The sequence below is a fragment of the Mesorhizobium sp. B2-7-2 genome (assembly GCF_006440775.1).
In the GTDB taxonomy this organism is placed as follows: Bacteria; Pseudomonadota; Alphaproteobacteria; order Rhizobiales; family Rhizobiaceae; genus Mesorhizobium.
Genome location: NZ_VFTZ01000026.1, coordinates 1 through 57,671, shown reverse-complemented (window position 1 = coordinate 57,671; position 57,671 = coordinate 1). Strand labels below are relative to the sequence as shown.

The window sequence follows — 57,671 nt, the reverse complement described above, 5'->3', positions numbered from 1 at the left end:
CCGCGCATTGCGCGATCGCCAGGCCAAGCGTCTCGAAGGCAAGCGCCAGCGACGCGGTGTGGAAATTGCCGGTCGACATGACCAACTCATCCTCGGCAAGCACCAGCGGATTGTCGGCGGCGGCGTTGAGCTCGATCTCGACAGCCAGCCTGGCATGGTCGATCGCCTGGATCAGCGCGCCGTGGATCGAGGGCATGCAGCGGATCGACAGCAGGTCCTGGATGGTGGTGGGCGCCGGCGCCTCATCGCGCGCCAACAGGTCGCGCAGCGCCTTCGCCGCAAGCTGCTGGCAGGCGCCCGGGCGCGCCTGATGCTGGCGCGGATCGAGGATGGTGCGGTTGGCGCCAACGCCTTCCATTGTCAGCGCGCCGGCCTGCTGCTGCTGGTCGAGCGCCGACAGCGCTTCGGTCAGCGCCAGCGCCGCGGTCCCGACGGAAACCGCCGATGCATTGATCAGCGAGAGGCCGTCCTTCGGCGAGAGAGTGACGGGTGCAAGCCGCGCCATCATCAGCGCCTTGGCGGCAGGCATGCGGCGGCCCTGATATTCGGCTTCGCCATCGCCGATCAGCACGCGGGCGATCGCCGTCATCAGCAGAAGGTCGCCGGCGCCGATCGAGCCCAGCGACGGCATCACCGGATGCACGCCGGCATTGAGCGCCTCGACCAGCGCGGTGAAGACGCGCGGCGACAGGCCCGAACCGCCGGCGGCGAGCATCGCAAGGCGGGTAAACATCGCCGCCCGCACCACCGGAACCGGCAGGGCATCGCCGACGGCGGCGCTACGGCCCTCGATCAACTGGCGCTGGAAGGCGCCGGCGTCGCCTTCGACAGCCGTGACGAGATTGGCGCCGAGCCCGGTGTTCAGCCCGTAAATCTGCTGGCCGCCGGCCGCGGCGGCATCGAGAACCTGGCGAGCCTTGTCGAGCTTTTCGAGGACGGCAGGCGTGACCTCGACCTTGCAGGCGTTGCGCGCGGCGGCAACCACATCCTCGATGCTGACGCCGGCGCCGGTGAGAACGAGCGGGCTCATGCGAAGCGCAGCCTCTGGCCGATGCCGTTTTTGCCGGCCTTGGCGAGCATGGCCTTGCCGAGCGCGATGTCGGAGAGCGAGAGGCCGCGATGCCAGAACAGGATCGTCTCGCCATCGCTTTGCCGTCCGGCTTTGAGGCCGGCGGCGATCTGGCCGAGCTCGGCGTGCAGCGTCGCCTCGCTCAGCCGTCCCGTCTCGACATGGGCGCGCAGCGAGCCGAACTTGCCGCCCTTGCACTGGCCCCAGTCGTCGACGACGATTTTCTGCATGATATCGGTCAATGACAGCTCGACCGCGCTCATCGTGCCATAGGGCACGACCAGCGCGCCGCGCTTGATCCATTCGGTCTTGAGCAGCGGCTGCGGTTCCGGCAGCCGCGAGGCTTCGACGACGATGTCGGCGCCTTCGACGCAGCTTTTCCAGTCGGCCACGGCCATGACCGGCTTGCCGAGGTCGGCCGCCAGCCTCGCGACAAAGCTATCGCGGCTTTCGGGCCGGCGTGAGTGGACGCGGATCTCGTCGAAGTCGAAGAGATGGTCGAGCAGGCGCACGTTCCAATAGGCGGTGCCGCGCGCACCGATATGGCCGAGCACCTTTGACGACTTCTTCGCCAGATGCTTGGCGCTGATGGCGGTGACCGCGCCGGTGCGCATATCGGTGATGACGGTGGCGTCGAGGATGGCGCGCGGCGCGCCGGTGCGCGGATCGAAAAGGTTGAGGATGCCGAATTCCGACGGCAGGCCGTGCCTGTAGTTGTCGACAAAGTCGCCGACGATCTTCACGCCGGCGGCATCGAGCGGCGCCACATAGCCGCGCAGCACGTTGAAGTGGCCGTGGAAGGACGGGTCGGGCTCGAGATGGACCCGCGGCTCGATAACGGTCTGGCCGTTGCCCTGCGCGACGAGTCCGGCTTCGACGGCGCCGATGATCTCGGCGTCGGCCATGGCAAGCGCTTCGATGTCGAGAGCATTGAGGTAGTCGATGTAAATCGGCTTCATGCGTTTTCCTCGGCCACCCCGGGCTCATCCATAACAGGCGAGACGGCGACACGGAAGTTTGTTGGATAAGCTCTGGACTGGGCCGGCGCCACGGCGAAGTGTGCATGATCCTGCCGGCCAAAGCCGGCGCGGAGGTTTCGGGTCTGCGCGTGTCGCTTCGCTCCTTGCTCCGCCCTGGACGAGGTGAAGTGAGGCGCAGGCTTCTCCTTCTCCCCTTGTGGGAGGTGTCGCCGAAGGCGACGGATGAGGGGTGTTCCAGGGAATGCCAACGTCTCACTCCGCTGGAGCACCCCTCATCCGTCTCGGCGCTGCGCCGCCACCGCCCGGCCCTTCGCAGCTCAGGGCGTTCGAAGCTCGAAAAGCCAAGCAATTGCCTTTTCGTCCGCTCACGCGGACCGCTTCTCACCCCACAAGGGGAGAAGGAAGAAGCCGCGCTACACCGGCCGATAAACGTTCTCCGCCGTGTTCCAGAAGATATCCGCTTGCGCCGCCGCGCCATGCTTCGCCACCGCCGCGCGGTGCGCCTGGATAAGCTCGGCATGGCTGGTCCACAGCTTCTCGATCGGGAAGTTCGAGCCGAACATCAGCCGGTCGCTGCCGAGGATTTCGATCGCGTTGTCGACGATGTAGCCGATGAGCTCCGGATCGTTGCGGTGGACGAAGGTGCCGAGCCCCGACAGCTTGGCGTAGAAATTGGGCGCTGTCGAAAGCGTGCGCAGACCCGCCTTCCATGCTTCGGTGGTTTTCGGCTCCATGCTGGTCAGCATGCCGGCATGGGTGAGGATGAAATTCGTCTGGGGGTTTTCGCCAACCAGCGTCAGCCCGTCCTTCATCTGGGCCGGGAAAAGCTGCAGGTCGAAGGAGAGACTGTAGTCCTTCAATCGCGCCACATTGGCGCGCACTTTCGGTTCGATCACCTGGTCGGCCGAGGCGGCGAAGCGGAAGGCGGGCGTGTCATGCCAGTGGAGTTGCATGCGCACGCCGCGCAGCAGCTTGTATTTCATCAGCCGGTCGATCTGCGGGCGGACATCGTCGACCGTCATGTCGGCGTAGCCGACGATGGCATGCGGCCAGCCGGTTTCGTCGGCGGTGTTCTGCAGGAAGGCGACTTCCTTCTCGAAATCCTCCTTGGCCCAGTTGGTCTGGACGTAGACGGCCTTCTCGACGCCCGAGCCTTTCTGGTCCTCGAGAAACTCCGTGATCGGATAGTCGCGGCGGATCGGCTCGTAGGGGCCGAAGATGCGCGGCACCATCGGCCCGACCAGCCAGGGCTGGTCCTTCTGGCGCCAGATGTGGAAATGCGCGTCAATGGCTTTCTGCATCACGATATCCTTTTCCAGATGGAAGCGGCCGCCGGCGCAGGACGGGCGAGCGACAGGATGAAATCGGTCAGGCTTCTCTGCGACGAGCCGTCGACCAGATCGTCAAGCACCGGCAGGATGGCGCGGAGCGCCGACGTCGCCGGGCGGAAGCGCGGATCGCCGGCGAGCGGGCTCGCCAGCGACAGCCGGAAGGCGCGGGCGCTGAACCGCCGCATCGCGATCTCCAGTTCAGCATGGTCGCCGCGTTCCAAGCCATCGGACAGGATGACGACGCAGGCGCCGCGCGCGAAGGCGGAAAAGCGCGGCACCGACAGGAAGGCCAGCAAGGTCGGCCCCATGCGCGTGCCGCCGTCCCAATCGTCGACGAGCGCCGCAGCGCGGGCGAGCGCCTGTCCGCGGTCGCGGATGCGAAGCGCCGAGGTGACGCGGGTAAGGCGCGTGCCAAAGGTGAAGACTTCGGCGCGGTCCGCGCCTTGCACCGCCGCATGCGCCAGCTTGAGGTAGTCCGCGGTGTGCAGCTTCATCGATCCGGAGACATCGATGAGCAGAAGCAGTTTTCGCGAAATTGTTTGCCGGCGGCGCAGCAGCGGCGAGGGTATGTCGCCATCGGCGCTGACGATTTCACTGAGCGAGCGCCGGAGGTCGAGCGTGCCGCGCGAACGCGTGCGCGCGGTGCGGAAGGAACGGCGCGCGGGCAGGGCGGAGGCGAGCTTGCGGCGGAACTGGCCAAGACCATCGGGATCGGGCTGGAAATTGCGGCTGTTCAATTGCTCGAGCGCCGAGGACAGCTCGCCACCCTTCTCCTGGCGAGCGACCTGGTTCTCTTCCTCGCGCGTGCCGCGATCGTCCTTGACGCGGGTTTCGTCGTCGTCCTCGCCTTCGATCGAAGGCTTGGCGTCGCCGTAGAAATAGGTACGGAAATGCGCCTCGAATTCGCCGCGGCGATCGGGCGAGGGCGCCAGCGTTGCAAGCGCTGCTTCGCGGATGTCGTTCATCGAGCGCGGCCCGAGCAGGGTTACCGCTTGCATGAAGCTGGTGATCTGTTGCGGCGCGATGGCGAAGGCGTGACGGCGCAGCAACCTGGCGAAACCGAGGAAGGGCGCGGCGGCGCGAGGCAAGCTTTCCCCACGCATCATTCCTTCGCGCCCCCCTCTGTCCTGCCGGACATCTCCCCCACGAGGGGGGAGATTAGCAGCTTTGGCGCGCCGCTCGATTCTGCAACGCTGAAGATTGGCGAAAGCCGAGGCGACGTCTGATCTCCCCCCTTGTGGGGGAGATGTTCGGCAGGACAGAGGGGGGCGCTGTCCCGCCAGCGTTGCGGGATAGGCGGACGATGTCGATTCGTCGTTGGCTCGACTAGATAATCCATCACCCTAGCGCCTCCTCGACAATCCTCCCCAGTTCCGGCGCAATGGCAGTCAAATCCTCCTCGTCCTTGATCAGCACGCCGATGGCGCGGCGGAAGGCTTGCGGCCACGGGCTGCCGCCTTTTTCGAGGATGGTCGCAGCATTCGCCCATTCGACCGCTTCGGCGATGCCGGGCGGCTTGGCCAGGGGCCGCGCGCGGATCTCCTGCACGGCGTTGGCCACGGCACGTGCGGTGGCTTCCGCGACGTGGCCCGCGCGAAGCATGATGATCTCGGCCTCGCGCGCGGCGTCGGGATAGCCGATCCAATGATAGACGCAGCGGCGGCGCAGCGCCTCGGCCAGTTCGCGCGTGCGGTTGGAGGTGAGGATGACGATCGGCTGCGTGGCGGCACGGATCGTGCCGCGTTCCGGGATGCTGATCTGGAAGTCGGAGAGGAATTCGAGCAGCAGCGCCTCGAACTCATGGTCCGAACGATCGATCTCGTCGACCAGCAGCACACGCTCAACCGGTGCGCGCAACACCTGCAGCAGCGGCCGGGCGATCAGAAAACGGTCGTCATAGATGTCGATCTCATGCTCGCCGGCATGGCGGATGGCGAGCAGCTGGCGCTGGTAGTTCCACTCGTAGAGCGCATGCCCGGCATCGATGCCTTCATAGCATTGCAGCCGCACCAGCTCACGGCCAAGCAGTTCGGCCACCGCCTTGGCGGCCTCGGTTTTGCCGACGCCCGGCGCCCCTTCGAGCAGCAGCGGCTTGCCGAGGCGGATCGCCAGGAAGATCGCCGTCACAAGGCTATCGTCGGCCAGGTAGCGCGAAGCGGCAAGGCGCGCGGCTATCGCCTCCGGCGAAAACGCGACCGCAACGGCGTCGGCGCTGGTCATCTTCCCGCTCAGCCCGCCGCCTGCGCCTTCAACGCGCGCAGGATGCGCTCGGGCGTGATCGGCAACGTGTCGATGCGTACGCCGACAGCGTCGAAGACGGCATTGGCGACGGCCGGGATCTGCGGGTTGGCGCACATTTCGCCCGGACCCTTGGCGCCGAACGGCCCATCGGCGGAAGGCCGCTCCAAGACGATGATCTCGGTCTCGGCCAGGTCGCCGGGGCCCGGCATCAGATACTGGTTGAAGTCGGTGCCGCCATGGTCGCGGCTCGGATAATAAGGTTCGGTCGTCTCGTAGAGCGCATGGCTGATGCCCATCCACGAGCCGCCGACCAATTGCTGCTCGACCATTTTCGGGTTGAGCGCACGTCCGATCTCGAAGACGTTCTTCACGGTAAGAACCGTCACTTCGCCCGTCTCGTCGTCGACCTCGACCTCGGCCACCGTGCAGGCATGGGCGTAACAGGTCGACGGCTTCATCGCGCCGGTCTCCTTCTCCGGATAGGAGCGCGGAATGAGGAACATGCCGCGGCCGGAGATCGAGCGGCCGCGCTTGAAATGCGCCGACAGCGCGACATCGAAGATCGAGATCGATTTCTGCGGCGCGCCCTTCACCTGGATGTTGCCCTCACCGTCGGTCTCGAGGTCGGAGGCGTTCACCTCCAGCTCCTCGGCGGCCACTTCCAGCATCACCTGGCGGGCTTCCTTGGCCGCCTGGATGACGGCATTGCCGGCGCGGTGCGTGCCGCGCGAGGCGAAGGTGCCCATGCAGTGCGGGCCGGTGTCGGTGTCGGCGGTGTCGATGACGACGCGGTCGGTCGGCACGCCGATCGTCTCGGCGCAGATCTGCGCCATGATCTGCTTCATGCCTTGGCCCAGATCGACGCTGGACAGCGTCACCATGAAATTGCCGGTCGGCGTCGAATGGACCAGCGCCTGCGTCGGGTCCCCGCCGAGGTTCATGCCGGTCGGATAGTTGATCGCGGCGACGCCGCGTCCACGCCGGATCGCCATCTCAGGCTCCCTTCCTGTAGGAGGACATCGCCATGTACTTTTCCGCCACCGGCCAGTTGGCGACGCGCGAGGCTTCCTGCATGCATTCGATCAGAGCGGCGCCCTCGGTCGGCTGGCGATGCGCCTTCATGTCGCCGTCGCGATAGGCGTTGACGAAGCGAAATTCGAGCGGGTCCATGCCGATCAGCCGCGCCAGCTTGTCCATCTGCACCTCGAGCGCGAAGTCGCCGATGGTGACGCCGAAGCCGCGCATGGCCGACGAAGGGGTACGGTTGGTGTAGACGCAATAGGTGTCGATCCAGACATTCGGGATCGTATAGGGACCGGGATAGTGAGCGGCGCCCTTCTGCGCGCCATAGGGCGAGTGGCGCGAATAGGCGCCGGCGTCGGTGTAGCCGGTCACCTTGCGCGCGACGATGCGGCCGTTCTCCATCACGCCGTCCTTGATGATCACCTTCTCGGCCGCGCGCGGCGAGGAGATCTGCATCTCCTCCTCGCGGCTGTAGATAAAACAGACCGGGCGTCCGGTTAGCTTGGCCGCGAGGATAGCGATCGGCTCGACGATGACGTCGACCTTGCCACCAAAACCGCCGCCGACTGTGCCGCCGACGAAATGCAGTTTCGAGCCCGGCATCTGCAGGATGATCGAGGTGTTGTCGAGCGTGAAGAACATCGCCTGCGTGTTGGTGTAGCAGGTGAAGCGGTCATTGCCTTCCGGCGCCACCACGCAGCCCGTGGTTTCGGTCGGCGCGTGCTCGATCGGCGAGGACTGGTATGACTGTTCGAGGATGTGGTCGGCCTGGGCAAAGCCTGCCTCGACATCGCCGAAGCGCACCTTGCGGCACTCGCCGCTGTCATAGAGATAGTAATTCTGGCCGTGATATTCGTTGACCAAAGGCGCGCCGGGCTTCAGCGCCTCCTCCATGTCGAAGACCGCCGGGAGCACCTCGTAGTCGACCTTCACCTTGGCGGCGGCTTCCTGCGCCGCGCGCTCGGTCTCGGCCAGCACCGCCACCACGGCCTCGCCCTTCCAGCGGACCTTGCCGTCGGCGAGCACGGTTTCATCTTCCGGCCCGATCTGGATCAGGATCAGGATGGTGTAGACATTGTGCGGCACATCCTTGGCGGTCAGCACGCGCACCACGCCCGGATGCTTCTCCGCTTCGGACGTGTCGATCGAGCGGATGCGGGCATGGTGGTGCGGGCTGCGCACCATCTTCAGATGCAGCATGCCCGGGAAGTTTCGGTCGGCGAAATAAGCGGTCTTGCCGGTGACGTGTCCCGGCGAGTCGAGCCGCGGGCGGCCCTGGCCGATCTCATGCAGGCCATCCTTGCGGACATCGGCGAAATAATCCTTGCGCAGTTGCATGGCTCGTTCCCTCAGGCGGCGTTCTGCGAGTTGGCGCGCGCGGCGGCGAGCACCGCCTGGATGATCGGCTCGTAGCCGGTGCAGCGGCAGATGTTGCCGGACAGCGCCTCGACCACATCCTCGCGGCTGGGGTTGGGCGTGCGGTCGAGCAGCACTTTCGCGGCCATGATCATGCCCGGCGTGCAGAAGCCGCATTGCGTGGCGAAGGCATCGAGGAAGGCGCGCTGCAGCGGATGCAGTACACCGCTTTCGGCGAGACCGGCGGTCGTCCTGATGTCGGCGCCGCCGCAGGTTTCGGCCAGCGTCAGGCAGGAGAGCCTGAGTTCTCCGTCGATGATGACCGAGCAGGCGCCGCAGGTGCCTTGGTGGCAACCGCCCTTGGGCGAGGTGTCGCCGATCTTGTCGCGCAGCGCGTGGAGCAGCGTCGTGCTGCTTTCGACGAACTCGGCTTTTTCGGAGCCGTTGAGTGTGAATTGAACAGGTACTTTTGCCATTTTTCCTCCCTGCGCGCCTGCCCGGACCGGCCGGACAGACGCGCGTCCCCCACGGATATTAGTCAAGCAGCAGCCGGCCGAGATGGACCGGCAGAACCTCGGCGCGATACCAGGCGCTGGCGATCGGGTCGGTGATCGGCGCGATGCCTTCGCTCGCGGCGGCCAGGGCCGACGCGATCTCCCGCGGCGTGAGCTTGCAGCCGAGCAGCGCCTTTTCGGCCGCCAAAGCGCGCATTGGACGATCGGCCATGCAGCCCAGCGCGATGCGAGCCGAGGTCACCGCGCCGTCCGACGCGAGCTCCAGAAGCGCGGCGATGCTCAGCACCGACACACCCTTGGGCTTGACCCGCGATACTTTCAGGAAGCGGAAGCTCTCGGCTTTGGGCAACGAAAAGCGGACACTGGTGACGATGACGCGGCTGGTGTTACGATCGGCCAAAAAAGCCTCGACCGGCAGTTCGCCGTCTTCGGTGACGACGGTCGCGTCCAGCGCCAGCAGCGCGACGGCGAAATCGCCGTAAGGGGCAGGGGCGAACAGATTGCCGCCAACGGTCGCCATGTTGCGGATCGCCGGTCCGCCGACGGCGCGCGCGGCCGGCGCGAGCGCGGCAAGCTCGGGATGGCGGGCAATCGCGGCCATGGTGACCGAAGCGCCGAGCCGGACCTTGCCGCCGGAAACCGCGATCTGCGAGAGGCCTGGATCGGTGACGCGGATCAGGCTGGAGACGGAAACGTCGCCTTCATTGGCGGCGCGGACCATCAGCGTGCCGCCGCCAAGATAACGCGTGCCGGCCGCCTGCAAGGCGGCATTGGCGTCTTTCACGCTCGAAAAAGTCTGCAGCATAAGCGACATGGCGCGCTCCCGTCAGCTCTGGCCGGCGAAATGGGCCTTCAGGGCGTTGAAACCGCCCTGGAAGACGTTGGCGCCCATGCCTTCGGCCAGCTTGTCGGCCTCCTCGGGCGCGGCGTCGAAGCTCGCTGTCCATTCGGCATAGGTGCGGTTGCCGTCGGTGACGCGCCGCAACTGCAGCATCGCCTTGTGATTGGTGAGCGGCTGCGGCGTCTCGAGGATCGAATAGCTGACCAGGAAGTTCTCATCCGAGAAATCCAGCAGCTTCTCGCGCAGCCGCGCGCCGCTGACCAGTTGGAAGTTGCGCACGCAGCCGATCGTGGTGGCGTCCTTGCCGTCCTCGATATGGCTTTCCACCATGCGCGGATGCCAATTGGGCAAACCGTTGAAGTCGCGGATGCGCGCCCAGACCTGCTCGACCGGCGCGTCGATGACGCTGGAGACGGTGACTTTCGCCATAGACTGGTCCTCTTGCAAAGATCGGGAGCAGGCTAGAGCGGCGGACGGGCCTGCGCTTATCAATGCGTCTTGAAGGCGTATCAACCAGTCGGAAAAACAGGCACGTCGAGTCGTTGTTTGATGCCTGTCGTTATCCCAATCCCAGAACCGCTGCACACTTCTGGGCGACAGGCATTAGGCCGTCGCCCGCGCGGCTTCACGATAGAGTGTCGGCGGCACCCCGACATGGTCGCGGAAGAAGCGCGAGAAATTGCCCTGGGTGGTGAAGCCGAGATTGCAGGCGACCGAGATCAGCGGTTCCTGCGACCACTGCAGCTGGCGCACGGCCTCCTCCATGCGCAGCGTGTTCCAGTAGACGTTCGGCGTCAGGTTGGTCTGTTCCTTGAAGAGCGCGAAGAAATGCGGCCGGGAGAGCCCGACCGAACGGGCGACGTCGTCGAAGGAGATGCGCTCGCAGACATTGGCCTTCATCAACTGGATCGCCTTGCGGACACGGAAATCGAGCATCGTGTTGATGCGTGCGCGGGCTATCTGTGGTGCGGATGCATCGGCCGCGTCGAGAACGCTGTCGATGAAACGCTCGATCTCGTAATTGGCGACGTCGTCGATGCTCTCATTGTCGGCCAGGTGATCGAGCAGGTTCGCCGCCGCCTGGTGCAGCCAGGGCTCCAGTGTGATCGCGGCTTGCGTGAACAGCGGCGCGGAGGAGGGCAGGTCGCGGCGCCGGCGCGCCCAATCCGGATCGATGTAGAAGGCCAGGAACAGGCCGGGCTTGCCGTCGTGGGAAAGCGCGTGGCTGTGCGGCTGGAACGAATTGATGCCGGCCGCGGTGCCCGGTCCAAGCCGCACCGTCTCGCGGCCGATGGTCATTTCACCGGCGGTGCCTTCCAGCCAGATGATGAGATGCGCCTCGCCATGGGCATGGGTGACGAAGTCGTTGGCGACATTCAGCACGGAAACATGTCCGAACCGGCCCCAATAGAGCCTGATCGCGTCCGTCATGGGTATCGTTCCTCCCGCAGGCGACTGGCCTCCCTTCGCCTGCCGGGGAATTGTGCGGCTGACTTTGCGGTTGCGTCAAGGCGCGCAGGAATGGTGGCCACCTCGCATCGCCCGTCCGGACCCGATTTTCAGACTGGGCGATAGGCGCGTTCCCTTCTCCCCTTGTGGGAGAAGGTGTCGCCGCAGGCGACGGATGAGGGGTGCTCCAGGGAAAACCAGCGTCTCACTCCGCTGGAACCCCCCTCATCCGTCTCGGCGCTATCGCGCCGATCCACCTTCTCCCACAAGGGGAGAAGGGGAAGCTAATCACTACGCCTGAAATTGCGGATGCGATCGAACAGCACCGCCAGGATGATCGCGCCACCGATGAAGGTGCCTTGCCAGAAGGCGTTGATGCCGAGCAGGCCGAGGCTGTTGCGGATCACCTCGATGAGGGCGGCGCCGACGATGGCGCCGAGCGCGGTGCCGACGCCGCCGGCGAGATTGGCGCCGCCGATGACCGTGGCGGCAATCACCTGGAGCTCCATGCCATTGCCGAGATTGGTGGTGACGGCGCCCAGCCATCCGGTTTGGATGATGCCGGCAAGCCCTGCCGACAGCGCCGAGATCATGTAGACGACGACCTTGATCTGCTTGACGGGAACACCGGTCAGCGTCGCCGCATGCTCATTGCCGCCGATGGCGAAGATGTGCCGGCCGAACTTGGTCCAGCGCAGGATGAAGCCGGTGATCCCCGCCAGGAGGATCATGTAGAGCACCGGATTGGCGATGCCGAAAAGCCAGGCGCCGCCGCCCAGTGCCAGAAGCTTCTGGTGGTCCGGCCCGAACTGGAAGACCACGGTGTTGTTCGAGGCGACCATGGCAAGGCTGCGCGCCACCGACAGCATGCCGAGCGTGACCACGAAAGGCGGGAAGCCGAGATAGGCGATGAGCAGGCCGTTGAAGGCGCCGATCGCAAGCGCGGTGGCGATCGAGGCCAGGATGCCCACTTCGATCGAATAGCCGGCATGCATGGTGACGGCGAGCACCATCGAGGAAAGGCAAAGCACCGAGCCGACCGAAAGGTCGATGCCGCCGGTGATGATGACGAAGGTCATGCCTAGCGCGACGATGGCGACGAAGGTGATGTTGCGCGTGATGTTGAAGATGTTCTTCGACGTGGCGAAGGAATCGGTGGCGACGGACAGGAACAGGCAGGCGAGGATGACCGCGATCACCACCCAGAAAGTCTGGTTGGCAAAGAGCCGCGACAGGAAGGTGTGCTGCTTCTGCGCGATCGTCTGGTCAAGTGTGACTGCCATTATCGATCTTTCCTGAAGCGTGGACGCCCGATCCACGCGACTACGCAACCTGTTCGATGGCGCCGGTAATCAACCCGGTGACTTCCTCGGGCGAGCTCGAGGCGATTTTCTTGTCGGCCACCTTCCGGCCGCGCCGCATGACGATAACACGGTCGGCGACGTCGAACACGTCGGGCATGCGGTGGCTGATCAGCACCACGGCGATGCCCTGATCGCGCAGGTGGCGGATGAGATTGAGCACTTCGGCGACCTGCCTGACCGAAATCGCCGCCGTCGGCTCATCCATCAGCACGATCTTGGCCTGCGACAGCATGGTGCGGGCAATCGCCACCGCCTGGCGCTGGCCACCCGACATCTGCTTGACGAGGTCGCGCGGCCGCGTCTCGGATTTCAGCTCGGCAAAGAGCTGGCCGGCGCGCTTGTACATCGCGCCATAGTCGAGAATGCGCAGCGGACCGAAGCCGCGGCGCAGCTCGCGGCCCAGATAGACATTGGCCGCGGCGGTCAGGTTGTTGCAGAGCGCGAGGTCCTGGTGGACGATCTCGATGCCGTGCTGGCGCGCATCCGCAGGCTTGTGCAGGACAAGGTCCTTGCCGTCCAGCCGCATGGTGCCGTGGCTCGGGTGGAAATTGCCAGCAATCATCTTCACCAGCGTCGACTTGCCAGCGCCGTTATCGCCCATCAGGCCGACGACTTCGCCGGCTTCCAGCGAAAACGATACATCGTTGACCGCCTGGATGGCGCCGAAATGCTTCGAGATGTTGGCGAGTTCCAGAACCGACACCAGCCTTAAGCCTCCCCTTATTGGCGCAACTGGCCACCGAACCCGCCGGCGCCGCTTGCGTCCTTGTCCCGTCCATCTCCTCCGGAACGGTGCATCCGCGCATTTAGGCAAAAGCGGACGGGGGCGTCAATCAATTGTCTGACGATTAATTTCGAGACTCGACGAAAAATCCGTTTTGTAGGACAAATAGCAATTGACGCTGGCGAAAAGCCGATATTAGCTAAGCTTCGGAACAAGACTTTGCCAATCGTCCGTCTATTCGGCGGAGGCAGGCAGATGGTTTGAGAATAAAGGATTCGGCTGCATCGGTATTCGGGCGGACGGATCGGCAAATGCTTATCAGCCCGGCGCGGGGCGCGAACATCATGAGATGCTCGTCGTGGTTCTTGTGTATCCGGGTTGATCAGTGTGGCGGGCACGCGGTGTCCGTCTGTTTCAAGGGAGGACTGATATGAGGAAAACACTTTTGCTTGCCGCCGTCGCCGCAATGGCGTTGGGCGCCGGGCCGGCTTTGGCCAAGAAGCAGCTCGTCATCGTTGTGAAGGGTCTCGACAATCCGTTCTTCGAAGCCATCCATCAGGGCTGCGAGAAGTGGAACAAGGAAAACGCCAGCTCGGAATATGAATGCTTCTACACCGGCCCGGCATCGACTTCCGACGAGGCCGGCGAGGCGCAGATCGTGCAAGATATGCTGAGCAAGCCAGACACGGTGGCGATGGCGATCTCGCCGTCGAACGCGCCGCTGATCGCGCAGACGATCAAGAGCGCCAATCCGTCGATCCCGATCATGACGGTCGACGCCGACCTTGCCAAGGAAGACGCCGCCCTTCGCAAGACCTATCTCGGCACCGACAACTACCTGATGGGCAAGAAGATCGGCGAGTACATCAAGAAGGCCAAGCCGAATGGCGGCACGATCTGCACGATCGAGGGCAATCCGGCGGCCGACAACATCCTGCGCCGCGCGCAAGGCATGCGCGATGCGCTGACCGGGAAGGAAGGTCTTGCGGCACTTGCCGGCGAAGGCGGCTGGACCGAAGCTCCCGGCTGCCCGGTGTTCACCAATGACGACGGCGCCAAGGGCGTGCAGGCGATGACCGACATCCTCGCCGCCAACCCGAAGCTCGACGCCTTCGGCATCATGGGCGGCTGGCCGCTGTTCGGCGCCCCGCAGCCCTATCGCGACCTGTTCAAGCCGATGGCCGACAAGATCGCCAAGAACGAGTTCGTCATCGGCGCCGCCGACACGATCGGCGACGAGGTGGCGATCGCCAAGGAAGGCCTGGTGACCGCGCTGGTCGGCCAGCGGCCGTTCGAAATGGGCTACAAGGCGCCTTCGGTGATGCTCGACCTCGTCGGCGGCAAGAAGGTCGACGATCCGGTCTTCACCGGCCTCGACGAATGCACCAAGGAAACGGCCGACACCTGCATCCAGAAGTAGGCGCAGGTCGCATCCATAACCAATACAACAGGGGCGCCGCGAGGCGCCCCTGACTTTTGTGCTCTTGATGAAGGGCGCTTTCGTCTCAGATCTTCTGCTTCACGCCGTCCTTCGAAGGCATCAGGTCGACGCCATTGAGCTTGCCGATATGCGTGGCGAGCATCGGCACATACTGTTCCGTGGGACCGGCGGCGAAGGCTGTCGCAAAGGAATTCTTGGTCGCGTTGCCCAGAGGGTTGGCGATGCCGGCCGCGCCCGCCATCGATTCCAGATAGGTCAGGTCCTTGAAGGCATTGGCGATGGTGAACTTGTGCGCGTCGCGGTCGCCCTCCAGCGTCCAGCGCATGAAGGTCTGGTAGAAGCCGCAATCCATGCGGCCGTTGCGAATGACGCTGTCGAAGCGCGGCGGCGAGATGCCGACCTTCTCGGCCAGCGCCAGCGCCTCGGAATAGATCGCGGCGTAGCCCAGCGAGATGAAGTTGTTGAGCAGCTTCATGCGGTGGCCGTCGCCGGTATCGCCGATATGGACGATACGGCCGGCCCAGGTCTCGAGCACCGGCTTCAGCCTGGCGAACACGGCGTCCGGCGCGCCGACCATGGCGTCGAGCGTGCCTTCCCAGGCCTCCTTCGGCGTGCGGCTGAGCGGCGCATCGACATAGTCGACGCCGAGCGCCTTGAGTTCGGCGGCCAGGGCCACGGTCGAGACCGGATCGGAGGTCGAGCAATCGACGACGACCGAGCCTTGCTTCAGGCCCCCCTTCAATCCGCCGGCGCCGCGGATGATCGCCTCCACCTCGCGCGAGCCGGTGACGCAGATGAAGACGATGTCGGAGGCCGCGGCCACGTCCTTGGACGTGGCAACCTCCGTGGCGCCGCGTCCGGCCAAGTCTTCCGCCGGCTTGCGGTTCTTGCGACCGAGGAAAGTCAGCGGATAGCCCTTGTCGACGATGTTCTTGGCGATGCCGTGCCCCATCAGGCCCAGGCCGATGAAACCGATGTTCTCGCGGGCAGCGGTGGTGCTCATGTCGTCTCTTCCCTGTCTTTCATGGTGATGGGCGGCCCGCGCGGCGGGCGATTGTCGAGAAGGTTTCCGCGGATCGCGGGTGGCGGGCGATCGCAGAATGCCATATTGTCTGACAATACACATAATTACCTAGCATTGTGGAGAGCAAAATGACGAAGCGGATCATGTTCACCGGCGGCAGCGGCAAGGCTGGCCGGCATGTCGTGGAATATCTGGTCGAACATGGCTGCCAGGTGCTCAACATCGACACCAAGCCGCTCGACAATCCGAAGGTGCGCACCTTGATCACCGACATCACCGACAGCGGCCAGGTTTTCAACGCGCTGTCGAGCTATATGGGCCTGCACGAGTTCGACCCGTCGCTGAGGGCGCAGCCGGTCGACGCCGTGGTGCATTTCGCGGCGATCCCGCGCATCATGATCACGCCGGACAACGAGGTGTTCCGCATCAATGCGATGGGCACCTACAATGTTATCGAGGCGGCGGTGAAGCTCGGCATCCGCAAGGTTATTATCGCTTCCAGCGAGACGACCTACGGTCTTGTCTTCGCCAACGAGCCACGCAATCCGACGCATTTCCCGCTCGACGAGGATTATGACGTCGACCCGATGGACTCCTATGCGCTGTCGAAGATCGTCAATGAGAAGACCGCGCGGGCCTTCGCTTTGCGCAGCGGCTTCGACATCTATGCGCTGCGCATCGGCAATGTCATCGAGCCGCATGAATATTCGCTATTCCCGAAATGGTTCGCCGATCCCGGTTTCCGCAAGCGCATCGCCTGGAGCTATATCGATGCGCGCGATCTCGGCCAGATTACCTTGCGCGCCATCGAGAAGGACGGCCTGGGCTATCAGGTGTTCAACGCGGCCAACGACGACACCTCGTCGGACCTGCCGACGGCGGAGCTGTTGAAGCGCTTTTATCCGGGCGTGCCGGTCAAGGCCGAACTTGGCGAATATGAGACGCTGCTTTCGAACCGCAAGGCGCGCGATGTGCTTGGCTTCCGGCCCGAGCACAGCTGGCGCAAATACGTCAAGACGGCGTGAGCCGGCGGCAAATGCCGGTTGATCTGTGCACATCCTCGCGCATTGCGGCAAAGCGGGCTTGCCGTGCTTGACAGCTTCTGAAAACGGGATTTTGTGGAACCATGCGGGACGCTAAGCCGAACAACGAAAAGAGGCCGACGAAAATGGCAGCGGCGGAACGTCCGTCCGGCGTTCGCCGGGCCAACGCGTCACGCATCCCGGGCGCCAGCGTGCATGCTTCGCTTGCGAGCGAAATCGGCCTTCGGATCGTGCGCGGCGACTATCCGCCGGGCACTATCCTGCCCAATGAGGCCAAATGGTCGGAGACCTTCGACGTCAGCCGCTCGGCGGTGCGCGAGGCGATCAAGATGCTGATGGCAAAGAGCCTTCTGGCCTCGCGACCGAAGATCGGCAGCTGGGTCGAACCGAAGGAACGCTGGAACCTTCTCGACCGCGACGTGCTCGCCTGGTACGCGACTTCGCCGGACCGCGAGGTGTTCCTCAAGACCGTGCAGGAGTTCCGCCACATCATCGAGCCGGAGGCGACGGCCTTCGCGGCGATCCGGCGCACCCACGAGCAGATGGCCGAGATCAGCCAGGCCTGTCGCGAGATGGGCGAGGCGACCAACCTGCAGGAGCGCACGCGGGCCGACACGCGCTTCCACCTCGCCATCCTCAGGGCTTCCGGCAACGACCTCCTGGTGCCGCTGGGCGTCTTGATCGAATCCGCCTTCGACCATCTCTTCACCTATACGACGCGCGAGCTCGACAATCTGCAGCACGCCCAGAAGCTGCATGAGGCGATCGAACGCAGTATCCGCCTGCAAAGGCCGGACGCGGCGCGCAATGCGGTGCGCAAGCTGCTGGCCAATACCGACGAAGTGATCCAGTCGCGCTAAGGCCTTGTACTGGGCCAGTTCTCCAGCGCAGAAACTTTGACCGCTGCCCATGCGTCCATAGGCAGATCCCATGCGTTGGCGATTGGCCAAGACGCCTATCGCGGTCGTCATCCACGGGCGGAGCAAGGAGCGAAGCGACGCGCGCAGACCCGAGGATCCATGCCGTGACTTGGAAGCGCCGTGGCGGTCCAGAATTCTGCACCGTTGCACACTTCGGTCGATGTAACGGCATGGATTCTAGGGTCTACGCTCCGCTTCGCGTAGCTCCGCCCTAGAATGACGAGGTTGGGGTCTTCAGCTCATCGCCAGCGTTTGCGCTGACTACCCCAAACGGATGTTGATAGCCTTGCCCGACAAGCCTGCAATATTTCCAGATCCCTGCGTTGAGGAACTGGTGCTAGCCGCTCTCAGCAATCCTCAATTCTGCTTTTCGCGACCGAAGGCGACACGCAGCTCGTCCTTCGCTTTTTCCAGCACCTTCTTGCGCTCGTCAGGCAGATTCTTGCCGGCACGGTTGATGTAGAAATTCAACATCGACATGGCGGATTGGAACGGCTCTGCCTTGCGGCGGTGGCTGTGCTCGGCCGAGCGCTTGAGCGATGCGGCGATCTTCTTCGCGTCATCGGATTCGAAGACGTGCTCCTCGAGATCGAGGGCGTCGCTGTGCTCGGTCACGTCGGCCGACCATTTCTTCTTGGCGGTCATGACAAACTCCTTCCTTCAAAGAAACCCCATGAGGTGAGGCGGGTTCCCGGTTCTGGAGCCACGGATTTGCCGGTCGTGGCGCTGCTCGGCCCGGAAAATGGGCCGATAGTGCGCTCAAACACCCGATCTCGAAGAAATCGTGGACAGGAAACGCCGTGACGACAGTTCCAGGAAACGCGGCAAACAGCGCCGGCATCGACAGCTTCTATGCGTGGACGCGGCTCGGCATCTCCTTGCTGCTGGCGACCATCGGCGGCGTCGGCATGTGGGCCGTAGTCGTGGTCCTGCCCGCCGTGCAGGCCGAGTTCGGCGTCGATCGTGCCGCCGCGTCGATGCCTTACACCGCTACCATGGTCGGCTTCGCCGCCGGCAATGTGCTGGTCGGCCGCGCCATCGACCGTGTCGGTTACTGGATCCCGGCGCTGGTTTCCTCGATGGCCCTGGTTGCCGGCTTCGCGCTGGCGTCGCTCTCCACTTCGATCGTGCAATTCACGCTCGCCCAAGGCTTGCTCATCGGGGTGGGGACATCGGCGATTTTCGGACCGCTGATCGCCGATATCTCGCACTGGTTCAACCGCCGGCGCGGCGTTGCCGTGGCCACGGCCGCGGCCGGCAGCTATCTCGCCGGAACGGTCTGGCCAGCAATCATACCGCCGCTGATGAAGGCGGAGGGTTGGCGCTTCACCTATGTGGCTATCGGCATCGCTTGCCTGGTGACTATGGCGCCGCTGGTCATAATGCTGCGACGTCGCGCCCCGGTGGTCGTCGCAGGCTCGCCAGGCGCACGCCCGGTCCAGCCGATTTCATTGTCGCCGGCCGCCCTTCAGGCGCTGCTCGTCATAGCCGGTCTTGGCTGTTGCGTGGCGATGTCGATGCCGCAGGTGCATATCGTCGCCTATTGCATGGACCTCGGCTATGGCGTCGCTCACGGCGCCGATATGCTGTCGATCATGATGGCCGCCGGCGTCGTCAGCCGCCTTGTTTCCGGCTTCGTCGCCGACCGTATCGGCGGGGTGAAGACCTTGCTGATCGGTTCGGTGCTGCAGTGCCTGTCGCTGTTCTTCTACATTCCCTTCGACGGTCTTGCCTCGCTCTATGTCGTCTCGCTGGTGTTCGGCCTGTCGCAAGGCGGCATCGTGCCCTGCTATGCGATCATCGTGCGCGAATACATGCCTGCCAGGGAGGCCGGCCAGCGCGTTGGCATCGTCATCATGGCGACCATTTTCGGCATGGCCATCGGCGGCTGGATGTCGGGCTGGATCTACGATCTCACCGGGTCTTACGCGGCCGCCTTCCTCAACGGAATTGGCTGGAACCTGCTCAACATCCTGATGATGGTCGTGGTGTTCTGGAGGGCAAGGCGCAGCGGCGTCGTCATGGCCTGACGGCTCGCGACGGCGCTTCTCCTGGAAATGCCCTCAGCTTGACAACAAATCGCGGCTGCGCGACGCCAAGGGCAGGGAACGTGGCACAGGCCTGCGAGATGGCGACACCAGGGTCAATGGCATTGCAAGCGCGCAGCAGGCGGGATTTGACGCACGAGGCTCGCCCTTGACCAAGCCGCGCTCCCGCCGCGGCGGCGGCCGTCCGACCATTGCCGATGTGGCGCGCAAGGCCGGCGTCGGCGCGATCACCGTGTCGCGGGCGTTGCGTGAGCCCGGGCGAGTGTCGGAAGACCTTCGACGGCAGATACGGGCCGCGGTCGACGAACTCGGCTACGTGCCCGACCCGAATGCCCGCGCGCTTGCCTCGGCGCGTGCGGAGGTGTTCGGCGTGCTGGTGCCATCGCTGACCAACAACGTCTTCGCCGAGGTGGTGCGCGGCATCTATGACAGCCTTTCCGACAGTCCGTTCCGCATCCAGATCGGCAACACCCATTATTCAGGCCTGGAGGAAGAGCGGCTGCTGCAGGTCTTCGGATCGCAACGCCCGGCGGCGCTGATCGTGGCCGGCATCGACCAGACGCCCAGCGCGCGACGACTGCTGGAGAATGCCGGCTGCCCGGTGGTTCAAGTGATGGAGACCGGGCCGGACCCGGTCGACATGATGGTCGGCTTCTCGCATTTCGACGGCGGCAGGACCGCCGCCGAACACCTGCTGCAAGCCGGATACCGCAAGATCGGCTTCATCGGCGCGCGGATGGATCCGCGTTCGCAGCGGCGCCTTGCCGGCTACCGCGCCGCGATGGAGGCCGCCGGCCTGTTCGACGCGCGGCTGGTCACCACAACGCCGGTGCCGTCAAGCGTGACGCTCGGGCGCGAGTTGTTCCGCGACGCGCTGGCCAAGATGCCGACGCTGGACGGCGTGTTCTGCAACAATGACGATATCGCGCTTGGCGTTCTGTTCGAATGCCATCGAGCATCGATCGACGTGCCGAAGCAGATCGGCATCGTCGGTTTCAACGATCTCGACATGATGCAGGTGTCGTTTCCTTCAATCACAAGCGTGCGCACGCATCGCTATGAAATCGGCACCCGTGCCGTCGCCATGGCGCTGTCGGCGATCGCCGGAAACCGGCCGGAACAGCGGATCGTCGATCTCGGTTTCGAGCTGATGCGGCGCGAGAGCACCGGGCGCTGACGCGGTACTGTCGGTTCTTAAGATGATGCTTTACAGCCCGAGATGGTAGCGCTACCATTTGCATGGCGGCAAAGGCTCGGCGAGGCGGGAAGGCTGTTTATTATACATAAGCAACAGCTCATACTTGTTTATTATGTATAATATGATAGTTTTCTAAATTGCCAGAGAGCTGAGGGGGACGAGGAGGATCAGGGCGGCGCGGCCATCCTGTGCAGGTGTCTGGTTGGCCGGAGGATGCCGACCGTATCGCCAAAGATTCATAACAGCAGAACTGCAACTGGGAGGAATATCAATGATCAAGTCACTCGTTGGCGGCGTCATTGCCGCCACCGCATTCGCCATGCTGAGCTCGTCGGCGATCGCCGGACCCGAGGTCGTCAAGGGGCCCGCGGCCGAGCCGGACTGCTTCGCGCCGTGGTCGGCCGACACGCGGTTTTTCAAGTATCCGAAGAAGGACGGTCCCTACCGCATCGCGCTTGCCAACGGCTACATCGCCAACACCTGGCGCATCCAGATGATCCAGACGGCCAAGGCCTATGCGGCGCAGCCCGATGTCGCCAAGAAGCTAAAGGAATTCAAGGTCGTGTCGACCAGCGAGGATGTGCCGGCGCAGATCTCGGCGATCAACAACTTCATCGATTCCGGCTTTGACGCAATCGTCGTCAACGCGCAGAACCCGACCGCATTCGGGCCGGTCATCAAGCGTGCCAAGGAAGCCGGTGTCGTGCTGGTCGCCTTCGACAACATCCTCGACACCAAGGACGCCATCAACGTCAATGTCGATCAGAAGGGCCTCGGCGAACTCTGGGGCAAGTGGCTGGTCGCGCATGTGCCGAACGGCGGCAAGGTGCTCGAGGTGCGCGGCGTCGCCGGCACTTCGGTCGACACCGACCGCCACAACGGCATCCACGAGGTGCTCGACGGTTCCGGCAAGAAGTGGGCCGTCACCGAGGTGGTCGGCAAGTGGGATGACGGCGTGGCGCAAAAGGCCACGGCCGATGCGATCGCCACCAGCGGCCCGTTCGACGGCATCACCGGGCAGGGCGGTGACACCGGCATCGTGCAGGCGATGATCGACGCCAAGCATCCGTTCGTGCCGTTCGGCGGCGAGACGGAAAACGGCTTCCGCAAATTCTGCGCCGCGCATGCGGCTGACGGGCTGAAATGCTCGTCCGCCGGTACCGGTCCGGCCCAGGTGGCGGTCGCCATCAAGACGGCGATTGCCGCGCTCGAAGGCAATGTCGTGCCACAATCGGTCAAGCTGCCTTTGGCCATCGTCGAGGATCCGAACTTCAAGGCAGGGCAGGATTTCTTCCCCGACCAGTCCGACAATTTCTTCGTCGGCAATTCCTTCCCGACCTGCGGCATCAATTTCACCGCGCAGGAAATCATGGGCCAGACCAAGGAAAACAAATAGTCTGACCGGACAGTGCCGCGGCGAGCCCGAGGCACTGTCTCCCTAAATCGAAACCGGCCGGGAGGGCTGATGGACGGCACGGCTCCGCTCTTCCGCATGGAAGGCATATCCAAGCGCTATGGCGGCGTGCGGGCCTTGGAAAAGGCCGAGCTGACGGTCACCGCCGGCAGCATCCACGCCATCCTCGGCGAGAACGGCGCCGGCAAATCGACGCTGATCAAGATCATGGCTGGCGTCGTGGCGCCGGATGAAGGGCGCATGACGCTGGACGGAAGCGAGGTCACCTTCGCTTCGCCTGCCGCCGCCAACCAGTCCGGCATCGTCTGCATTTTCCAGGAGCTGTCGCTGATTCCGGAGCTCAGCGTCGCCGACAACATCGTCATTTCCAATCCACCCAAGCGTTTCGGCATGATCGACCGCAAGGCGCAGCGGAAGATCGCTGAGGAAGCGCTGGCACGCGCCGGCGCTTCCGACATTCATCCCCGCGCGCTGGTCAAGGACCTGCCGCTGTCGCGCCGGCAGATGGTGGAGATCGCCAAGGCATTGGCCCGGAAGCCGCGCATCCTGATCCTCGACGAGGCGACCTCGGCGCTGACGGCAGCGGACGTCGCCAGGGTCTTCGAGGTGTTGAAACGCCTGCGCTCGGAAGGGTTGGCGCTGCTCTACATCTCGCACCGCATGAACGAGATCGCGGAACTCGCCGACCATTGCACGGTGTTCCGCAACGGCCGCAACGTCGCCAGCTACCCCGCCGGCTCGAAGAGCGACAATGAGGTGGTCGAGCTGATGATCGGCCGCGAATACAGCCATATCTTCCCGCCGAAACCGGCTTCCGCCCCGGCCGCTGCAACGGTGCTCGAAGCGCGCAATCTCTCCTGGGCCGACCGGCTGGACAATATTTCGCTGAGCGTCAGGGCAGGGGAGGTCGTGGGCCTGGGCGGTCTCGACGGGCAGGGTCAGCGTGAATTGCTGCTTGCCTTCTTCGGCGTGCTGCGCGGCCTGCGCGGCGAGGTGCTGATCGACGGCAGGCCGGTCTCGATCGCCAGCCCGACCGCGGCCAGCCATGGCCGCATCGGCATGGCGCTGATCCCCGAGGATCGCAAGACCGAAGGACTGATGCTGCCGATGACGGTGCGCGAGAACCTGTCGTTTGCCGCGCTCGACCGGTTGTCCAAGGCCGGCATCATCGACCGCGCCGCCGAACAGCGCCTGATCGACGACATGGTCGGGCTGCTGGCGATCAAGACGGCGGGCCTGGACATTCCGGTCGGCGCGCTTTCCGGCGGCAACCAGCAGAAGGTGGTGATCGCCAAATGGCTGATGCGGCAGCCGCGCATCATCCTGCTCAACGATCCGACGCGCGGCATCGATGTCGGCACCAAGCAGGAGCTCTACCAGCTTATGCGCAAGCTCGCCGATGCGGGTGCCGCGATCCTGTTCTATTCGACCGACTATGACGAGCTGATCGGCTGCTGCGACCGCGTGCTCGTGCTCTATGACGGCGCGGTCAAGCGCGAGCTGGTCGGCGCGGGGCTCACCGAGCACGCGCTGATCGCCAGCGCGCTCAACATCCACGGCGATGACGTCCGCATCGGGCAGGGAGAGCACGCGTGAAGGATTGGCGCTACCGGCTGGCCGAACAACGCGGAACGCTTTTGGCCTTCGGCATCTTCATCGTCATGTTCGCCATCTACAGCGGAAACCATCCGGCCGGCTTCACCGCCAATGTCGTGCAGACGGCCGCCAACAAGGGCGTGCTGCTCGCCTTCGTCGCGATGGCGCAGACATTGGTGGTGATCACCGCCGGCATCGATCTGTCGGTCGGCATGATCTTCACGCTGACCAACTGCATGGCTTCATGGCTGGTGGTCGGCACCGGCCTGGAAACGGCGTTCGGCGTGCTGGCGGTGCTGGGCACCGGGCTCATCTGCGGGGCGGTCAACGGCGCCATCGTCATCTACGGGCGGCTGCAGCCGATCGTTACCACCATCGCCACGGGCGCCGTCTATTTCGGCCTGGCTTTGCTTTTGCGCCCCGTTCCGGGCGGTTCGGTCAACGAGGACCTTGCCGATTTCCTGACCGGGCGTTTCTTCGGCGTCGTGCCGGCGAGCCTCGTGGCGCTGCTCGTCATCGTGCTTGTCGTCTGGGTGCCGTTCAGTCGCTCCGAACTTGGGCGCGCCGCTTATGCCGCGGGCTCGTCGGAGACGGCGGCCTACATGTCCGGGGTGCCGATCCGCAGAGGCAAGTTGCTGGCTTATACGCTTGCCGGCCTGCTTGCGGCCATCGGCGGACTGTTCCTGACCTTCTTCACCTATACGGGCGAGGCGGCCTATGCCAGCGGCAATGCCTATACGCTGTTTTCGATCGCGGCCGTCGTGCTCGGCGGCGTGTCGCTGTTCGGCGGCAAGGGCAGCGCCATCGGCGCGATCTTCGGCGCGCTTGCCTTCCGCACCATCGGCGACCTCTTGTTCGTCTTCGATTTCGATCCGCTCTGGCAGCCGTTGTTCCAGGGCGTTATCCTGTTGATCGCGGTCAGCCTTGGCGCCTTCGCGCTGTTTCGGGTACGCAACCGGCTGGAGTGGTTCCTGTGAGCGAGACGACGCATGGCGGCATCATGGGCGGCATTGCCGGCCGCATGCCCAAATTCATCCGGCGCGCCGACCCGGCCGTGCTGACGGCCTTTGCCTGCATCGTGGTCCTGCTCCTGCTCGGCAGCCTCTATTCGCGCAACTTCCTGTCGCCGGAATATCTCCTGCAGCAATTGAAGGTCGCGTCTTTCCTCGGCGTCATCGCCACCGGCATGATGCTGGTCATCCTGCTTGGCCAGATCGACCTTTCCGTGCCATGGGCCGTGGCCGCCGGCGCCATGATGGCCTGCGCGGCCGCTGCTTACGGGTCGGTCGGCGTTGCTCTCGCCATCCCCTTCGGCGTCCTGTGCGGCGTGGCGATCGGCATCGTCAACGGCATCGGGGTCGCCTATCTGCGCATCCCCTCGATGATCATTACCTTAGCCACCAATGCCGTGGCGCAAGGGCTGATGGTGGTCTACACAGGCGGCTTCTCGCCACAGGATTCGGCGACCGCCGCGATGCGCTACCTGGCAACCGGTTTCACCATTCCAGGTGTTCCCAATGCCGTCATCATCTGGGCGCTGATCGGCGCCGCGATGGTCTTCGCGCTGACCCGCACCAGCTTCGGCCGCGCCGTCTACGGCATCGGCAACCGTGAGCGCGCCGCTTATCTTTCGGGCATCGACACGCGTCGCGTCGTCATGATCGCCTTCGCCGTCTCCGGCGGGCTGTCTGCCTTTGGCGGCGTGCTTCTGGCGGGCTATGCATCCAAGGCGGCGCAGTCCATGGGCGATGCCTATCTCCTGCCGTCGATCGCGGCGGTTGTCCTGGGCGGCACATCGATCCTGGGCGGGCGAGGCTCCTATCTGGGCACGGTGGCCGGCGTGATCCTGATCACGCTCCTGCAATCCATCCTCTCCGTCATGCAGATGCCCGAGGCCGGACGGCAGATCATCTATGGTGTCGTCATCGTCGCCATGCTTCTGCTCTACGGGCGCGCGCCGGCAAGCCGCTGACCGTGGACGAGGCGCACACGAGACCGCAGATCCCGGAGCCTTGCATGAACGATCTTCGGACAGCGCCCGCCATCGTCGTGATGGGCGTTGCCGGCTGCGGCAAGACGGCCGTCGGCGAGGCGCTCGCCAAGGCGCTGGGCGCCGACTTCATCGAAGGAGACCTGCTGCATCCGCCGGAGAACGTGGCGCGCATGGCGCGCGGCGAGCCGCTGACCGATGCGTTGCGCGCGGGCTGGCTCGACGCCATAGGCGAGCGTATCGCGACCTCGGTTGCCGATGGACGGAAGGCGGTGGCGGCGTGCTCGGCGCTGAAGCGTGGCTATCGCGACCGGCTGAGCCGCTTCTGCCCCGACACAGTCTTCCTCTATCTCAGGATCGATCGGGAGACCGCCTGGCGACGGGTCGCCGATCGCAAGGGCCATTTCATGCCGGCAAGCCTGGTCGACAGCCAGTTCGCCACGCTGGAGGAGCCTGCGGCGGACGAACGAGCCGTGACGGTCGACGGAACGCGAAGTGTTGCAGGAATCCTGCAAGAGATCATCCGCTAGATCAGTTGGTAATCAGGCTTCGTCGTTGCCGATCGCGGCTTCGGCTGGCTGCTCGGTCAGCCGCACGGCGCTCGACCAGGCCATCATCTGTTCAGGACAGAGTTTGAGCGTCTCCAGCATCCGGTCGCGCTTCGACAGGATAAATCCCGCCTGAACGACGAGGTTCTTCCCTGTCATGTCCTTGGCAGGCGATGCGGGCGCCCCTGGAGTCGCGCTCAGTTCTTTGACGATCGCCCTATATTCGCGAAAGGGCGCCGTCTCGATGGTCGCCATATGAAACAGCACAGCGCCGGCGCGCGCGGCGAAGTTTGCCGGCGCCGAGGCGAGATGGGTCCAGCCGCGCTCGCCCATGGCGGTCTCGGTGAAGGCGGAGCCTGCATAGACGGTGTTGGTCATCAGCACTAAGCCATTTGCTTTCAGCACCTTCTGGATGCGCGTGGTGACCTGATAGGCGTCGGTGCGCTCAAAGATGATCCGGCTTTTCAGGAAGCGGTTCTCGAGCCTGACCAGCGGCGGGTTGATCACGCGCAGGCCGAACTTGCTCGGCGAGAAGCCGTGGTAGCGCGCGCTCACCTGATGGGCATCGATGCCGGCCTGATGCAGGGCGCGCTTGCCCATGATCGTCTGCGCCGTGAACTGGTCGCACCACACGATGGCGCCGCGCCCGTTGCGCAGGGCTTGTTGCAGAGCCTCGAGGCCTTCGAGCCGGATCGCCGGCGACCAGCGCCAGCCGGCGACGAGATGCGCCGCGAGCGTCAGCCGCCGGCGGTGAACAGCGGCGAGTTGCGCCTCGAACATGCTTTTCGTGTCGACGGTATTGCCGAGCACGGCCTTCACCGCGACGTCGTAACGGGCAAACTCCTTGCGGAAGTGGCGCTTGCGCCTGAGCCTGGACACCCAGCCGCAGATCGGGCTCCACCAGGAGACCGGCAGCATCGCCGCGACACCGAGATAGAAACAGGACAACAGGCTCTCGCGCGGGTCCCGATTGGTGAAGCGACGCAATTTGCCGGGGCGCACAACCTTGCGGCTGAAGAAGCGAACGGACTCGTCGCGCTCCGGCACCGGCACGTCGGCCGTGATCTCGGTATGATAGATGTCGTTCGACGATGGTTGCCGGCTGGCCTTACGGGAATTGCCAAGCCAAGGCAGCCTCATGCGTCAGAGCCCCGTTTCATCCTCCAGCCGCTTTACTGCGTGGAAAGCAGACAAGCAACCGATGGGACTGCCGGGTGGGCAGGGTCGCTTCAAATCTGAGAGGTGAGCTCCGCCGGGAAATCGTCGTTGTCGGCGTCGCGCATGGCGGCGAGGCTGCGGTTGTCGAGCACCTCGGCGATCGCCTGGCGTACTTCCAGCATCATGTGGCGGACCTGGCAGGTTGCCTCGTCGCAGTCCTCGCAGCGCTGGTATTGCGTGCGGCTGGCGCAAGGGATCGGCGCCAGCGGGCCGTCGAGCACGCGCACGACATGGCCGATCTTGATCTCGGAAGCGGGACTGGCGAGGCGGTAACCGCCTTCCTTGCCCTTGCGGCTCTGGACGAAACCGGCATTGCGCAATTCGCCCAGGATCGCATCCAGGAATTTCTTCGGGATGTTGTTGGCGACGGCGATGTCGTTGACGAATGCAAGCTGGCCAGCCGGCAGGCCGGAAAGATGCACGAGGGCCTTGAGGCCGTATTTGCCTTTTTTGGTCAGCATGCCCGATTCAGTTCGTCAAACCCCAATGCGCCTGCATCTGGCGGTTGTTTGTGTGCAAATCATGACAGTTGGACCGCCTGACGCCGCCTGGCCCAATAATTCCCACCGCAGCTTAGGCACAAACGCGTTGATTCTTCGTAACGTTTTTCACATTTCGGGTTGGGATTTCCCCCCGCGAACTCATGCAGCCCAGCTTACATGAAGAAAGCCGGCAAAGCCGGCTTACTTGCTCTTCCTGATTGCGGAGCTTTTCAACGGCTGCCGTAGGCCTGATCGAGCAGCCCGCCGGCGGCGAAATGCTCTTTCTGCACCTTGTCCCAGCCGCCAAAGACGTCCTCCACGGTCAGCAGCCGGACATCCGGGAAGTCGGCCTTGTGCTTGGCGGCGACCGTCGCGTCGCGGACCCGCAAGCCGTTTCCGGCGGCGATCTCCTGGCCCTCCGGCGTGTAGAGGAAGTCGAGATAGGTCTTGGCGAGATCGCGGCTGCCATGCTCGTCGGCGACCTTGTCAACGACCGCTACCGGGAACTCGGCCAGCAGGCTGACCGAAGGCGTGACCTGCTCGAACTTGTCGTCGCCATACTCCTTGCGAATACTGCGCGTCTCCGACTCGAAGGTGATCAGCACGTCGCCGATCTCGCGCTGGACGAAAGTGGTGGTGGCGGCGCGGCCGCCGGTGTCGAAGATCGGCACGTTGTTGAAGAGCTTGGTGATGAACTCCTTCACCTTGGCGTCGTCGCCTTTGAAGGCTTCCTTGGCGTAGGCGGTGGCGGCGAGATAGGTGTAGCGCGCATTGCCGGATGTCTTCGGGTTCGGGAAGATCACCTGCACGTCGTCGCGCACCAAATCGTTCCAGTCCTTGATATGCTTGGGATTGCCGGCGCGCACCAGGAAGGACGGCAGCGAATAGAAGGGCGAGGCGTTGTCCGGGAAGTTCTTCTGCCAGTCGGCCGAGACAAGGCCCTTCTTGACCAGGAAGTCGACATCGGTGACCTGGTTGAAGGTGACGACATCGGCGCCAAGACCTTCGGCGATCGCGCGCGCCTGCGCCGAGGTGCCGGCGTGCGACTGGTCGATCGCGACGCCGGGGTGCTTCGCGATGAAGGCCTTGTTGATGTCGGCGAACAACTCGCGGCCGACGTCGTAGGATGCATTCAAAAGCTTGTCGGCCGACCAGGCTTGGGAGGACGCGAGGAGGAGACCGGCAACAGCCGCGATGCCGAGCAACAGACGCTTCATGAAAACGGGCTCCAAGGAAAATATGGCAATGGCTGATGATAGCCGTGGCGCTGTCGCGCGGCGAGACACGCGCGCCGGCTAGACGGCATCACGTGAGAAAAGTCACCGCCGGAACAGTCGGTTGCTAGGATTTCTTTCCAGCAAGAGTCACCGTGGGGCGATATCCATAGGCAGAGAGATTGCGCTTCGGCGCCTTGGCATAAACATATGGCATATACAAGGGAATGCCGTGATGAGCCAACAACGCCATGCAGCGACGCCGCCGAAGGAGGCGAAGCTGTTCCGCAACAACCGCAGCCAGGCGGTGCGGATTCCAGTCGAGTTCGAACTCCCCGGCGACAAGGTCCTGATCAGCCGTGAGGGCGACCGTCTTGTCATCGAGCCCATTCGTAAATCTGGTCTCACGGCGCTGCTCGCTCAGTGGGCGAAGGAAGCCCCGCTCCGTCCTGAAGATGACTTCCCCGAGATCAAGGATAGTCCTGTCGGACCCGAGGACATTTTTTGATGCGGTTTATGCTCGACACGAACATCATAAGCGGCATGATCCGAAACCCGGGCGGCAAGGCCGCCGGCGTCATGGCGCGCGTGGGAGACGCCGCTGTGTGCACCAGCATCGTCGTCGCTTCGGAACTTCGGTATGGCTGCGCCAGGAAGGGATCGGCCAAGTTGCTCAAGAAGGTCGAGGAACTGCTGGCCGAGATTCCGGTGCTGCCGCTCGATGTGCGGGCGGATGCCGAGTACGCCGCGCTGCGCGCCGAACTGGAAGGCAGGGGCGAGACCATCGGCCACAACGACCTCTTTATCGCTGCTCACGCCTGCGCGTCAGGTTCCACGCTGGTGACAGCCAACATGGCCGAGTTCAGCCGTATCAGAAAACTGAACGTCGAGAACTGGCTGGAATAACGCTCGACGCGACGATCACGTCGCCGGAAAAAGCTTCCAGCGTCGCGGCCTGAAAGCCACCCGGCTCTTCTGCGCCGCGGGATGGTCGACCGGCAACTCGATCTCGACGCGCTGGCGCTCACCGCCGATCTCGAGCTCGACGCGCCTGGTGCCGGCGACGCGGCGGCTGGCGGCAACCGTGCCGGCGATGCAGCCGCTGCAGCCGTCGACCAGGTCGACGTCATGCGGACGGAAGTGGAGGACTGCCTCGCCGGACGGCGCGTGCGGCGCCGAGAGCCCGATCGGCCTGTCGGCGATCCACACCTCGCCGTTCTCGACCTTGACCGGCAGCGAGCTCGACTCGCCGATGAAGGAGTAGACGAAGGGCGAGTTCGGCGTGTCGTAGATATCGTCGGCGGTGCCGACCTGCTCGATGCGGCCCTGGCTCATGACCACGACGCGGTCGGCAAGCTCCAGCGCTTCTTCCTGGTCATGCGTGACGAAGACGGTCGTGTGGCCGGTGCGGTCGTGGATCTCTCGCAGCCAGCGGCGAAGCTCACGACGAACCTGCGCGTCGAGCGCGCCGAACGGTTCGTCGAGCAAAAGCACCTTGGGCTCGATCGCCATGGCGCGGGCGAGCGCGACGCGCTGGCGCTGGCCGCCTGAAAGTTGCGCCGGATAGCGCTTTTCCAGTCCCGACAGCTGAACGAGATCGAGCAGTTCCAGCGCCCGGCGGCGGATTTCCTGCCCCGACGGCCTTGCGGCGCCGTGCCGGACCTTCAGGCCGAAGCCGATGTTGTCGGCAACCGTCATGTGGCGGAACAGCGCGTAATGCTGGAAGACGAAGCCGACATTGCGCTCCTGGATCGACTTCTGCGAGGCGTCCTCGTCGCCGAAGAAGATCGCGCCCTTGGTCGGCCGTTCCAGGCCGGCGATCAGCCGAAGCAGGGTCGTCTTGCCGGAGCCGGACGGCCCGAGCAGCGCGATGAGCTCGCCGGACCTGATGTCGAGCGATACGTCGTGGAGCGCTGGAAACCGCTCGAACTCCTTGCGCACGTTGACGACGCGAACTTCCATGCAAATCCCTCGGTTCGTTGATGCTGTCGGTGTTCCCAAACTGCCAGCCACTCTCGGGCGACAGGTAGTGTTCAGTGTCCGCGTGCCGCGGCAAGCTCGGCGCCGTAGCGCATCTCCAGAAGCGTTTTCAAGACCAGCGTCACCAGCGCCAGGCCGGCCAGCAGCGAAGCGACGGCAAAGGCGCCGACGGCGTTGTATTCGTTGTAGAGTATCTCGACATGCAGCGGCATGGTGTTGGTGAGGCCGCGTATGTGGCCCGAAACCACCGAGACCGCGCCGAACTCGCCCATGGCGCGCGCATTGCACAGAAGCACGCCGTAGAGCAGTCCCCATTTGACGTTGGGCAGCGTCACATACCAGAAGGCTTGCCAGCCGCTGGCGCCCAGCGAAAGCGCCGCCTCTTCGTCGCCATTGCCCTGTTCCTGCATCAGCGGGATGAGCTCGCGGGCGACGAAGGGGAAGGTGACGAAGATGGTGGCCAGCACGATGCCGGGCACGGCGAAGAGGATGACGATGCCATGCGCCTTCAACCAGGCGCCGAGCAGCCCTTGCGCGCCGAAGAGAAGCACATAGACCAGGCCGGAGATGACCGGCGAGACCGAGAAGGGCAGGTCGATCAGCGTGGTCAGGAACGCCTTGCCCTTGAATTCGAACTTGGCGATGGCCCAGGCGGCAGAGATGCCGAAGACGACGTTGAGCGGCACCGAGATCGCCGCCACAAGCAATGTCAGGCGGATGGCGGAGCGCGTGTCGGGGCTGGAAAGGGCTTCCGTGTAGGCGCCGGCGCCTTTGGCAAGCGCCTCATGAAAGACGACGATCAGCGGCAAAAGCAGGAAGACTGCAAGGAAGGCGAAGGCGAATGCCATCAGCACGGCCTTGACGGGCCGGCTTTCGGTCACCGCTGCCGACTGGCTCTCGTGATGCGGCTCGTAGGATTTGATCTCGGGATCAGCCATAGCGCTTGCGGCTCCATGTCTGGACGAGATTGACCACCAAAAGCATCACGAAGGACAGCGCCAGCATGATCGCGGCGATCGCGGTCGCCGCCTCGTAATTGTATTCCTCTAGCCTGATCACGATGAGAAGCGGCGCGATCTCGGACTTGAAGGGCAGGTTGCCGGCGATGAAGATGACCGAGCCGTATTCGCCGACGCCGCGCGCGAAGGCGAGCGAAAAGCCGGTGATGATCGCCGGCGCCAGGCCTGGGAAAAGCACCCGGGCGATGATCTGGAAACGGCTGGCGCCGAGCGTGGCGGCTGCTTCCTCGACCTCCTTGTCGACCTCTTCCATGATCGGCTGGACGGTGCGCACGACGAAGGGCAGGCCGATGAACACCAGCGCGACGACGATGCCGAGCGGCGTGTAGGCGACCTTGATGCCGAGCGGCATCAGAAGCTGGCCGATCCAGCCGTTCGGCGCATAGAGCGTGGTGAGCGCTATGCCGGCGACGGCCGTTGGCAGGGCGAAGGGCAGGTCGACCATCGCGTCGGCGATGCGGCGTCCGGGGAAGCGGTAGCGGACCAGAACCCAGGCGACGATGGTGCCGAACACGACGTTGACGACAGCCGCCAGGAAGGCAGTGCCGAAGCTTATCTTCAGCGCGTTGAGGGTGCGCCGGTCGACGGCGATCGCCCAGAAATCGACCCAGCCGAGCGCGGCCGAACGCCAGACCAGTCCCGAAAGCGGTATGAGGATGATGAGCGTGAGGTAGGCAAGTGAGAAGCCGAGCGTCAATCCGAACCCCGGAATGACACTCGGCTGTCTGAATCGCCACCCCGCCTTGGCAGGTGCTGTGGTCATGCTGTCCTGGATCGTCCTTCTATTCAAACCGGAATGGCTCTGCGCAGTCGCATTCAGCCGGGACGCCCGTGAGGCTCACCGGCCGTCCGTCCTCACTGCGCCGGTTTGTAGATCTGGTCGAATATACCGCCGTCGCCGAAATGGTAAGGCTGCGCTTTCTTCCAACCGCCGAACTGCGGGTCGTCGATGGTGACCAGTTTGATTGCCGGCAGCTTGGCAAGGTCCTCGGCCGGCACCAGGTCGGGCTTGGCCGGGCGATAGTGGTTCTTGGCGATGATGGTCTGCGCTTCCTTGGAATAGAGCCAGCCCAGATAGGCCTCCGCGACCTTGCGCGTGCCCTTGGCGTCGACATTGGCGTCGACGACCGCGACCGGCGGCTCGGCCAGGATCGAGGTCGGCGGGTAGACGATGTCGAAATTGTCGGCGCCGAATTCGTCGAGCGCGAGATAGGCTTCATTCTCCCAGGCGATCAGCACGTCGCCCAGGCCCTTCTGCGCGAAGGTCACCGTCGAGCCGCGCGCGCCGGTATCGAGCACCGGGACATTCGCATAAAGCTTGCCGACGAACTCCTTGGTCTTGGCTTCGTCATTGCCGTCATTGGCGTTCGCATAGGCCCAGGCGGCAAGATAGTTCCAGCGCGCGCCGCCGGACGTCTTCGGGTTCGGCGTGATCACCTGGACGCCGTCCTTCACCAGATCGCTCCAGTCCTGGATGCCCTTGAGATTGCCCTTGCGCACCAGGAAGATGATGGTCGAGGTATAGGGTGCGGAGTTGTTCTCGAACTTCGTGCGCCAATCCGGGTTGATCTTCTTCGTCTTCGAGACGATGGCGTTGATGTCGCCTTCGAGGGCCAGCGTGACGACGTCGGCGTCGAGGCCGTCGATCACCGCCCGGGCCTGCGCGCCGGAACCGCCATGCGACTGCTGGATGGTGACTGTTTCTCCGGTCTCAGCCTTCCAGTGCGCGGCGAACGCCTCATCATAGGCCTTGTAGAGTTCACGTGTCGGGTCATAGGACACATTCAGAATGGTCGTGTCGGCAAACGCGAAACCGAGCGTGCCGAACTGGACAGACGTGGCGACCAGCGCGCCGAGCAGTTTCCTGAAATGAGGTTTGGTCATTCCGGCCTCCGTTGAACTGCTGCGAACTCTACCGAGTTTATAGAATTTAGATGCATTGAATGTTGCCTTTTTCATCTCCTCGAAACAATTTTTCGCCGAGCGTGGGTCGGTTAAGGAAATAACTTCCTCAGCGGCCGCATGGCTCTTCATCCGCCGGCCCTAATTAGAAGCGGTCAGGGTGATGACAACCCCGGGCGCCTCAATTGGCGTTAACCGGAAAATCGAAGCGCTGTTTTGGGAAAGGCTCTTTTGCCAGGGTGAAGTGCCACCATTCGCGCGCATAGTTGCGAAAGCCGGCGGCGCGCATTGCGCTCAGCAGCGTCTTGCGGTTTGCGGTGGCTTCGGCGCCGATCAAGGCACTGGCGGTTTCGCTCTTTGGGTCAAAGCAGTCGAAACCGGTGCCGAAATCGAGCGTGCCGCCGTCCGGCGCGCCGCAGGCCGGATGAACCGCGCTTTTATTGCCGGCCTTGGCGATGGCAAGGTCCACCGTCGAACCTCGAGAATGGCTGGAGAACTCGCCGATATAGCCTTTGGCGATGAGATCGCCACGCTCGGCGGTCGGATACCATTGCGGGTCGGGCTGGCCGCCTTCTCTTGTCCACCTGCCCATATCGGCAACCGCTCGCGCCGGGCGGTAGCAGTCGAAGACGACCAGCGTCAGGCCTTTGGCGGTCATGGCTTTCTGGACGCTGGACAGCGCCTTCGCGGCCTGCGCGGTCAGGATGCAGACCGGCGCGTCATAGCCGTCGGCTTTGCGGTGCAGGAAGTTTTCCAGGCCGGCGTAGCGGATATCCTGGCGAATGGTCGGATCGATTTCGGCCAGCCTGACGAAGCCGGCGGGGAGGGGACCGGCGCGGACTGAGAGAGGGCTCGCGATTGCTAGCGCAAGCGCTGCGAAGAATGCTCTCGACAAAAGTCGGCCGAGAAACGCAATCCCCTGAATCGCTTGCCGCGTTCTACTCAACGAAAACCTTCACGCTTGCCGCTCGCCCCACAGCGTCGATCACCGTCAGCGTCGAATAGCCGGTGCCGTCGGGTTGCCAGGTTGCCGTGCGGCGGCGGTCGATGCCGGCGAGCGGCTTGCCATTGGCAAGCCAGCGGAACGGGGCGCGGCCGCCCTGCAGTTTCAGCACCAGCGGCGTGGCATCGGCCGAATTGGTGCCGAGGTCGACGCGGGCGCCGTTGGGCGGGAAGATGATGGTCGGCGCCGGCTCGGTGGCGGTGGCCTGCACCAGACCGTCGGCGCCGGCGCCGAAGCGGGTGAGCGTCACCGGCAATTCATCGCGCTTGGGGTTGAAGACGCCCGGCGGCCGGCCGGGCAGCGGCACGCCGGCAAGGCCGGAACGGACGAAGCCTTCGAACAGGATGGGTGCTGCCGAGACATAGCCCGACAGGCCGGGGACAGGGCTGGCATCGGCGCGGCCGACCCACACACCCAGCACGTAGCGGCCGTCGAAGCCGACGGACCAGGCATCGCGATAACCGTAAGAGGTGCCGGTCTTGTAGGCGATGCCACGCTGCATGGCGCCTTCCGGCGGCTTCACGCCAGACAGGATGTCGTTGATCTGCCAGGCTGCCTGGTCGTCGAGAATGGTGGCGATGGCGCGCTCGGCGGCGGCCGGCTCGGTGCCGTCATGCAGCGTATGCATCTTGCCGCCATTGGCGAGCCCCGTATAGAGCTGCACCAGGTCGCGCAAGGTCACGCCGACGCCGCCAAGTCCGATCGCCAAGCCCGGCGCTTCGTTGACCGGCAGGATCGGGTTGACGCCGGCCTGGCGGAAGCGCGCGGTGAGCCGCGCGGGGCCGACCGCGTCGAGCACGCGGATCGCCGGCACGTTGAGCGACAATTGCAGCGCCTGGCGAATCGAGACGTCGCCCTGGTAACCCATGTCGAAATTCTTCGGACGGTAGCCGCCGAAATCGGCCGGACTGTCCTCGATGATCATCTCCTGCGCCACCAGCCCCTGCTCGAAGGCAAGCCCATAGATGAAGGGCTTCAGCGTCGAGCCGGGTGAGCGCACCACCTTGGTCATGTCGATCCAGCCGGAGCGGCTGGCATCGAAGAAATCGGCCGAGCCGACCTCGCCCAGGACGTCGCCGGTGCGCGCATCGGCCATGACCATGGCGACGGAAAGTTTCGGGCCAAGCTTCCTGGCGGCATCCCTTGCCACCTGTTCCAGCCCCTGCTGCACGCTTTTGCGGATGGTGAGCCGCAGCGGCTTGCCTGGCACGGCCTTCGGCAGCATGGCGTAGGAAGCATGCGCGGCCAGCGCCGGCAGTTTTCTGCGCAGGCCGGAGACGTCGTCCAGCGCGGCGCGCGCGGCTTCGCGTTCGCCGAGCACGCCGGCCGAGACCATACGGGTGAGCACACGGTCCCGTGCGGCGTGGGCGATGTCGAGGTTGCGGTCGGGCCGGCGCTTTTCCGGCAGTTGCGGCAGGGCGACGAGCAGGGCGGCTTCCGAGACCGTGAGCCGCTTCGGCTCCTTGCCGAAATAAGCGAGCGATGCGGCGCGCACGCCTTCGAGATTGCCGCCATAGGGCGCCAGCGTCAGGTAGCGTTCGAGGATTTCCTGCTTGGTGAGCCGCCGTTCGATCTGGACGGCGCGCAGCATCTGCCTGAGCTTGGAGGCAAGGCTGCGGCTGTCGCGCGGCTCGATCAGCCGGGCGAGCTGCATCGACAAGGTCGAGCCGCCGGACACGATATGACCGCTGGTGACGAGCTGGCCGGCAGCCCGGCAAAGCGCCAGGACATCGACGCCGCGGTGATCCCAGAAGCGCTTGTCTTCATAAGTCACCAGCATGTCGACGAATTGCCTGTCGACCTGGTCGAGGCGGGTTTCGAGCCGCCAGTAGCCGTCGGGCGTGGCGAAGGCGCGCAGCAGCTGACCGTCGCGGTCCTGCACCTCCGTCGAGACCGTCAGCTTTGCCGGCAGCGGCGGCGGGAAGGCGCGGTCGAGCTCCCAGAGCGCGGCGACCGAAAGCGCCGCGAAGCCGGCGAGGCAAAGGCCTGCGATGGCGGTGCGTCTGAGAAATTTCCTGGAGAACATGGCGCTGACCTTCATCCGCCTGCCCCTCCTTCGCAGCAGCTACGCTGCAGCTTCGGAGGGTGAACCGGCCCCTTCTCCCGGTGTAGAGTGGGGGAGAAGGGGGATATCGGCGACCTTGTCATCGCTACTCGGCCTTCACCTCCATCACGCCGGTGGCGGTGCGGGCCGAGTATTGCGGCCGGTACATGTCCTCCACCGTCGCCGCCGGATGGGCGTAGGTGCCCGGCGTCACGGCGCGCACGACATAGGCCAGCGTGATGTTGCGGCCGTGGTCGCCTTCATCGGGGTTGAAAGCGGCGACGAAGCGGTCGTCGCGGAATTCCAGATGCGCGGCGTCGGTTTGCGCCAGCCAGGAGAAGTTCGACAATTGCGCGCTGGAAACCAGGCTCGGATTGTCGATCTCGAAGCCGGCCGGCAACAGATCGGTGATCAGGAGCCGCGACGGCCATTTGTTCTGCTCATAGACCTTGAGCACGACCACGTAGCGCTCGTTCTGCTTGGCCTCGGTGACATTGGCCTCGGTGCCGTCGAGCTTGTAGTAGGTGCGCGCGATGGTGAAGCCGTCGCCGCCGGCCGGCAGCGGCTCGACCGGCGCGGCGACCGCGGTCACCACCGCCTGCAGCGGCGTCGCGCCGGTGTTGGCGATGGTGAGGGGGCTGTCGACAAGCTCGCTGCCGGCGACCTGGTCTGAATAGCCGCCCGAATGCGGCGCGCCGTTGACGGAAAGCGTGATGGAATCATTGCCTTCCTTCAGCGCCCGCGCGGCGAGCAGCATCCAGGATTCGTCCTGCGTGCTCGTCCAGCGGGCGTCCGCTCGCGCCACTCCCACCAGCTTGATCAGCTGCGGCATGATGCTCGGTACCGGCTTCGATTCCGCCGCCAACGCGAGCATCGCCGCGCCGTCACGCAGCCGCGAGCCGTAGTCCGAGCGGTAGTAGTCGTAGTCGGTTTCCGACTTCGCCAGCCTGAGCGCCGTCTGGAAGGTGGCTTCCGAACGCTGCGCGTCGCCGTAGAGCGCCAGGCTTGCCGCCAACTGGGCGACGGCCATGGGGCTGGAGAAGGCTTCAAGCTGCGTGTCGGCATAATAGCGCAGATCGCCGATCGAGGCCTTCTTGTTGCGGGCGAGCACATAGAGCGCATAGGCGATGTCGCTGCCCCTGTCCTGGACGTCCTGGTCGTAGCCGAGCGAGTTCTGCAGGTTGTTGAGCGCCTGGTTCATGGCCAGCGCCGGCACATCGTACTTCTGCTCACGCGCCCGGGTCAGGAACTCCGTGACATAAGCGTCGAGCCACAGATCGCCGGAGCCGGGTCCCCAGAGGCCGAAGCTGCCGCTTGCCGCCTGGTAGGACAGCACCTTGTAGATGGCGTCCTGGATGCGGCCATGGAGGTCCGGATCGCTCTCCATGCCGATGCTCTTGGCCATGTCGTTGACATAGAGCAGCGGCATGGCGCGGCTGGTGGTCTGCTCCGCACAGCCATAGGGGTAGCGGTCGAGCGACATCAGAAGCGACGGCACGTCGAGCGCGGACGACTGCGAGACGCCGACGCTGACCGAAGCGCCGCCGAGCACGCTTGCGGCAAGCAGTTCCTTGTCGACGCGCAACGAGCCGCCATTGGGCTTCAGGTCGACAACCATGCGGTTGGTGACCGGAAGCTGCGCCGGGCGCACCGGCAGGTAGAGCGTCTGCTCGACTTCCGTGCCATCGGCCTGCGCGAGCTTGATCGTGACCGAGGCGTCGCCCGCGGTCTTGGCGACCAGCGGGAAGGTGAGCGACTGACGCTTGCCCTGGGCGAGCGTCAGCTTCTCGGGCAATGGCTTGTCGCCGGTCGTGAGGTCCCCGGTCGTGGTGACCGAGAGCGCATAGTCGCCGGCCGGGCCGTCGGTGTCGGCAATGTCGAGGCGCATGGTCGCCGCATCGCCCGGCGCCAGGAAGCGCGGCAGGCCGGCGGTGATCACCACCGGATCGCGCACGATGACGTCGGTCTGGGCGTGGCCGACCGCATCCTTGGTCCAGGCGACGGCCATGACGCGCACGGTGCCGTTGAACTGCGGGATGTCGAAATCGACCCGCGCCTTGCCATTGGCATCGAGCTCGACCGGGCCGGAGAAGAAGGCGACCAACTTTTCCGTCGGCGGGCTGCCCTGCGCCTGCATGTTCGCCCCATCGCCGCCGGTGCGTATCTTGCCCATGGCGCCGAGCGAGCCGTCGATCAGGCGTCCGTAGAGGTCGCGGATCTCCAGCCCCAGCATGCGCTGGCCGAAGAACCAGTCCTCGGGATCGGGCGCCTTGTAGTTGGTGAGGTTGAGGATGCCGACATCGACGGCAGCCACCATCACATAGGCATTGCTGCCGGCCTGAGCGCCGCTGACGGCGACCGGGATCGACAGCTGCTGGCGCGGCACGGTTTTTTCCGGCGGCGTCAGGCTGACCGCCAGCTTCTTCGAGCCCGGATCGACCGACAGCCATTGGATGCCGATGGCGCGGGCCGGCATGCGCGATTCCTGCGCGTCGCCGGGCCGGAACAAGGTCGCCGTGACATAGGCGCCGGCGCCCCAGTCGTCGCCGACGGGGATGTCGACGGTGCTGCCGCCGGCCGGCACCGAAGCGGTGACGGTCTTCAGCAGCTTTTCGGCACCGATGGTGACCAGAAGCTCGCCGGCAAAATGCGGCGAGACCTTCAGCTTGGCGACTTCGCCGGCGGCATAAGTGTCCTTGTCCAGCGCGATCTCCAGGCCGTCCGGCGTCTCGGTGGTGGAGGAGGCGACGTACCAGCCGGCGTCGAACTCATAGCTGGTGGCCGGACCGTCGGGATCGGCCGTCTCGACCTCGAGCCGGTAGCGGCCCCAGTCGACGGGCAGCGACACCGTCGCCTCGCCATTGGCCTTCAGGTCCATCGCGCCGTTGGCGACGGCCTTGGTGAGGCTGACCGCCTCGTAGTTCCAGGAATTGTTGGAACGATACCATTGATAGTTGCGCTCGACCTTAACCAGCGACCACTGCGCGCCCTTCAGGTCCTCGCGCTTGCCGTTGGGGTCGACGGCGATGATGCTGAACTTGGCGGTGCCGCCCTGCGGCACCTCATCGCCCTCGAAATCCGGGCGAATGCCGATGACGTCGCGCTGTGGGCGCACGCCGATTTCGAGCGAGCGCTCGACGGCGCGGCCGCCGGCCTCGCGCATGCGCACGGTGACCTTGGCGTTGACCAGCTTGGTGGTCGACGGCAACTGGTCGATCGTGACCGGGAAAGTCGCCTTGCCGTCGTCGCCGACCACGGGGAGGTTGGCGAGAGGCGTCACGGTCGGCTCGCCCGACTGCTCGTCGGCCAGGCCGAAGGTGAAATCCTTGAAGCTGTCCCAGGTGCTTGTGGTCGACAGCGTCAGCTCGCCTTCAAGCGCGAGGCCCGCGGCCGGCGCGCCATAGAGAAAGCGGCCGTCGACGGTAGCGTTGGCAGTCTCGCCCTGGGCGATCTCCTTCTTGTCGGCGGTCAGGTCGAATTCGATGCGATCCGGCACGAAATCCTCGACCAGGAACATCTGGCTGGCGACCGGCGACTGCTTGGGATCGGTGTAGATCGACACCGTCCAGGTGCCGCGCATGGCGTTGGCCTCGAGCGGCAGGTCGACGGCGTGGCCGCCGGCCGACTCGCCATTGCTGATTATGCGGCGGTTCTCGACGCCGTCTGGACGTGTGAAGATAAAGGTCAGCGGCAGGTTCTCAACCGCTTTTGCCGCGCCGTCGCGGGCAAGGGCCGCGACATGCACGTCCTCGCCGGCGCGGTAGATGCCGCGCTCCGTCCAGGCATAGACGTCGAGCGCGCCCGGCGAGGCACGCCCCTCGACGCCGCGATCCGACAGGTCGAAGCCGGCCTTGCCCATGTCGAGGAAGACGAAGTCGTTGTCGCCCTGCTTGGCCATCAGCACGGCCGGCACCATACCGTTCTCGCCGCGGGTGAGGCCCGGATTGAAGACGGCGTGGCCCTCGGCGTCGGTGGTCGCCGTGCCGAGAATCTCGTTGTTTCTGGCAAGCATCGTCAGTTCGGCACCGGAGATCGGCTTGGCCGAGCCCAGCGAACGGGCAAAGACGTTGAGGCCGTCCTGGCCGGTATAGGTGGAAAGGCCGATATCTGAGACGACGAACCACTGCGTGGCGCGTGAACCATAGTCGTCGCTCTTGTCGTCGACCGGCTGCGCGGTCAGCACATAGACGCCGGGCTTGCGCTGCGGGATCGCCTCATCCACCGGGAACGAGGTGGTAACCTCCTTATTGAGATCATTGGCGATTTCGAGCGTGCCAGACCAGACGGGCGAGCCCATCTGGTCCGAAATGGTGGAGATGTCATAGCCGTCGAGCTGATGCAGGAACTGATAGCCGGACAGAAGCTGCGCCAGCGAACGATCGCCGATGCGATAGAGCGTCATCTTGGCGGCGTTCATGTTGACGGTGACGACCGGGATGCCTCGGCGCGCGCCGGCCGGCAGCACGAAGCTGTCGCCGGTGAAGCGGGCGGAGGGAGCGCGGTCCTGGACGTAGATTGACAGCACGACGGGCGCCGCGATCGTCTCGCCGATCGCCGACGGCAAGCCGGCGCGGAAGGTCACGTCATAATGCTGGCCGTGTTCCAGGCCTTCGACGCAGATCTGCTTGTCCTTGGCCTCGACGGCCTTGGGCGCCGCGTTATCGACCGTCACGAATTGCGAATAGTCGACCCCGGTCTTGACCAGTCCTTCGGAAAACTGGGCGCAGATGCGCGGCGAGGAGGAATCGGCGTCGACGGTGTGCTCGACGACGCGAAAGCCCTTGCGCGCCTTGAGGTCGGCATAGTCGGCCTGGACGGCAGGCGAGCTCACCAGCGCAAGGCTTGCCTCATAGGCCTGCAGCGAGGGCCGGTAGAGATCGCGCTTGTCGAGGCCGGCGCCAAGCAGCGCCAACGTCTCGGCTCGGGTCTTCGCCGTGCGCACCAGCTTGTAGGCGTTGAAGGCCGCCGAAGTGGCGTTCATCGGGAACGTCGAAGGTTCGGTGGTGTTCGACGCCGGCTGCACGGCAAGCGTCTCGCGCGCCAGCGCCAGCCACAGCGCGCCGTCATCGGGCAGCACCGAGACCGCGGCCTGGTATTTCTGCATGGCAAGGCGATGATCGCCGGTAAGCGATGCCTGCTCGGCGGCGGCCTGCAGGGCGGCAAGGCCTTCGGTCGGCTTGTCATAGGCCGGATCGGTCAGCTTATTGCGGAACTGCTGAGCCTGGTCGGCCATCCAGTTGGGGAAAAAGGCCAGTGCCGGCGGAGCGCCGATATCGGGATCGCCGTCAACATTCGCGACCTTGCCGGCGACGGCGCCGTTGAAGGATTTCAACTGGTTATAGTCGGATTTGAGAAAACACCATTTGGCCTTGGTGTTGTAGGTGAAGGCGCGGCAGGCGGGATCGCCGAGACATGCGGTCTTGCACTGGTCAAGGCTGACATTCTGCTCCGATCTGAGGTCGAAACCGAAATAGTCGGAATTATCGGTCGTCACGATTCGCCGGGCTTCGGCCGCAAAGGCCGCTCCGCCCAGGGCGAAAAAGATCAGAAGAAGGAAAGAGAGACCACGAGCCGCGCGCATTGCCATACCACCCTCCAGACATCGCCAGCGTCCGGGCATGATCAAGCCTCGTGCAGGCTTGTCAACGCCGGATCGCCGCAGGTTTATCACCCGCGAACGGTTTCCATGCCGGCCAAAGGCCGGTATTTCGACAGAACCTCTGTGAGACGGATCACACATTCTTGCGAAAATGCAAAAGGTGTGAATTCCAAGCCCGGTCTATTTCAGACAATTGGATTGTGGCCCCTTTACGAACGTTTCGGAACTTCATTCCAATTTTAGTTTTGTCGACTAGGTTGTCTTAATGCCGGCGCATGAAACGCAGATGTCAAAGGGGTTCGCGCCAGGGCGCGGGCTTCCGCGCGCCCTGCTTTTCGCGCTCGTCTGCTCGACCGTGCTGGCCGCAGAGGTACGGCAGGCAGCGGCTTTCGAGATTTTCGGCATCAAGCTTTGGGGCTCGTCCAAGGACGAGGATGCCGACATCGTCGATCCGCTGCGCTACTCGGTGACGATCAATGCGCCTGATGCCGACAAGGATCTGATCAAGAGGCTCGAAAACGCCTCGGCGCTGAAAAATGACGAGGATCATCCGGTGTCCGGATCGCTCGGCCTGATGGCCAAGGCGCGCGGCGACCGCGAACAGCTCGTCGCCGCCCTCTACGCCGATGCCCGCTACGAAGGCGTGGTCACCATCACGATCGAGGGCAAGTCGATCGACGAATTGCCGCCGGATGCCGAGTTCAAGGGGCCACAGCCCATTCCGGTGGTCATTACGGTTTCCCCCGGGGCGAAATTCACGCTTGGCAATATCCGGCTGAAGGGCGATGCGGCGGGGTTGGCGGCAGCCGATTTCGGCCTGATCGCCGGCGGCGATGCCGGTTCCGGCGCGGTGCTCAAGGCCGAAGTGCTGATCGTGCGGGCGCTGAAGGAAGAGGGCAGGCCGCTTGCCAAGGTCACGGACCGCGAGATCGTCGCCGAGCACGCCAGCTCGACGCTGGACGTGACGCTGACGGTGGCCGCCGGCCCGGTCGCCGGCTATGGCGACACGACGGTCGAGGGCACGGAAAAGGTCGATCGCGACTTCACTGAATACATGACCGGGCTGAAACGGGGCCAGCAATATTCGCCGCAGGAGATCGATGACGCGCGCGACCGGCTGCTCGGGCTCGAGGTCTTCAACAGCGTGACGATCAAGGAAGGCGACAGGCTCGACGCCAGCGGCAACATTCCGATCGGCGTCCAGGTGAGCGAGCGCAAGCCGCGCTATTTCGGCGTCGGCGGCAGCTTCTCGAACACGGAAGGCCTGGGGCTCGAAGGCTATTGGGGCCACCGCAACCTCTTCGGCCAGGCCGAGAAGCTGCGCATCGACGGCTCGATCAGCGGCATCGGCAGCAATAGCCTTTCCGCGCTCAACTACAATGCCGGCGTCATGTTCGAGAAGCCGGGCGTGCTCGGGCCGACGTCGAAGTTCTTCACCGGCGTCAAGACAGTTCTCGAACACCCCGATGCCTACGACCATTTCTCGGTCAAGGGCGACGTCGGCGTCTCCTACGACCTCGACAAGAAGCAGCGGGTCTCGGCCGAGTTCGACCTCGATTATTCGAAGATCACCGACGCCTTCGGCAAGCATACCTATCTGATCGCCAGCGTGCCGCTGCAATATGTCTATGACAGCCGCGACAACAAGCTGAACCCGACCAAGGGGTTCCGCTTCCTCGCTTATGCCGAGCCGAGCTACGACATAATGAACGGCGCGGCCTTCCTGAAGCTGAAGGGCGAAGGCTATGCCTACCAGTCGATCGACACGGCAAGCCGGTTCGTGCTCGCCGAGCGCGCGACGCTAGGCTCGATCGTCGGCACCGGGCTGCAGAACGTGCCGGCCGACCGGCGCTTCTATTCCGGCGGCGGCGGCTCGGTGCGCGGCTATGCCTACCAGGGCATCGGCCCGAAAGACATTGACGGCCAGCCGATCGGCGGTCTCTCCTTCTTCGAGACCTCGGTCGAGATGCGCATCGGCGTCACCGACACGATCGGCATCGTGCCCTTCGTCGATGCCGGCACGGTCTCGACCAAATCCTTTCCCGATTTCTCGAATGTGAAGGTCGGCGCCGGCGTCGGCCTGCGCTATATTACTCCCTTCGGGCCGTTGCGCATCGACGCTGCCGTGCCGCTCAACCGCGATCCGGGCGATCCGCATTTCGGCATTTATGCCGGCATCGGCCAGGCGTTCTGACGATGAAGATGGTCTGGCGCATCCTCCGTATCTGCCTCTACGCGCTGCTTGTGCTGCTCGTGGTGGCGATCGGCGCGCTTGTCGTTTTGACCGGCACCGAAGGCGGCCGGCAGAATCTCGCCGGCCTGATTTCGAAGATGGCTTCGAGCGAGGACCGCAAGGTGACGGTCAGCGGCATCGAAGGCATCTGGTCGGGCGCGCTCAGGGTGGACCATGTCGTGCTGGAAGACCGCGCCGGCCCCTGGATGGTGGCGCGCAAGGTGGCGCTCGACTGGTCGCCGACGGCGCTGCTCTCCTGGAATTTCAATGCCGACCGCTTTGCCGCCGAGCGCATCGAGCTGGCGCGGCTGCCGCAGCCAGGCCTGCAGCCGTCGCAAGGCGGCTCGTCCAGCCTGCCGGTGTCGATCGACGTGAAGCAGATCGACCTGCCGGAGATCGCGCTTGGACAGGAGCTTGCCGGCAGCGGCATCGCCGAGTTGGCCGCCAAGGGTTCGCTCAAGGCCGATCCGTCGCCGCTGGCGATCGAGAGCGTGCTCAACGTCAGCCGCCATGACGGCAAGCAAGGCAATGTCGACGCCAAAGTCCACTTTGCGCCGGCCGACAACAAGCTCGACCTCGACCTCAAGGCGTCGGAACCGGCCGGCGGCATCATCGCCAATTTGCTCAAGCTGCCGGATGCGCCGCCCGTCAACATCGTCGTTTCCGGCGGCGGGCCTTTGGCCAACTGGAGCGGCGTCGGCACCTTCATGGTCGACGGTCGGATCGTCAGCCAGTTGACCGGTCGGCACCAGCTCACCGACAAGGGCCGCCGCATCGAGGCCAAGGGCGACGGCCAGTTCGAAGGGTTCCTGCCGGAGAAGATAAAGGCTTTGTTTGCCGGCAAGACGAGCTTCGACCTCGCCGGAACGGCGACCGCGTCGGGTGGGATCGATATCGAGCAGGCCATCATAGAGAGCGATGCGGTGCACGGCACTGCAACCGGCAATGTCGATCCGAAGGGCGCCAGCGACCTGGCGGTCGAGCTCTCCGCCAAGAACAAGCCGGTCACCGTCGATGTCGGCAACAGCGCGGTTCCGATCCTGGTCGCGGTCGAAAAGGCCACGGTGCGCGCCTTCGGCGACGGCAAGGCGCCGATGGTCGATATCGGCACGTCGCTTACTTCGGTCGCCGTCGGCGGCACCCAGCTCAACAATATTACGGGCGAGATCCATTCCGACGGCTTCGACATCGAGACCGTTAACGGCCCGGTCGCCATCAAGCTCGCGGCCGCCGGCCTGAAGACCGATGTCGCGACGCTGGCGCCGCTGGTGACCGGCAAGCTCGCCGCGGATCTTTCCGGCACGATCAGCCGCGAGACCGTGACCATCGACAAAGGCACCTTGCGCAGCGATGCGCTCAATGCCGGGCTGACGGCAAATGTGGCGCTGGCCGATTTGTCGATGACGCTGAAGATGAATGCCGACGCCGTCTCGAAGGCATTGCCGCCGCAGATCAGCTCGCTGCTTGGCGAGCGGGTGAAATTCTCGGCCACCGCCACGCGCGATCCGCAAGGGGCGTTCGCCGCCAATTCGCTGGAGATCAGTTCCGGCTCGCTTAGCGCCAGCGGTACCGGCAGCATGCAAGGATCGGATATCCAGGCCAGCGTCAAAGGCACGTTGGGCGATGTCTCGCCACTGTCGTCGCTCGCCGGCACGCCGCTTGCCGGCGGGGTCAATTTCGCGCTGACCACGAGCGGTCCGCGCTGGGCGCCTGATTTCTCCGTTTCAGCAGACAGCGCCAGCCTGACGGCCGCCGGCCGCACGGTGAAGGACATCAAACTCTCGGCCAAGGGCAAGGCCGACATCGCCAACCCGTCCGCTGAAATCTCGCTGACCGGCAGCGCCGAGGGGCAGGCGCTAGACATCGCAGCCTCGCTGGTGACGGCCGACGGCAAGCGCTCGATCAGGGGTCTTAGCCTTGCGCTTGGCAACAACAAAGTCTCGGGCGATCTTGCGCTCGACGACAAGTTCCTGCCGCTCGGCACGCTGACGCTTGCCGTGCCCGACATCGGACCGCTCGCGGCGCTCGCGAATCAGAGCGCGACCGGCGATATCAACGGCACGATCGCCTTCGCCAAGGACGGCGAGGCGCCGACCGTCACCGTAAATGCGACCAGCACGTCGATCGCGCGCGGCGATCTGGCGGCGAAAGCCATCACCGTCAACGCGCTGATCGCCAACTACCTGAAAGGGCCGGCGATCTCAGGCACGATCAAGGCCGATAGCGTGACCTCCGGCGGCACGGTCATCAGCGGCATCAGCATCGACTTGAAGCGCGACGGCGATTGGACCAACTTTACCGGCGGCGCCACCGCGTCCGGCATTCCGGCCACCGCCACCGGCCGGGTGAAGATCGCCAACGGCACGACGAGCGTGGAAATCGCTTCCGGCGAGGCGACGGTGCGCGGCATCAAGGCGGCCATCGCCGAGCCTTCCAGCATCTCCATCGCCAATGGCGTGACCGCCATCGAGAAGCTCGCGCTCAATCTCGGCGGCGGCTCGGCGACGGTTTCCGGCAGCGCCGGTCAGGCCCTGGACCTGACGGCAAACCTCACCAATCTCCCGTTGGCGCTCGCCAATGATTTCGTGCCGGGCCTCGACGGGGCCGGAACGCTGGAGGGCACGGCACACGTCACGGGTCCATCGTCCAATCCCGACGTTCAGTTCAACGCGAAGGTGGCGGGCGCCGAGACCAGCCAGACCCGCCAGGCCGGACTCGGGCCGCTGGATCTGGACGCCGCCGGCAGCTACACGCTGGAGGGCGGCGTCGCCCTGGACCACGCCACGCTTTCGGGCGAAGGGATTTCAGGCAAGGCCGCCGGCACCCTCAACCCGAACGGCGCCAGCGATTTCTCCTTCGACCTTACCTCGTCCGGAGCCAGCCTGCCGTTGACAGTCGGCAGCGCCCAAAGCCCGGTCAAGATCGCCGTCCAGTCCTTGTCGGCAAAGATGGCGGGCGAAAGCACGCAAGCACGGCTCGATGTGTCCGCGATCCTGCCTTCCATTGCCGCCAGCCAGGCGACGGTCGACGGCCTCACACTGGCGCTGCATTCGGATGCCTTCGACCTCAAGGGGCGGGCAGGTCAGGTTTCCGGCACGGTGTCGGTGGACAGGATCGGCCTCGACAATCCGATGATCGCGCCGCTGATCGCCGGCAAGGTCACGGCGAAAGTCAATGGCCGCCTGACGACCGATGCCGTCGCCGTCAATAGCGGCTCGATCACCAGCGATGCGCTCGACGGCCAGGTCGCCGGCCGGATATCGCTGGGCGACGGTTCGGTCGACCTCAACATGAAGGCCAATGTCGCCTCTTCAGCCTTGCCGGCGGCGGTGCGGGGCATGCTTGGCGAGAGCGCTGCGTTGAGCGCCGTGCTGAAGCGCGATGCCAATGGCAATGTCAATGTCGACGGGCTGAAGCTGAATTCCGGCGCGCTTGGCGCCGACGGGCAGGCGAGCCTTGCCGACGGCAAGCTGGCCGCCGGGATCAGAGGCGCGTTGAGCGATGTTTCGGGGCTGTCGAAAGACGCCAAGGGCGCCATCGCCTTTGCCTTGAACGCGCAAGGCCCGGTCACCACGCCGGACTTGTCGATGACGGTGAGCAGCGACCGGCTTTCGGTGGCGGCGCGCGAGATCACCGGGCTGAAGCTGACGGCCAGCGGCAAGGCCGATGCCGCCAATCCGGCGGCCAATGTTGAGCTCACCGGCAACGTCGCCGGGCAGAACCTGCAAGGCAGCGCGGTGCTCGCCACGACCAATGGCAGCCGCGCGATCAACGGGCTTTTGCTGTCGCTCGGTCCGAACAAGATTTCCGGCGATCTCACTCTCGACGATGCCTTCGTGCCGGTCGGCACCGTTTCGCTCGACTTGCCCGATATCGGGCCGCTGGCCGCGCTGGCGCTGGAAAAAGCCGAGGGCAATGTGCGCGGCACGATCGCTTTTACCAAGGCAGGCAATGGACCCAATGTCGCGGTCAAGGCGAACACCTCCGAGATCAAGCGCGGCGATCTCTCCGCCAGGAATGTCGCCATCGACGCGCAGATCGCGAATTACATGGCAGCACCGGTTATTGCCGGCACGGTGCGCGCCGAGAGCGTGACTTCCGGCGGCACGGCCGTCACCGGTATCGATGTCAATCTCAAGCGCGACGGCGACTGGACCGGATTCTCCGGCGGCGCCACCGTCAAGAATATCCCGGCGAAGGCAGCCGGCCGGGTGAGGATCGCCAACGGCACGACGACCGTCGAGCTCGCGTCGGGCCAGGCGACGGTGCAGGGCATCAAGGCCGCGATCGCGCAGGCCTCGACCGTGACCATCGCCAACGGGGTGACGACGCTCGACCGGCTGGTGCTGAATCTCGGCGGCGGCACGGCGACGGTGACAGGCAAGGTCGCGCAGACGCTCGACATCAACGCCAATCTGGCTCGGGTGCCGATCTCGCTCGCCAACAGTTTCTCGCCGGGCCTCGATGCAGCCGGCACGGTCTCGGGCAGGGTCAAGGTCACCGGCGCGCCGGCGACCCCTTCGGCGGCCTTCAACATCGATGCTTCCGGCGTGCAGACCTCGCAGACGCGCGGCGCCGGCCTCGGCGGCATGAATGTGTCGTCGTCGGGAACCTTCGCCGGCAACAAGCTCGCCTTCGACGCCAACATCAGCGATGGCGCCGGCCTCGGCCTCAAGGGCGGCGGCACGGTGGCGACGGCAGGCACGCCCACCTTGGCGCTCGATTTCAGCGGCAAGGTGCCGTTTTCCTTCCTTGCTGCCAAGCTCGCCGCGCAAGGTCTGGCGCTCAACGGCACTGCCAATGTCGATGTGCAGGTGCGCGGTCCCGCATCCGCGCCGGTGATCAGCGGCAAAGTCACGACATCCGGCGCGCGCCTTATCGATGCGCGTTCCGGCCTGGCGGTCAACGATATCGCCGCCGATGTCTCGATTGGCGGCGGCGTCGCCAGGATCAATCGCTTGACCGGAAAGCTGTCGACGCGCGGCAGCCTGTCGGCCAGCGGCACGGTGGGCATCACGCCGGCGCAAGGCTTTCCGGCCGACCTGTCGATCAAGCTCACCGATGGCCGTTATACCGACGGCCGGGTGGTGACCGCCAATCTCGGCGGCGACCTGACCGTCAAGGGGCCGCTGGTCTCGGCGCCGGTGATCGCCGGCACCGTCAACCTGGCGAGGACGGTCATCACCGTTCCGGACAAGCTGCCGGGGTCGCTTTCGGAACTCAACGTCAAACACAAGAACGCGCCTCGCGCCGTGCGAGCACAGGACAAGGCGCTGCGCCCGCCGACGTCCAGCGGCAGCAGCAAGGGCGGCAGCGGCCTGACGCTTGACGTGACGGTCAACGCGCCGAACCAGATATTCATCCAGGGCAGGGGCGTCGACGCCGAGCTCGGCGGCTCGCTCAAACTAACCGGGACGGCGTCGTCACCGCAGGCCGTGGGCACTTTCACCTTGCAGCGCGGACGGCTAACGATCCTTGCAAAACGGCTGACATTCACGGACGGCACGGTCGGGTTCCAGGGATCGCTGGTGCCTTACCTCAATCTCACCGCGACCACGACGACAAGCAGTGCCACCGTGACAATCGTGGTTTCCGGCGAGGCGACCGATCCGAAATTCAACTTCTCCTCGGTGCCGGCGCTGCCGCAGGACGAGGTCCTGGCGCAGCTCATCTTCGGTCAATCCATGTCCAGACTATCACCGCTGCAGATCGCCCAGCTCGCCGATGCCGCCGCGCAATTAGCAGGCGCCGGCGGCACGACCTCGCTGCTCGACAACCTGCGCAACGCAATCGGCGTCGACGACCTCGACGTGACGACGGACGAGAAGGGCGGCACCGCGGTCTCGGCCGGCAAATACCTTAACGACCGCACCTATGTGACCATACAGAAGGGCGACAAGCCAGGCTCCGGCAAGGCCACGATCGACCTTAATGTCGGTCGTGGCGTGAAGCTGCGCGGCGAGGCCAATGATGCCGGCGAAGCCAAGGGCGGCGTCTTCTACGAACGCGAATATTGAGGCCGCGCCGGCGCTTCTGTGTTTGCCCAGCAGGCGGGCGGGGCCGTTATCCGTATAAAATGTATTGATTTAATCGCCCAACGATTTTTTGGGAAATCCGCCTCGCGATAACAAATTTGCGTCAAGACTGTCGCTAACGCGCGAACCGGGTTGTAGCCAAAGATGCACATTCCCTGGCATGTTCCTATTCCACACCGTGTTTTGACATCACGGTCTGGATGCGGAATGTTACAAGGCGGAAAGCCAACAATGGGAGTAAGTCATGGCAATCTATAAGAGCAATGGTGATCGTGTTCCCGATCACATCCTGAAAATGGCTGAAGAGGCCAAATCGGGCGGCGTGGACCGCCGCGAATTCCTGGCTTTGGCCAGTGTCTTCGGCGCATCGACCGCAATGGCCTATGGCATGCTCGGCCTCGCCGCGCCGACCCCGGCCCGGGCCGAGGACGTGCAGGGCAAGAAGGGCGGCGTGCTCAAGGTCGCGATGTCGATCAAGGATCCGAAGGATCCGCGCACCGCCGACTGGTCCGAAATCTCCAATGCCGAGCGCCAGGCGCTCGAGCCGCTGGTGAAATACACGAAGGAATATACCTTCGCGCCCTACCTCCTGGCGAGCTGGGACATCAACGACGATGCCACCGAATACACGCTGCATGTGCGGCCGGGCGTCGAATGGAACAACGGCGACAAGTTCACCGCCGACGACGTGATCCACAATTTCACCCGCTGGGCGGATAAGGGCGCGGAAGGCAACTCGATGCCTGGCCGCCTCGGCAGCCTCGTCGACGACACGACCAAGAAGCTGCGCGAAGGCTCCGTCGTCAAGGTCGACGACATGACCGTCAAGCTCAAGCTGACCAAGCCCGACATCGCCATCATCCCGAACCTTTGCGACTATCCGGCGCTGGTCGTGCACAAGACCTTCGACGAGAAGGGCGCCAACTTCAAGAACTGCCCGATCGGCACCGGTCCGTTCGAGCTCGTCTCCTATGACGTCGGCCAGAAGGTGGTCTACAAGCGCCGCACGACCGGCAAATGGTGGCAGGGCGAGGCCTTCCTCGACGGCGTCGAGTTCATCGATTACGGCACCGATCCGGCCGCGACCGTCTCGGCCTTCGAGTCGGGCGAAGTCCAGACTAACCACGAAACGACCGCCGACTACATCAAGATCATCGCCGACGTCGGCGCTCCGGTCTCGGAAGTCGTGACGGCTGCCACCGTGGTGTCGCGCTTCAACGTCACCCACAAGCCTTATGACGACCAGAAGGTTCGCCAGGCGATGTTGCTTGCCGTCGACAATGCCACCGTGCTGCAGCTCGGCTACGGCAATGCCGGCACGCCGGCGGAAAACCACCACGTCGCGCCGATCCATCCGGAATATGTCAAGCTGCCGGAGGTCAAGCGCGATATCGCCAAGGCCAAGCAGATGCTGACGGAAGCGGGCGCGATCGATTTCGAGCACGAGCTGATCAGCAACGACGAGGACTACCACAAGAACACCACGGACGCGATCGCCGCCCAGCTGCGCGAAGCCGGCATCAAGGTGAAGCGCACCGTGCTGCCGAGCTCGACCTTCTGGAACGACTGGACGAAGTATCCGTTCTCGGAAACCAACTGGAACATGCGCCCGCTGGGCATCCAGGTGATCGCCATCGCTTACCGCTCCGGTGAAGCGTGGAACGAGACGGCCTACGCCAATCCGGACTTCGACAAGAAGGTGAACGAGGCGCTCGGCATTGCCGATGCGGAGAAGCGCAAGGTTGTGATGAAGGATATCGAGCAGACCCTGCAAGAGTCCGGCATCATCATCCAGCCCTACTGGCGCAAGCTCTACATCAATATCAAGCCCGAGGTGAAGAACCACTCGATGCACCCCACCTACGAGCACGACTTCGGCAAGGTTTGGCTCGACCAGGCGTGATCCATAGCGCGATGGATACGAGGGGCTGCGGCCCCTCGTATTTGCAGCTTCGTCGCCGTTGCATATCCTGCAGCGGTGGCGGGGCGTTCATCCGCTTTTCGAAACAGGGTTGAACCTATCTGACCCCAACCCGGCCGGCAGGGGGGCACATGTTCTCATTCATCGCCAGACGCATCGGCACGATACTGCTCACGATGCTGTGCCTGACGCTGGTCGTCTTCTTCCTCGTCAATCTCGAGCCCAATCTGAAGAAACTGGCGATCAGCCAGACCGAGATGCATACGCCCGCCGACCAGCTCGAAAGCTGGCTGGTCAATCATGGCTACCGGCAGAACTTCTTCGTGCGCTACGGCCAGTGGCTGGGCGTCTTGCCGAAGCATCCGATCACCGATCCGGCGACCGGCAAGACGACGCAACGCTTCTCCTTCTGCAACGACCCGGTCGAGCCGACATTCTCGGGGGTCCTGCAGGGCGATTTCGGCTGCTCGACCAAGTTCAAGACGACGGTCGCAGCCAAGCTGTTCCCGGCCCTCGGCGCCACCGGATTGCTGATGTTTTGGGTGCTGGCGGTGATGGTGCCGATCTCGCTGCTGATCGGCATTCTCGCCGGCATGCGCGAAGGCTCGCGCACCGACCGTGTGCTGTCGGTGGCCTCGATCGCCTCGACGGCGACGCCCGAATATGTGTCGGGCGTCATCTTCACCGTCATCTTTGCATCCTGGCTCGGCTGGCTGAACGGCTCGGCGGCGTCCGCCAGCCAGGGCATAACCTTCTACAATTTCACGCTGCCGGTGATCACGCTGGCGATCTACGGCATCGGCTATATCGCGCGCATGACACGCGCCTCGATGGTCGAGGTGATGACGCAGCAATATATCCGCACCGCCCGGCTGAAGGGCCTGTCCTTCAGCAGCGTGGTCATCAAGCATGCGTTGCGCAACGCGCTGATCGCGCCCTTCACCGTCATCATGCTGCAGTTCCCATGGCTGCTCACCGGCGTCGTCATCGTCGAGGTGATGTTCCGCTACCAGGGTTTTGGCTACACGCTGGTCGAGGCCGCCGGCAACAACGACATCGACCTGCTGCTCGGCTGCTCGCTGGTTTCGGTGTTCATCGTGCTGATCACGCAGCTGATTTCCGACGTCGGCTACGCGTTTCTCAATCCGCGTATCAGGGTTCAGTAGGGGCAGGGGCCGATGCAAACCGAATATATCAGCGCCTTCGACGTGGTTATCGGCGTGCTCTGGCGGTTCTGGCCGGTGTGGGTCGGGCTCATCCTGGTGATGGGCGCCAGCTTTACCTACAAGAAGCGGCTCGGGCTCTACGGCCAGCTCTTCGACAGCGGCGTCGGCATTGCCGGCGTCTTCATCTGCCTGTTCTGGCTGTTCACGGCGATCTTCGCCTCCACCATCTCGCCCTTCGATCCGCTGGCGCAGGTCTCGGTGATGAAGGACACGCTGCCCGGGGCGATCGAGCCGGTGTCGAAGCTCGTCTATTATTTCGGCGGCGACAAGCTTGCCCGCGACGTGTTCTCACGCATGGTCTATGGCAGCCAGATCGTGCTGATCATCGCGCCGGCTGCCACCGGCTTCGCGCTGATGGTCGGCATCACGCTCGGCCTGCCGGCCGGTTATTATGGCGGCAAGATCGACACGCTCTTGTCGTTCCTTGCCAATCTGGTGCTGGCCTTCCCGGTCATCCTCTTGTTCTACCTGCTGGTGACGCCGGGCATCATGGACACGCCGATCCCCTATGGGATGGCGGGGCTGTTCTTCCTGTTCCCGATCATCTTCTTCTGCGTGCTGTTCTGGACCCGCTACAAGAACCGGCCGGACCGGCTCTATATCCTGCTCGGCATCACGCTGGTCCTGGGCGGCTGGATCTATACGGGCCTCGTCTTCGACAAGGATCCGCTGCACATCGTCCACATCGATCCCAACCAGCTCAACATCTTCGTGGCGGTGGTGTTCGCCTCCAGCCCGGGCGTGTTCCGCATCGTGCGCGGGCTGACCATGGACATCAAGACGCGCGACTATGTGGCGGCGGCGCAGACGCGCGGTGAATCGCCCTGGTACATCATGCTGTGGGAGATCCTGCCCAATGCGCGCGGTCCGCTGATCGTCGATGCCTGCCTGCGCATCGGCTACACGACGATCCTGCTCGGAACGCTCGGCTATTTCGGCCTGGGCTTGGCGCCGGAAAGCCCCGACTGGGGCACCGCGATCAAGGACGCCAGCCGCCTCTTGCGGTCCTTCATCCACCCGGCGCTGCCGCCGACGATCGCGCTGATGTCGTTCGTGCTGGGGCTGAACCTGTTGGCGGATTCGCTGCGTGAACAGTCGATGAAAGATTGATGGCGGGGTTTTCGGCCCCATCTTCCAAGGACCAAGGATTGGAGCGACCCATGAACGAGGCAGTTCGAGATCCAGCCAAGGCGACCAGTCAGCCGATTATCGAGATCGAGAACCTCTCGATCTCCTTCTTCACTCGCAAGGGCGAGATCCCGGCCGTGATGGATTTTTCCTGCACGGTCATGCCCGGCGAGGCGATGGGCATCGTCGGCGAGTCCGGCTGCGGCAAGTCGACCGTGTCGCTCGGCATCATGCGCGACCTCTCCAATATCGGGAAGATCGTCGGCGGCAAGATCAAGTTCCAGGGCAAGGACATGGGCGAGCTCTCCGAGGATGAGCTGCGCTCGATCCGCGGCAACAAGATCGCCATGATCTACCAGGAGCCGATGGCCAGCCTCAATCCGGCGATGAAAATCGGCCAGCAGCTGATGGAAGTGCCGCTGATCCACGACAAGGTGTCGAAAGAAGAGGCCTACAACCGCGCCCTTGAGATGGTGCGGGCGGTGAAGCTGCCCGACCCGGAGCGCATGATGCGCTCCTATCCGCACCAGCTGTCCGGCGGCCAGCAGCAGCGCATCGTCATCGCCATGGCGCTGCTTTCCAAGCCGGCGCTCTTGCTGCTCGACGAGCCGACGACGGCGCTCGACGTCACCGTCGAGGCCGGCATCGTCGAGCTGGTCAAGGGTCTGGGCGAGAAGTTCGGCACCTCGATGATCTTCGTGTCGCACAATCTCGGCCTTATCCTCGAGACCTGCGACAAGATCACGGTGATGTATTCGGGCGAAGCGGTCGAGACCGGCAAGATCGAGGACGTGTTCGACCGGATGCGCCACCCCTACACGCAAGGGCTGTTCCGTTCGATCCCGCTGCCTGGCGCGGACAAGAACTCGCGGCCGCTGATCTCCATTCCTGGACAGTTGCCGCTGCCGCATGAGCGGCCGAAGGGCTGCAATTTCGGGCCGCGCTGCCACCATTTCGTCGAGGGCGTCTGCAACGCCGCGGAAATCCCGATGATCCCGGTCGAGGGCCATGAGGGCCATTTCTCGCGCTGCGTGCGGTTCAACGAGATCGACTGGGAGGCGCTGCCCCCCGGTGCAAAGAAGGTCAACGAAAAGGTCGAGCCCGGCGCGCCGGTGCTCAAGATCGACGACCTCAAGAAATACTACAAGGTCGGCGGCAGCGAGGTGTTCGGCTCCAGCGAAGGCCGCGTCGTCAAGGCCAACGAAACGATCTCGTTCACCGCGCGCGAATCCGAGACGGTCGCAATCGTCGGTGAATCCGGCTGCGGCAAGTCGACGCTCGCCAAGGTGCTTCTGGGATTGGAGACCGCAAGCTCCGGCACCGTGACGCTGGGCAACAAGGAGATCCAATCGACCGGCATCGAGCGCCGCAATGTCGAGACGGTGTCTTCGATCCAGATGGTGTTCCAGAATCCGTTCGACACGCTGAACCCCAGCCACACGGTCGGCTCGCAGATCATCCGCACGCTGGAGAAGTTCAAAGTCGGCAGGACAGTCGCCGAGCGGCGCAAGCGGATGCTGGAACTGCTCGACCTGGTGAAGCTGCCGCGCGCCTTCGAAACCCGCAAGCCGCGCCAGCTGTCGGGCGGGCAGAAGCAGCGTATCGGCGTCGCGCGCGCCTTTGCCGGCGACGCCAAGGTGGTGGTGGCCGACGAGCCGGTCTCGGCGCTCGACGTCTCGGTGCAGGCGGCGGTGACCGAGTTGTTGATGGATATCCAGCGCAAGAACAAGACGACGATGCTGTTCATCAGCCACGATCTGTCGGTGGTGCGCTATATCGCCGACCGCGTCGTCGTCATGTATCTCGGCTACATCGTCGAGCAGGGCACGACTGACCAGATCTTCTCGCCGCCTTACCATCCCTATACCGAGGCGCTGCTGTCGGCGATCCCGATCGCCGACACCAGCGTGGTCAAGAAGCATATCGTGCTGGAAGGCGACATTCCGTCGGCGATGAACCCGCCGACCGGCTGCCCGTTCCAGACGCGCTGCGGCTATAAGAAGCTGGTGCCCGACAATCTGTGCGAGACCAAGGTGCCGCCGGTGAAGAATCTCGGCGACGGCCATATGAGCCTGTGCTGGCTTGCCGACGACGTGCTGGCGAAGATGGAGCCGGTCATCAAGTTCGACAAGGAACATGCCGCGCATGAGGGCGTGCCGGATGATGCGCCGCACGGCGAGGGGCCAGGCTTTGCCGGTTCGCCGCCGCAGCGCCCCGACGGCAAGAACGCCAGCGCGGAGGCCGATGCGACCGGAGAAGGCGTCGAAAATGACGAGGTGCTCAAAGCCCGTCGCCACGAAGTGCGCGACGAGGATTCGGAAACCGGTGTTTCAAGGCCGAAGGACACGACAAGGCGGCACTAGACCAGAAGGTGCTATTGGCACTGCACCGCGATTTTGACCGGTCGGCTTCGGTCGGCTCTGTTTTGCGTTGGCAGGTGGCATGCGTTGGAGATTGGCCGAAACACCCATCGCGATCGTCATGTATGGACGGCCCCTTTTGGGCAAGAGGCAAAATGGCGGCGGCGGCGTAAGTCTGGAGCGGTCATGTAT

43 protein-coding genes (1 of these 43 running past the window's edge) are annotated in these 57,671 nt (G+C 64.4%); 18 read left to right on the top strand and 25 right to left on the bottom strand.

Annotated elements, in window-relative coordinates; translation table 11 throughout:
• The 13 genes from hutH to FJ425_RS26690 form a co-directional block, all read right to left on the bottom strand.
• Positions 1–1,030 carry the 5' portion of a histidine ammonia-lyase gene (gene hutH, locus FJ425_RS26760; protein WP_140727170.1) on the bottom strand. 467 nt of this gene lie to the left of the window's left edge, so the window shows 1,030 of its 1,497 coding nt (coding positions 1–1,030); the start codon lies at positions 1,028–1,030; the stop codon falls past the left edge of the window.
• The gene (locus tag FJ425_RS26755; RefSeq protein ID WP_140727168.1) at positions 1,027–2,028 is read right to left on the bottom strand and encodes an ornithine cyclodeaminase family protein; all 1,002 of its coding nucleotides are present in this window, start codon (positions 2,026–2,028) and stop codon (positions 1,027–1,029) included. The genes hutH and FJ425_RS26755 overlap by 4 nt, the downstream gene beginning before the upstream one ends.
• A gap of 434 nt (positions 2,029–2,462) precedes the next feature.
• A complete protein-coding gene (locus tag FJ425_RS26745; RefSeq protein ID WP_181176061.1) occupies positions 2,463–3,350 on the bottom strand; it encodes an amidohydrolase in 888 nt (295 codons plus the stop codon).
• Positions 3,350–4,486, bottom strand: coding sequence for a VWA domain-containing protein (locus tag FJ425_RS26740; RefSeq protein WP_140727158.1), 1,137 nt, complete (start codon positions 4,484–4,486; stop codon positions 3,350–3,352). Before FJ425_RS26740 ends, FJ425_RS26745 begins: the two co-directional genes overlap by 1 nt.
• 232 nt (positions 4,487–4,718) lie before the next feature.
• A complete protein-coding gene (locus FJ425_RS26730) occupies positions 4,719–5,600 on the bottom strand; it encodes a MoxR family ATPase (RefSeq protein WP_140727155.1) in 882 nt (293 codons plus the stop codon).
• Positions 5,601–5,608: 8 nt separating this feature from the next.
• Positions 5,609–6,613, bottom strand: coding sequence for a molybdopterin cofactor-binding domain-containing protein (locus FJ425_RS32420; RefSeq protein WP_140727152.1), 1,005 nt, complete (start codon positions 6,611–6,613; stop codon positions 5,609–5,611).
• 1 nt (position 6,614) lies between these two features.
• Positions 6,615–7,982 carry a xanthine dehydrogenase family protein molybdopterin-binding subunit gene (locus FJ425_RS32415; protein ID WP_140727149.1) on the bottom strand — a complete coding sequence of 456 codons (1,368 nt, stop codon included), beginning with the start codon at positions 7,980–7,982 and terminating at the stop codon, positions 6,615–6,617.
• Positions 7,983–7,993: 11 nt separating this feature from the next.
• Positions 7,994–8,476 (bottom strand): (2Fe-2S)-binding protein, encoded by a 483-nt coding sequence (locus FJ425_RS26715; protein WP_140727146.1) that lies wholly within the window; start codon positions 8,474–8,476, stop codon positions 7,994–7,996.
• A 58-nt stretch (positions 8,477–8,534) separates the two neighbouring features.
• Entirely contained in the window at positions 8,535–9,329 is a 795-nt protein-coding gene (locus tag FJ425_RS26710) for an FAD binding domain-containing protein (RefSeq protein WP_140727144.1), read from the bottom strand.
• Between the two features lie 12 nt (positions 9,330–9,341).
• A complete protein-coding gene (locus FJ425_RS26705) occupies positions 9,342–9,785 on the bottom strand; it encodes an SRPBCC family protein (protein ID WP_140727141.1) in 444 nt (147 codons plus the stop codon).
• A 174-nt stretch (positions 9,786–9,959) separates the two neighbouring features.
• Entirely contained in the window at positions 9,960–10,787 is an 828-nt protein-coding gene (locus FJ425_RS26700; protein WP_140727138.1) for an AraC family transcriptional regulator, read from the bottom strand.
• A 302-nt stretch (positions 10,788–11,089) separates the two neighbouring features.
• Complete coding sequence (locus FJ425_RS26695; RefSeq protein ID WP_140727135.1) at positions 11,090–12,088, bottom strand: ABC transporter permease; 999 nt, start codon at positions 12,086–12,088, stop codon at positions 11,090–11,092.
• A 40-nt stretch (positions 12,089–12,128) separates the two neighbouring features.
• Entirely contained in the window at positions 12,129–12,872 is a 744-nt protein-coding gene (locus FJ425_RS26690) for an ATP-binding cassette domain-containing protein (RefSeq protein ID WP_140544422.1), read from the bottom strand.
• A 451-nt stretch (positions 12,873–13,323) separates the two neighbouring features.
• On the opposite strand from FJ425_RS26690, the gene FJ425_RS26685 reads away from it, so the two are divergent.
• A complete protein-coding gene (locus FJ425_RS26685; RefSeq protein WP_140630695.1) occupies positions 13,324–14,313 on the top strand; it encodes a sugar-binding protein in 990 nt (329 codons plus the stop codon).
• Positions 14,314–14,398: 85 nt separating this feature from the next.
• On the opposite strand, the gene FJ425_RS26680 is transcribed toward FJ425_RS26685, so the two are convergent.
• Complete coding sequence (locus FJ425_RS26680; protein ID WP_281407522.1) at positions 14,399–15,460, bottom strand: NAD(P)-dependent oxidoreductase; 1,062 nt, start codon at positions 15,458–15,460, stop codon at positions 14,399–14,401.
• Between the two features lie 26 nt (positions 15,461–15,486).
• Between FJ425_RS26680 and FJ425_RS26675 the strand changes: the two genes are divergently transcribed.
• Complete coding sequence (locus FJ425_RS26675) at positions 15,487–16,383, top strand: NAD(P)-dependent oxidoreductase (RefSeq protein WP_140630702.1); 897 nt, start codon at positions 15,487–15,489, stop codon at positions 16,381–16,383.
• A 101-nt stretch (positions 16,384–16,484) separates the two neighbouring features.
• Positions 16,485–17,261 carry a FadR/GntR family transcriptional regulator gene (locus tag FJ425_RS26670; protein ID WP_140630706.1) on the top strand — a complete coding sequence of 259 codons (777 nt, stop codon included), beginning with the start codon at positions 16,485–16,487 and terminating at the stop codon, positions 17,259–17,261.
• A 417-nt stretch (positions 17,262–17,678) separates the two neighbouring features.
• On the opposite strand, the gene FJ425_RS26665 is transcribed toward FJ425_RS26670, so the two are convergent.
• Positions 17,679–17,966, bottom strand: a complete 288-nt coding sequence (locus FJ425_RS26665) for a DUF3175 domain-containing protein (protein WP_140630710.1) — start codon at positions 17,964–17,966, stop codon at positions 17,679–17,681.
• A gap of 155 nt (positions 17,967–18,121) precedes the next feature.
• Between FJ425_RS26665 and FJ425_RS26660 the strand changes: the two genes are divergently transcribed.
• The 7 genes from FJ425_RS26660 (at position 18,122) to FJ425_RS26630 (ending at position 26,097) form a co-directional block, all read left to right on the top strand.
• Positions 18,122–19,351 carry an MFS transporter gene (locus FJ425_RS26660; protein WP_140630713.1) on the top strand — a complete coding sequence of 410 codons (1,230 nt, stop codon included), beginning with the start codon at positions 18,122–18,124 and terminating at the stop codon, positions 19,349–19,351.
• 166 nt (positions 19,352–19,517) lie between these two features.
• Positions 19,518–20,546 carry a LacI family DNA-binding transcriptional regulator gene (locus FJ425_RS26655; protein ID WP_140630716.1) on the top strand — a complete coding sequence of 343 codons (1,029 nt, stop codon included), beginning with the start codon at positions 19,518–19,520 and terminating at the stop codon, positions 20,544–20,546.
• 292 nt (positions 20,547–20,838) lie between these two features.
• The gene (locus FJ425_RS26650; RefSeq protein ID WP_140630721.1) at positions 20,839–21,963 is read left to right on the top strand and encodes a sugar ABC transporter substrate-binding protein; all 1,125 of its coding nucleotides are present in this window, start codon (positions 20,839–20,841) and stop codon (positions 21,961–21,963) included.
• A gap of 69 nt (positions 21,964–22,032) precedes the next feature.
• The gene (locus FJ425_RS26645; protein ID WP_140630723.1) at positions 22,033–23,577 is read left to right on the top strand and encodes a sugar ABC transporter ATP-binding protein; all 1,545 of its coding nucleotides are present in this window, start codon (positions 22,033–22,035) and stop codon (positions 23,575–23,577) included.
• On the top strand, positions 23,574–24,554 hold the full coding sequence (locus FJ425_RS26640; RefSeq protein ID WP_140546345.1) for an ABC transporter permease: 981 nt from the start codon (positions 23,574–23,576) through the stop codon (positions 24,552–24,554). The genes FJ425_RS26645 and FJ425_RS26640 overlap by 4 nt, the downstream gene beginning before the upstream one ends.
• Positions 24,551–25,549: an ABC transporter permease gene (locus FJ425_RS26635; RefSeq protein ID WP_140630726.1), complete on the top strand. Its 999-nt coding sequence runs from the start codon at positions 24,551–24,553 to the stop codon at positions 25,547–25,549. The genes FJ425_RS26640 and FJ425_RS26635 overlap by 4 nt, the downstream gene beginning before the upstream one ends.
• 44 nt (positions 25,550–25,593) lie before the next feature.
• The gene (locus FJ425_RS26630; RefSeq protein ID WP_246673305.1) at positions 25,594–26,097 is read left to right on the top strand and encodes a gluconokinase; all 504 of its coding nucleotides are present in this window, start codon (positions 25,594–25,596) and stop codon (positions 26,095–26,097) included.
• A gap of 12 nt (positions 26,098–26,109) precedes the next feature.
• Here the strand turns inward: FJ425_RS26630 and FJ425_RS26625 are convergent, their stop codons facing one another.
• The 3 genes from FJ425_RS26625 to FJ425_RS26615 form a co-directional block, all read right to left on the bottom strand.
• Positions 26,110–27,255 (bottom strand): hypothetical protein, encoded by a 1,146-nt coding sequence (locus tag FJ425_RS26625; protein WP_140630729.1) that lies wholly within the window; start codon positions 27,253–27,255, stop codon positions 26,110–26,112.
• A gap of 89 nt (positions 27,256–27,344) precedes the next feature.
• Entirely contained in the window at positions 27,345–27,794 is a 450-nt protein-coding gene (locus FJ425_RS26620) for an Rrf2 family transcriptional regulator (RefSeq protein ID WP_140630731.1), read from the bottom strand.
• A gap of 251 nt (positions 27,795–28,045) precedes the next feature.
• Positions 28,046–29,032, bottom strand: coding sequence for a sulfate ABC transporter substrate-binding protein (locus tag FJ425_RS26615; protein ID WP_140630734.1), 987 nt, complete (start codon positions 29,030–29,032; stop codon positions 28,046–28,048).
• Positions 29,033–29,264: 232 nt separating this feature from the next.
• Here FJ425_RS26615 and FJ425_RS26610 point away from each other — a divergent pair, with 232 nt between their 5' ends.
• Positions 29,265–29,537 carry an antitoxin gene (locus FJ425_RS26610; RefSeq protein ID WP_140630737.1) on the top strand — a complete coding sequence of 91 codons (273 nt, stop codon included), beginning with the start codon at positions 29,265–29,267 and terminating at the stop codon, positions 29,535–29,537.
• Complete coding sequence (locus FJ425_RS26605) at positions 29,537–29,935, top strand: type II toxin-antitoxin system VapC family toxin (RefSeq protein WP_140630740.1); 399 nt, start codon at positions 29,537–29,539, stop codon at positions 29,933–29,935. Before FJ425_RS26610 ends, FJ425_RS26605 begins: the two co-directional genes overlap by 1 nt.
• A gap of 15 nt (positions 29,936–29,950) precedes the next feature.
• Here FJ425_RS26605 and FJ425_RS26600 read toward each other — a convergent pair whose 3' ends face one another.
• From FJ425_RS26600 to FJ425_RS26570, 7 genes are all read right to left on the bottom strand, one after another.
• Positions 29,951–30,991 carry a sulfate/molybdate ABC transporter ATP-binding protein gene (locus FJ425_RS26600; protein WP_140630743.1) on the bottom strand — a complete coding sequence of 347 codons (1,041 nt, stop codon included), beginning with the start codon at positions 30,989–30,991 and terminating at the stop codon, positions 29,951–29,953.
• Positions 30,992–31,062: 71 nt separating this feature from the next.
• Positions 31,063–31,947 (bottom strand): sulfate ABC transporter permease subunit CysW, encoded by an 885-nt coding sequence (gene cysW, locus FJ425_RS26595; protein WP_140630746.1) that lies wholly within the window; start codon positions 31,945–31,947, stop codon positions 31,063–31,065.
• The gene (cysT, locus tag FJ425_RS26590; protein ID WP_140630749.1) at positions 31,940–32,791 is read right to left on the bottom strand and encodes a sulfate ABC transporter permease subunit CysT; all 852 of its coding nucleotides are present in this window, start codon (positions 32,789–32,791) and stop codon (positions 31,940–31,942) included. Before cysT ends, cysW begins: the two co-directional genes overlap by 8 nt.
• 92 nt (positions 32,792–32,883) lie before the next feature.
• Positions 32,884–33,912: a sulfate ABC transporter substrate-binding protein gene (locus FJ425_RS26585; RefSeq protein WP_140630752.1), complete on the bottom strand. Its 1,029-nt coding sequence runs from the start codon at positions 33,910–33,912 to the stop codon at positions 32,884–32,886.
• 199 nt (positions 33,913–34,111) lie between these two features.
• A complete protein-coding gene (locus FJ425_RS26580; RefSeq protein ID WP_140630755.1) occupies positions 34,112–34,825 on the bottom strand; it encodes a M15 family metallopeptidase in 714 nt (237 codons plus the stop codon).
• A gap of 43 nt (positions 34,826–34,868) precedes the next feature.
• Positions 34,869–36,959, bottom strand: a complete 2,091-nt coding sequence (gene pbpC / locus FJ425_RS26575) for a penicillin-binding protein 1C (RefSeq protein ID WP_181176063.1) — start codon at positions 36,957–36,959, stop codon at positions 34,869–34,871.
• A gap of 124 nt (positions 36,960–37,083) precedes the next feature.
• Entirely contained in the window at positions 37,084–42,564 is a 5,481-nt protein-coding gene (locus FJ425_RS26570) for an alpha-2-macroglobulin family protein (protein WP_140727129.1), read from the bottom strand.
• 277 nt (positions 42,565–42,841) lie between these two features.
• Here FJ425_RS26570 and FJ425_RS26565 point away from each other — a divergent pair, with 277 nt between their 5' ends.
• The 6 genes from FJ425_RS26565 (at position 42,842) to FJ425_RS26540 (ending at position 57,482) form a co-directional block, all read left to right on the top strand.
• On the top strand, positions 42,842–44,770 hold the full coding sequence (locus tag FJ425_RS26565; protein ID WP_140630761.1) for an autotransporter assembly complex family protein: 1,929 nt from the start codon (positions 42,842–42,844) through the stop codon (positions 44,768–44,770).
• Positions 44,771–44,772: 2 nt separating this feature from the next.
• Complete coding sequence (locus tag FJ425_RS26560) at positions 44,773–50,826, top strand: translocation/assembly module TamB domain-containing protein (RefSeq protein WP_140630764.1); 6,054 nt, start codon at positions 44,773–44,775, stop codon at positions 50,824–50,826.
• A 262-nt stretch (positions 50,827–51,088) separates the two neighbouring features.
• Positions 51,089–52,747 carry an ABC transporter substrate-binding protein gene (locus tag FJ425_RS26555; protein ID WP_140630768.1) on the top strand — a complete coding sequence of 553 codons (1,659 nt, stop codon included), beginning with the start codon at positions 51,089–51,091 and terminating at the stop codon, positions 52,745–52,747.
• 149 nt (positions 52,748–52,896) lie between these two features.
• Entirely contained in the window at positions 52,897–53,931 is a 1,035-nt protein-coding gene (locus FJ425_RS26550) for an ABC transporter permease (protein ID WP_140545748.1), read from the top strand.
• A gap of 12 nt (positions 53,932–53,943) precedes the next feature.
• On the top strand, positions 53,944–55,101 hold the full coding sequence (locus FJ425_RS26545; RefSeq protein ID WP_140727127.1) for an ABC transporter permease: 1,158 nt from the start codon (positions 53,944–53,946) through the stop codon (positions 55,099–55,101).
• 50 nt (positions 55,102–55,151) lie between these two features.
• Positions 55,152–57,482: an ABC transporter ATP-binding protein gene (locus FJ425_RS26540; protein ID WP_140727124.1), complete on the top strand. Its 2,331-nt coding sequence runs from the start codon at positions 55,152–55,154 to the stop codon at positions 57,480–57,482.
• Positions 57,483–57,671 lie beyond the last annotated feature (189 nt).

Excerpts from the sequence above, each read along its gene's own strand:
- FJ425_RS26755 (WP_140727168.1), bottom strand. The coding sequence starts at position 2,028 with ATGAAGCCGATTTACATCGACTACCTCAATGCTCTCGACATCGAAGCG.
- FJ425_RS26745 (WP_181176061.1), bottom strand. The coding sequence starts at position 3,350 with ATGCAGAAAGCCATTGACGCGCATTTCCACATCTGGCGCCAGAAGGAC.
- FJ425_RS26740 (WP_140727158.1), bottom strand. The coding sequence starts at position 4,486 with ATGATGCGTGGGGAAAGCTTGCCTCGCGCCGCCGCGCCCTTCCTCGGT.
- FJ425_RS26730 (WP_140727155.1), bottom strand. The coding sequence starts at position 5,600 with ATGACCAGCGCCGACGCCGTTGCGGTCGCGTTTTCGCCGGAGGCGATA.
- FJ425_RS32420 (WP_140727152.1), bottom strand. The coding sequence starts at position 6,613 with ATGGCGATCCGGCGTGGACGCGGCGTCGCCGCGATCAACTATCCGACC.
- FJ425_RS32415 (WP_140727149.1), bottom strand. The coding sequence starts at position 7,982 with ATGCAACTGCGCAAGGATTATTTCGCCGATGTCCGCAAGGATGGCCTG.
- FJ425_RS26715 (WP_140727146.1), bottom strand. The coding sequence starts at position 8,476 with ATGGCAAAAGTACCTGTTCAATTCACACTCAACGGCTCCGAAAAAGCC.
- FJ425_RS26710 (WP_140727144.1), bottom strand. The coding sequence starts at position 9,329 with ATGTCGCTTATGCTGCAGACTTTTTCGAGCGTGAAAGACGCCAATGCC.
- FJ425_RS26705 (WP_140727141.1), bottom strand. The coding sequence starts at position 9,785 with ATGGCGAAAGTCACCGTCTCCAGCGTCATCGACGCGCCGGTCGAGCAG.
- FJ425_RS26700 (WP_140727138.1), bottom strand. The coding sequence starts at position 10,787 with ATGACGGACGCGATCAGGCTCTATTGGGGCCGGTTCGGACATGTTTCC.
- FJ425_RS26695 (WP_140727135.1), bottom strand. The coding sequence starts at position 12,088 with ATGGCAGTCACACTTGACCAGACGATCGCGCAGAAGCAGCACACCTTC.
- FJ425_RS26685 (WP_140630695.1), top strand. The coding sequence starts at position 13,324 with ATGAGGAAAACACTTTTGCTTGCCGCCGTCGCCGCAATGGCGTTGGGC.
- FJ425_RS26680 (WP_281407522.1), bottom strand. The coding sequence starts at position 15,460 with ATGTGTATTGTCAGACAATATGGCATTCTGCGATCGCCCGCCACCCGC.
- FJ425_RS26675 (WP_140630702.1), top strand. The coding sequence starts at position 15,487 with ATGACGAAGCGGATCATGTTCACCGGCGGCAGCGGCAAGGCTGGCCGG.
- FJ425_RS26670 (WP_140630706.1), top strand. The coding sequence starts at position 16,485 with ATGCGGGACGCTAAGCCGAACAACGAAAAGAGGCCGACGAAAATGGCA.
- FJ425_RS26665 (WP_140630710.1), bottom strand. The coding sequence starts at position 17,966 with ATGACCGCCAAGAAGAAATGGTCGGCCGACGTGACCGAGCACAGCGAC.
- FJ425_RS26650 (WP_140630721.1), top strand. The coding sequence starts at position 20,839 with ATGATCAAGTCACTCGTTGGCGGCGTCATTGCCGCCACCGCATTCGCC.
- FJ425_RS26645 (WP_140630723.1), top strand. The coding sequence starts at position 22,033 with ATGGACGGCACGGCTCCGCTCTTCCGCATGGAAGGCATATCCAAGCGC.
- FJ425_RS26630 (WP_246673305.1), top strand. The coding sequence starts at position 25,594 with ATGAACGATCTTCGGACAGCGCCCGCCATCGTCGTGATGGGCGTTGCC.
- FJ425_RS26625 (WP_140630729.1), bottom strand. The coding sequence starts at position 27,255 with ATGAGGCTGCCTTGGCTTGGCAATTCCCGTAAGGCCAGCCGGCAACCA.
- FJ425_RS26620 (WP_140630731.1), bottom strand. The coding sequence starts at position 27,794 with ATGCTGACCAAAAAAGGCAAATACGGCCTCAAGGCCCTCGTGCATCTT.
- FJ425_RS26615 (WP_140630734.1), bottom strand. The coding sequence starts at position 29,032 with ATGAAGCGTCTGTTGCTCGGCATCGCGGCTGTTGCCGGTCTCCTCCTC.
- FJ425_RS26610 (WP_140630737.1), top strand. The coding sequence starts at position 29,265 with ATGAGCCAACAACGCCATGCAGCGACGCCGCCGAAGGAGGCGAAGCTG.
- FJ425_RS26605 (WP_140630740.1), top strand. The coding sequence starts at position 29,537 with ATGCGGTTTATGCTCGACACGAACATCATAAGCGGCATGATCCGAAAC.
- FJ425_RS26600 (WP_140630743.1), bottom strand. The coding sequence starts at position 30,991 with ATGGAAGTTCGCGTCGTCAACGTGCGCAAGGAGTTCGAGCGGTTTCCA.
- cysW (WP_140630746.1), bottom strand. The coding sequence starts at position 31,947 with ATGGCTGATCCCGAGATCAAATCCTACGAGCCGCATCACGAGAGCCAG.
- cysT (WP_140630749.1), bottom strand. The coding sequence starts at position 32,791 with ATGACCACAGCACCTGCCAAGGCGGGGTGGCGATTCAGACAGCCGAGT.
- FJ425_RS26585 (WP_140630752.1), bottom strand. The coding sequence starts at position 33,912 with ATGACCAAACCTCATTTCAGGAAACTGCTCGGCGCGCTGGTCGCCACG.
- pbpC (WP_181176063.1), bottom strand. The coding sequence starts at position 36,959 with ATGTTCTCCAGGAAATTTCTCAGACGCACCGCCATCGCAGGCCTTTGC.
- FJ425_RS26570 (WP_140727129.1), bottom strand. The coding sequence starts at position 42,564 with ATGGCAATGCGCGCGGCTCGTGGTCTCTCTTTCCTTCTTCTGATCTTT.
- FJ425_RS26565 (WP_140630761.1), top strand. The coding sequence starts at position 42,842 with ATGCCGGCGCATGAAACGCAGATGTCAAAGGGGTTCGCGCCAGGGCGC.
- FJ425_RS26560 (WP_140630764.1), top strand. The coding sequence starts at position 44,773 with ATGAAGATGGTCTGGCGCATCCTCCGTATCTGCCTCTACGCGCTGCTT.
- FJ425_RS26555 (WP_140630768.1), top strand. The coding sequence starts at position 51,089 with ATGGCAATCTATAAGAGCAATGGTGATCGTGTTCCCGATCACATCCTG.
- FJ425_RS26550 (WP_140545748.1), top strand. The coding sequence starts at position 52,897 with ATGTTCTCATTCATCGCCAGACGCATCGGCACGATACTGCTCACGATG.
- FJ425_RS26545 (WP_140727127.1), top strand. The coding sequence starts at position 53,944 with ATGCAAACCGAATATATCAGCGCCTTCGACGTGGTTATCGGCGTGCTC.
- FJ425_RS26540 (WP_140727124.1), top strand. The coding sequence starts at position 55,152 with ATGAACGAGGCAGTTCGAGATCCAGCCAAGGCGACCAGTCAGCCGATT.